General features: G+C 62.3%; 48 protein-coding genes and 2 tRNA genes (1 of these 50 only partly in view). 37 read left to right on the plus strand and 13 right to left on the minus strand.

What is annotated here, in order from left to right:
* The 4 genes from ltaE to ACZ9XP_RS15920 form a co-directional block, all read right to left on the minus strand.
* Positions 1–141, minus strand: partial view of a low-specificity L-threonine aldolase gene (gene ltaE / locus ACZ9XP_RS15905; protein WP_147685160.1) — the 5' end (the start) only. 891 nt of this gene lie to the left of the window's left edge; the window shows 141 of its 1,032 coding nt (coding positions 1–141); the start codon lies at positions 139–141; the stop codon falls past the left edge of the window.
* Positions 142–264: 123 nt separating this feature from the next.
* Positions 265–495, minus strand: a complete 231-nt coding sequence (locus ACZ9XP_RS15910) for a hypothetical protein (protein WP_017509453.1) — start codon at positions 493–495, stop codon at positions 265–267.
* A 92-nt stretch (positions 496–587) separates the two neighbouring features.
* Entirely contained in the window at positions 588–1,340 is a 753-nt protein-coding gene (locus tag ACZ9XP_RS15915; protein ID WP_147685158.1) for an oxygen-binding di-iron domain-containing protein, read from the minus strand.
* Positions 1,337–1,945 (minus strand): methyl-accepting chemotaxis protein, encoded by a 609-nt coding sequence (locus ACZ9XP_RS15920; RefSeq protein ID WP_438698387.1) that lies wholly within the window; start codon positions 1,943–1,945, stop codon positions 1,337–1,339. The genes ACZ9XP_RS15915 and ACZ9XP_RS15920 overlap by 4 nt, the downstream gene beginning before the upstream one ends.
* A gap of 148 nt (positions 1,946–2,093) precedes the next feature.
* Here ACZ9XP_RS15920 and ACZ9XP_RS15925 point away from each other — a divergent pair, with 148 nt between their 5' ends.
* Positions 2,094–2,870: a tRNA threonylcarbamoyladenosine dehydratase gene (locus ACZ9XP_RS15925; protein WP_147685153.1), complete on the plus strand. Its 777-nt coding sequence runs from the start codon at positions 2,094–2,096 to the stop codon at positions 2,868–2,870.
* Between the two features lie 59 nt (positions 2,871–2,929).
* On the opposite strand, the gene ACZ9XP_RS15930 is transcribed toward ACZ9XP_RS15925, so the two are convergent.
* The gene (locus ACZ9XP_RS15930) at positions 2,930–3,643 is read right to left on the minus strand and encodes a transporter substrate-binding domain-containing protein (RefSeq protein ID WP_240803410.1); all 714 of its coding nucleotides are present in this window, start codon (positions 3,641–3,643) and stop codon (positions 2,930–2,932) included.
* A 343-nt stretch (positions 3,644–3,986) separates the two neighbouring features.
* Between ACZ9XP_RS15930 and ACZ9XP_RS15935 the strand changes: the two genes are divergently transcribed.
* Complete coding sequence (locus ACZ9XP_RS15935; RefSeq protein WP_170253647.1) at positions 3,987–5,480, plus strand: methyl-accepting chemotaxis protein; 1,494 nt, start codon at positions 3,987–3,989, stop codon at positions 5,478–5,480.
* 94 nt (positions 5,481–5,574) lie between these two features.
* On the opposite strand, the gene ACZ9XP_RS15940 is transcribed toward ACZ9XP_RS15935, so the two are convergent.
* Positions 5,575–7,209 (minus strand): methyl-accepting chemotaxis protein, encoded by a 1,635-nt coding sequence (locus tag ACZ9XP_RS15940; protein WP_465188758.1) that lies wholly within the window; start codon positions 7,207–7,209, stop codon positions 5,575–5,577.
* Between the two features lie 177 nt (positions 7,210–7,386).
* Here ACZ9XP_RS15940 and ACZ9XP_RS15945 point away from each other — a divergent pair, with 177 nt between their 5' ends.
* From ACZ9XP_RS15945 to ACZ9XP_RS15975, 7 genes are all read left to right on the plus strand, one after another.
* Positions 7,387–8,169, plus strand: coding sequence for a 3-hydroxybutyrate dehydrogenase (locus ACZ9XP_RS15945; RefSeq protein ID WP_465188759.1), 783 nt, complete (start codon positions 7,387–7,389; stop codon positions 8,167–8,169).
* 125 nt (positions 8,170–8,294) lie between these two features.
* Positions 8,295–8,891: a Maf family protein gene (locus ACZ9XP_RS15950; protein ID WP_147685141.1), complete on the plus strand. Its 597-nt coding sequence runs from the start codon at positions 8,295–8,297 to the stop codon at positions 8,889–8,891.
* 23 nt (positions 8,892–8,914) lie between these two features.
* On the plus strand, positions 8,915–10,411 hold the full coding sequence (gene rng / locus ACZ9XP_RS15955) for a ribonuclease G (protein ID WP_147685138.1): 1,497 nt from the start codon (positions 8,915–8,917) through the stop codon (positions 10,409–10,411).
* A 132-nt stretch (positions 10,412–10,543) separates the two neighbouring features.
* The gene (gene cysE / locus ACZ9XP_RS15960; protein WP_147685135.1) at positions 10,544–11,326 is read left to right on the plus strand and encodes a serine O-acetyltransferase; all 783 of its coding nucleotides are present in this window, start codon (positions 10,544–10,546) and stop codon (positions 11,324–11,326) included.
* On the plus strand, positions 11,323–12,099 hold the full coding sequence (locus tag ACZ9XP_RS15965) for a DUF3658 domain-containing protein (protein WP_147685133.1): 777 nt from the start codon (positions 11,323–11,325) through the stop codon (positions 12,097–12,099). The genes cysE and ACZ9XP_RS15965 overlap by 4 nt, the downstream gene beginning before the upstream one ends.
* A 106-nt stretch (positions 12,100–12,205) precedes the next feature.
* Positions 12,206–13,048, plus strand: a complete 843-nt coding sequence (locus ACZ9XP_RS15970) for a 2OG-Fe(II) oxygenase family protein (protein ID WP_147685130.1) — start codon at positions 12,206–12,208, stop codon at positions 13,046–13,048.
* A 123-nt stretch (positions 13,049–13,171) separates the two neighbouring features.
* A complete protein-coding gene (locus ACZ9XP_RS15975; RefSeq protein WP_147685127.1) occupies positions 13,172–13,750 on the plus strand; it encodes a cysteine hydrolase family protein in 579 nt (192 codons plus the stop codon).
* Here the strand turns inward: ACZ9XP_RS15975 and ACZ9XP_RS15980 are convergent.
* The 4 genes from ACZ9XP_RS15980 to ACZ9XP_RS15995 form a co-directional block, all read right to left on the minus strand.
* Complete coding sequence (locus tag ACZ9XP_RS15980; protein ID WP_206211244.1) at positions 13,736–14,254, minus strand: GNAT family N-acetyltransferase; 519 nt, start codon at positions 14,252–14,254, stop codon at positions 13,736–13,738. The two genes, ACZ9XP_RS15975 and ACZ9XP_RS15980, sit on opposite strands and share 15 nt — an antisense overlap.
* 69 nt (positions 14,255–14,323) lie before the next feature.
* A tRNA-Met gene (locus ACZ9XP_RS15985) sits at positions 14,324–14,400 on the minus strand.
* 34 nt (positions 14,401–14,434) lie between these two features.
* Positions 14,435–14,511, minus strand: a tRNA-Met gene (locus ACZ9XP_RS15990).
* A gap of 89 nt (positions 14,512–14,600) precedes the next feature.
* Positions 14,601–15,755, minus strand: coding sequence for an SAM-dependent methyltransferase (locus tag ACZ9XP_RS15995; protein ID WP_147688042.1), 1,155 nt, complete (start codon positions 15,753–15,755; stop codon positions 14,601–14,603).
* Positions 15,756–15,928: 173 nt separating this feature from the next.
* On the opposite strand from ACZ9XP_RS15995, the gene ACZ9XP_RS16000 reads away from it, so the two are divergent.
* The 25 genes from ACZ9XP_RS16000 to ACZ9XP_RS16120 all read left to right on the plus strand — a co-directional run bounded on the left by ACZ9XP_RS16000 (position 15,929) and on the right by ACZ9XP_RS16120 (position 42,221).
* Positions 15,929–16,681 carry a pteridine reductase gene (locus tag ACZ9XP_RS16000; protein ID WP_465188760.1) on the plus strand — a complete coding sequence of 251 codons (753 nt, stop codon included), beginning with the start codon at positions 15,929–15,931 and terminating at the stop codon, positions 16,679–16,681.
* Positions 16,682–16,780: 99 nt separating this feature from the next.
* Entirely contained in the window at positions 16,781–17,773 is a 993-nt protein-coding gene (gene ttcA / locus ACZ9XP_RS16005) for a tRNA 2-thiocytidine(32) synthetase TtcA (RefSeq protein ID WP_465188762.1), read from the plus strand.
* Positions 17,763–18,563, plus strand: a complete 801-nt coding sequence (locus ACZ9XP_RS16010) for a polyamine aminopropyltransferase (RefSeq protein ID WP_147688039.1) — start codon at positions 17,763–17,765, stop codon at positions 18,561–18,563. The genes ttcA and ACZ9XP_RS16010 overlap by 11 nt, the downstream gene beginning before the upstream one ends.
* A 135-nt stretch (positions 18,564–18,698) precedes the next feature.
* Positions 18,699–19,757: a Gfo/Idh/MocA family protein gene (locus tag ACZ9XP_RS16015; RefSeq protein WP_147688038.1), complete on the plus strand. Its 1,059-nt coding sequence runs from the start codon at positions 18,699–18,701 to the stop codon at positions 19,755–19,757.
* Positions 19,758–19,813: 56 nt separating this feature from the next.
* Positions 19,814–20,179: a GxxExxY protein gene (locus ACZ9XP_RS16020; RefSeq protein ID WP_147688037.1), complete on the plus strand. Its 366-nt coding sequence runs from the start codon at positions 19,814–19,816 to the stop codon at positions 20,177–20,179.
* A 50-nt stretch (positions 20,180–20,229) separates the two neighbouring features.
* Entirely contained in the window at positions 20,230–20,796 is a 567-nt protein-coding gene (locus tag ACZ9XP_RS16025) for an acyltransferase (RefSeq protein WP_147688036.1), read from the plus strand.
* A gap of 248 nt (positions 20,797–21,044) precedes the next feature.
* Positions 21,045–22,142, plus strand: a complete 1,098-nt coding sequence (locus tag ACZ9XP_RS16030; RefSeq protein WP_465188763.1) for a DegT/DnrJ/EryC1/StrS family aminotransferase — start codon at positions 21,045–21,047, stop codon at positions 22,140–22,142.
* Complete coding sequence (locus ACZ9XP_RS16035; RefSeq protein ID WP_465188764.1) at positions 22,143–23,429, plus strand: lipopolysaccharide biosynthesis protein; 1,287 nt, start codon at positions 22,143–22,145, stop codon at positions 23,427–23,429. It abuts the gene before it with no gap.
* Positions 23,422–23,946 (plus strand): acyltransferase, encoded by a 525-nt coding sequence (locus ACZ9XP_RS16040; RefSeq protein ID WP_147688032.1) that lies wholly within the window; start codon positions 23,422–23,424, stop codon positions 23,944–23,946. Before ACZ9XP_RS16035 ends, ACZ9XP_RS16040 begins: the two co-directional genes overlap by 8 nt.
* Positions 23,940–25,151 carry a DegT/DnrJ/EryC1/StrS family aminotransferase gene (locus ACZ9XP_RS16045; RefSeq protein ID WP_465188765.1) on the plus strand — a complete coding sequence of 404 codons (1,212 nt, stop codon included), beginning with the start codon at positions 23,940–23,942 and terminating at the stop codon, positions 25,149–25,151. The genes ACZ9XP_RS16040 and ACZ9XP_RS16045 overlap by 7 nt, the downstream gene beginning before the upstream one ends.
* A gap of 148 nt (positions 25,152–25,299) precedes the next feature.
* Positions 25,300–26,355, plus strand: coding sequence for a glycosyltransferase (locus ACZ9XP_RS16050; RefSeq protein WP_147688030.1), 1,056 nt, complete (start codon positions 25,300–25,302; stop codon positions 26,353–26,355).
* A 469-nt stretch (positions 26,356–26,824) separates the two neighbouring features.
* Positions 26,825–27,928, plus strand: coding sequence for a glycosyltransferase family 4 protein (locus ACZ9XP_RS16055; protein WP_147688029.1), 1,104 nt, complete (start codon positions 26,825–26,827; stop codon positions 27,926–27,928).
* Between the two features lie 8 nt (positions 27,929–27,936).
* Positions 27,937–28,359 carry a hypothetical protein gene (locus tag ACZ9XP_RS16060; RefSeq protein WP_465188766.1) on the plus strand — a complete coding sequence of 141 codons (423 nt, stop codon included), beginning with the start codon at positions 27,937–27,939 and terminating at the stop codon, positions 28,357–28,359.
* Between the two features lie 35 nt (positions 28,360–28,394).
* Positions 28,395–29,636: a glycosyltransferase family 4 protein gene (locus tag ACZ9XP_RS16065; protein ID WP_465188767.1), complete on the plus strand. Its 1,242-nt coding sequence runs from the start codon at positions 28,395–28,397 to the stop codon at positions 29,634–29,636.
* A gap of 59 nt (positions 29,637–29,695) precedes the next feature.
* Positions 29,696–30,133, plus strand: a complete 438-nt coding sequence (locus ACZ9XP_RS16070) for a VOC family protein (RefSeq protein ID WP_465188768.1) — start codon at positions 29,696–29,698, stop codon at positions 30,131–30,133.
* Positions 30,130–31,170 (plus strand): acyltransferase family protein, encoded by a 1,041-nt coding sequence (locus tag ACZ9XP_RS16075; RefSeq protein ID WP_465188769.1) that lies wholly within the window; start codon positions 30,130–30,132, stop codon positions 31,168–31,170. The genes ACZ9XP_RS16070 and ACZ9XP_RS16075 overlap by 4 nt, the downstream gene beginning before the upstream one ends.
* A 906-nt stretch (positions 31,171–32,076) precedes the next feature.
* Positions 32,077–33,240, plus strand: coding sequence for a DegT/DnrJ/EryC1/StrS family aminotransferase (locus tag ACZ9XP_RS16080; RefSeq protein WP_147688024.1), 1,164 nt, complete (start codon positions 32,077–32,079; stop codon positions 33,238–33,240).
* Positions 33,240–33,935 (plus strand): sugar transferase, encoded by a 696-nt coding sequence (locus ACZ9XP_RS16085; RefSeq protein WP_465188770.1) that lies wholly within the window; start codon positions 33,240–33,242, stop codon positions 33,933–33,935. The genes ACZ9XP_RS16080 and ACZ9XP_RS16085 overlap by 1 nt, the downstream gene beginning before the upstream one ends.
* A gap of 200 nt (positions 33,936–34,135) precedes the next feature.
* Positions 34,136–36,025 (plus strand): polysaccharide biosynthesis protein, encoded by a 1,890-nt coding sequence (locus ACZ9XP_RS16090; RefSeq protein ID WP_438699344.1) that lies wholly within the window; start codon positions 34,136–34,138, stop codon positions 36,023–36,025.
* A 279-nt stretch (positions 36,026–36,304) separates the two neighbouring features.
* Positions 36,305–36,637: a PadR family transcriptional regulator gene (locus ACZ9XP_RS16095; RefSeq protein ID WP_147688021.1), complete on the plus strand. Its 333-nt coding sequence runs from the start codon at positions 36,305–36,307 to the stop codon at positions 36,635–36,637.
* Positions 36,634–37,473, plus strand: coding sequence for a DUF1700 domain-containing protein (locus tag ACZ9XP_RS16100; RefSeq protein ID WP_465188771.1), 840 nt, complete (start codon positions 36,634–36,636; stop codon positions 37,471–37,473). The genes ACZ9XP_RS16095 and ACZ9XP_RS16100 overlap by 4 nt, the downstream gene beginning before the upstream one ends.
* A 31-nt stretch (positions 37,474–37,504) precedes the next feature.
* Positions 37,505–38,413 carry a LysR substrate-binding domain-containing protein gene (locus tag ACZ9XP_RS16105; RefSeq protein ID WP_147688019.1) on the plus strand — a complete coding sequence of 303 codons (909 nt, stop codon included), beginning with the start codon at positions 37,505–37,507 and terminating at the stop codon, positions 38,411–38,413.
* 401 nt (positions 38,414–38,814) lie between these two features.
* Positions 38,815–40,218 carry an aspartate ammonia-lyase gene (gene aspA / locus ACZ9XP_RS16110; RefSeq protein ID WP_147688018.1) on the plus strand — a complete coding sequence of 468 codons (1,404 nt, stop codon included), beginning with the start codon at positions 38,815–38,817 and terminating at the stop codon, positions 40,216–40,218.
* 402 nt (positions 40,219–40,620) lie between these two features.
* Positions 40,621–41,937, plus strand: coding sequence for a dicarboxylate/amino acid:cation symporter (locus ACZ9XP_RS16115; RefSeq protein WP_438697815.1), 1,317 nt, complete (start codon positions 40,621–40,623; stop codon positions 41,935–41,937).
* Between the two features lie 38 nt (positions 41,938–41,975).
* Positions 41,976–42,221 (plus strand): DUF2164 domain-containing protein, encoded by a 246-nt coding sequence (locus ACZ9XP_RS16120; protein ID WP_465188772.1) that lies wholly within the window; start codon positions 41,976–41,978, stop codon positions 42,219–42,221.
* A 134-nt stretch (positions 42,222–42,355) separates the two neighbouring features.
* On the opposite strand, the gene ACZ9XP_RS16125 is transcribed toward ACZ9XP_RS16120, so the two are convergent.
* Positions 42,356–42,712, minus strand: coding sequence for a 50S ribosome-binding protein YggL (locus ACZ9XP_RS16125; RefSeq protein ID WP_147693006.1), 357 nt, complete (start codon positions 42,710–42,712; stop codon positions 42,356–42,358).
* Between the two features lie 155 nt (positions 42,713–42,867).
* On the opposite strand from ACZ9XP_RS16125, the gene ACZ9XP_RS16130 reads away from it, so the two are divergent.
* Positions 42,868–44,592: a M30 family zinc metallopeptidase gene (locus tag ACZ9XP_RS16130; protein WP_465188773.1), complete on the plus strand. Its 1,725-nt coding sequence runs from the start codon at positions 42,868–42,870 to the stop codon at positions 44,590–44,592.
* Positions 44,593–44,663: 71 nt separating this feature from the next.
* Here the strand turns inward: ACZ9XP_RS16130 and ubiD are convergent, their stop codons facing one another.
* The gene (ubiD, locus tag ACZ9XP_RS16135) at positions 44,664–46,139 is read right to left on the minus strand and encodes a 4-hydroxy-3-polyprenylbenzoate decarboxylase (protein ID WP_147688014.1); all 1,476 of its coding nucleotides are present in this window, start codon (positions 46,137–46,139) and stop codon (positions 44,664–44,666) included.
* 148 nt (positions 46,140–46,287) lie between these two features.
* On the opposite strand from ubiD, the gene ACZ9XP_RS16140 reads away from it, so the two are divergent.
* Complete coding sequence (locus ACZ9XP_RS16140) at positions 46,288–46,881, plus strand: OmpW family outer membrane protein (protein WP_147688013.1); 594 nt, start codon at positions 46,288–46,290, stop codon at positions 46,879–46,881.
* Between the two features lie 144 nt (positions 46,882–47,025).
* The gene (locus ACZ9XP_RS16145) at positions 47,026–48,120 is read left to right on the plus strand and encodes a VanZ family protein (protein ID WP_465188774.1); all 1,095 of its coding nucleotides are present in this window, start codon (positions 47,026–47,028) and stop codon (positions 48,118–48,120) included.
* On the opposite strand, the gene ACZ9XP_RS16150 is transcribed toward ACZ9XP_RS16145, so the two are convergent.
* Entirely contained in the window at positions 48,094–48,732 is a 639-nt protein-coding gene (locus ACZ9XP_RS16150) for a pyrimidine 5'-nucleotidase (RefSeq protein WP_465188775.1), read from the minus strand. The two genes, ACZ9XP_RS16145 and ACZ9XP_RS16150, sit on opposite strands and share 27 nt — an antisense overlap.
* Positions 48,733–48,975 lie beyond the last annotated feature (243 nt).

Genomic DNA, 48,975 nt, shown 5'->3' on the forward strand with positions numbered 1-48,975 from the left:
GGCGGCCAACGTTTCCAGCTCGCGCACGGTGGGGTCGTCGCCGTAGACATCATCGCCGACTACCGCGTCGAACATGGCCTGGCGCATGGCCGGGGTGGGGTGGGTGACGGTGTCGCTGCGCAAATCGATAACGGTGGGCATGCTGGCTCCTGTGCGGGAAGAAAAACGGCAACCCGCGGGTTGCCGTTGTCGTGATTCAGGCATTTGCCTGATTGTGCCAGCAGGGGCTGTGCTTATAGAAGCGTGATTTTGCCAAAACAGTGTTCAGGCGGCGTTGATGTGGTAAGCCGCCTTGATGGCAGCGGCTTTGTCATGGGCGCTTTGCAGGCCGTAGGCGGTCAGGCTGATGTCACTACCGCACACGCAAGCCAGGGTACTGTCGGGCTGCAGGCTGGCCAGGTGGTGGCGGTTTTCGTGCCCGCAGGCGGGGCAGGCGATGACCACGGTGGCCTTGTAGTGTTTGTCCAGATCGATATCAAAGCGCGGCGACTTCATCAGGATGCTCTCCCATAAAAGACAAGAACCTCCGCTGGCAGCGGAGGTTCTTTAACTTAGGAAGATGGCTGGCTTATTTCAAGTCATCTTGCTTAACGGCGGTGGCGGAAGGTGCTCAGGCCAATGGGCAGCTCGGCAAACCAGTTGATGAAGCGCATCACGTCATCGCCCTGGTAGATGCTGCCGTGCTGCGGGCACAGCATGTCGATCTTCATGCGGCTGGCGCGTTCGCACCAGTCCAGCTTGGCTTCGGTAGAGCCCATCCAGCGGCGGTGGAAGCCTTCGGCGTGGCGGATGTGCTTGTCGAAATCGCGCACGAACAGCTCGTCTTCTTCGGGTGGTATCAGGGCGGCGCCCACGTCGCCGCTAAACAGGATGCGCGCGTCCGGGTCGTACAGGTGGAAGTTGCCGGACGAGTGCAGGAAGTGCGCGGGTACGTACTCGATCTGGCCACTGCCCAGCGGCATGCTCATGCCCTCGTCCGGGATGGCCACCAGCGAGTTTTCGTCGCCGCCAAAGTGCGGGATGAAGCTGCTCCACAGCCGGCTCACATAGCAGCGGATATCCGGGTTGCACTCCAGCCACAGGCCCAGCGACGAGATGATGTCCGGGTCCTGGTGCGAGGCAAACAGGTAGCGGATGCTCATCGGGTCCACAATGGTGGACAGGGCGGCAAACACGGCGGGGAAGATCTCGCTGCCACCGGGGTCGGTCAGCAGGTTGTCGCCTTCGCGGCTGATCAGGTATTCGTTGGTGTCGATCACGCAGTCGGGCTTGGACGGGTCGCGGGCAATCACGACCCAGCGGTGGCTGCCTTCCTGATAGATGGTCTGGGCGGTCTTCATCTTCTTTGCATTCCTGTGCACAGTGCCTCGATGGAGGGCAGGATGTTTTGTATTTTCTGGTCGAATTCCTGGCTGACCTCGGCCAGGGCGCGGCCGTATTCGCGGCCGTAGGCGGCTTCGATCTTGGCCGAGCGCGAAATGGCAGTGCCAAACTGGCACAGCTTGCGGGCGTCTTCCAGGCGGTCCAGCAGGCGCAGGCGCACGTCGCGCACGCGGTGGGTGATCAGGCTGAATTCTTCTTCGCGCCGTACCATGACATCGCGCAGGGCAGGGGATGGGTCCACCACCAGGTCGGTGGCTTTTTTCAGCAGCCGGTAGCGCCGCTCCTGGCGCAGCAGGTCGGAAATCAGGTTAACCGCCAGGTAGGCATCGTTGGAGAGTTCCTGCATCAGGCCGGTGAGCTCTACCGACAGGCTGCGCAGCTCTTTCGAGATCACGCCAAAACCCAGTGCCACCTCGCCGGCACGGTGGGCCAGCAAGATGGCGTTCAGCGCCATGATGTTGATCTGGAAGGCAATCAGCACCACGCCTTTGATGCCTTCGTTCAGCCGGACAAAGCCGGCCAGCTCGCCGGACGATGTCTTGTGTGTTGGCTTATTGCTCAAAGCCCGCTCCTTACATGTGGCTATGGTGGCAGTCTAGCAAAGGGCGTCGGGCTATGCCCTAGTTCTTTCGATATACGTACGCACGTAATGGGCTGGTGTCGTACCGGCGGCTTGGTTATGCTTGGCCGTTTTGTTTGGGGAGTCTGGCATGGAAGCCGATCTGGATCGCCGTTTTGGCGGCGTCGCCCGTTTGTATGGCGAGGCGGCATTGCAGCGCTTTGCTGTGGCCAAGGTGTGTGTCGTGGGCGTGGGCGGGGTGGGCTCCTGGGTGGTGGAGTCGCTGGCGCGCAGCGGTATCGGCCATCTCACGCTGATCGACCTGGATAATATTGCCGAATCCAATACCAACCGCCAGCTGCCGGCGCTGGACCCGCTGTACGGCATGGCCAAGGTGACCGCACTGGCCGAGCGCGTGCGCGCCATCAACCCGGCTTGTGTGGTGACCGAGGTGGAAGACTTTGTTACCGAAGACAATCTGGACGCCATGCTGGGCCAGGGCTTTAACTATATCGTGGACTGCATCGACAGCCTGAAAGTGAAGGCGGCCATGGCGGCCTGGTGCGTACGCCGCCGCCAGCCGTTTGTGGTGTCGGGCGGCGCGGGCGGGCAGATGGACCCGACGCGCATTGCCATTGCCGACCTGGGGGCGGTGACGGAAGACCCACTGCTGTCCAAGCTGCGCTACACCCTGCGCCGCCACCATGGCTTTAGCCGCGAGCCGGGGCGCAAGCTGGGTGTGCGCTGTGTGTACTCCACCGAGCCGCTGGTGTATCCGCAGGTGCAAGCTTGCGATAGCGGCGAGGCCCGTGGCCCGCAGGGGCTGTCGTGTGCCGGTTTTGGCGCCAGCGTGGTGGTCACGGCCAGTTTTGGCCTGTTTGCCGCCTCCTGCGTGCTGAACGATCTGGCTGGCAAACGCCGTAAATAAGGTTGGCCGCAGCAGGTCTAGCCATCAGGCGCCATGCCCCGTACGGGGCATGGCGTTTTTCAATGGGGCAGCTGGTAGCGCTGGCGGTATTGCTGGGTAATGCGCTCGTATTCCCCGCTGGCTTTGAGCCGCACCAGCGCCTGGTCAAACTGCTGGCGCAGATACACATTGGCAAAGCCGACATGGCGCGGCGAGTTGCCCAGCAGGGCGTAGCTGACGATGGCGTGGCGCTGCCCGTTCAGGTCGGTTTGGGTGGGGTTGGCGCGAAAGATGAATTCGTCGCTGATGATCACGTCTACCCGGCGGTTCAGCAGCAGGCGGTTCAGCGTGTCCTGATCGGCGTGTTCGCTGTAATTGGGCGAGTGCGCTACCGCATTGGCAAAGTCCGCGCCAAACAGTAAACGGGCATTCTGGAAGCTGGCCACGCTATAGCGCGACAGGTCGCCCAGCTGGGTCAGGACGATGCCGTTGCTATGCAGGGCAATGGCGCGGTTACGGTAATACAGCAGGGGTTGGGAATAAAACAGCGCGTCAGAGGCAGAAGGCGTGAGGGTGATCATGGCATCGACCTGCCCTTCCTTGAGCATGGCCAGCCCCCGTGCCTGGGGTACCTGTATGACTTTGGTCTGGTAGCCGGCCTGCGCCAGGGTGGCAATGGCCAAAGAGGCCTCCAGCCCGCTGCGCCCGCCGGTTTCTACATAGGGTAGTTTGGTCAAGCCTACGGCCAGGCGCACCTCTGCTGCATGCGCGGTGAAGGCGAGCAGCCATGACATGAGGGCTAGGCATTGCATGATGACGCGCATGGGGTGGTGAGGTGGCCTGGGCTGTATGGATAAATGAATGACCGCATTATTGTTGAGTCCGCTGAATTTGTCAGCGCCATGGTCAGTCCGCCCTGCCTATACTCCTTGACAGGTGCAGGGGTTAAATCAATGAAATTCATATTGAATAGGCGTGCCGTTGTGGCCAGGTACTTGTGTGCTTTGTGGCTACTTTATGCTCTGGCGGGCTTGCTGATGCTGAACTGGCAGGCTGTGACACGTTTTGGCATGCGCTTGTGTAGTGGTTGACCGTGTTTCAGACCCGACAGACCGGAGGTATGATGTGACAGAAGTAATGAGTACAGAAGGGCGTATCGCCCAGCTGCGTGCTATGGCTGACCGTACCTTGGTATTGACGCTGTGGCTGCTGCTACTGCTAACCCTGCTGCTGGCCAGTTGGCACGATACCTGGCTGGAGGTGCTACTGCTGGGGGGGCCAGCGGCCCTGGTGCCGGCCTTGCTGGTGCGACTGGCGCCAGCAGGCGCGCGCAGTACCCGCCTGGCGGTAGCGGCTTCTTTCATGGTGTTTTCTGCACTGATGATTCACCAGAGCCGCGGCATGCTGGAGTTTCACTTTGCCATCTTCTGCTTTCTGGCTTTTCTGCTGTACTACCGCGACTGGCTGCCTATTGTGCTGGCTGCCGCCATCATCGCCGTACATCACGTCAGTTTTTATTTTCTGCAGCTCAACCAGGTGCCGGTGTTTGCCTACCCGTCGGTGGGCAGTTTCTGGGTCGTCGTGTTGCATGCCGCTTTTGTGGTGGCCGAAACCATCGTGCTGGTGATTTTTGCCCGCCGCATGTACAGCGAGAGCGTCGAGGCCGCCACGGTGGCCATGTTGGCCGAAACCATGGCGAAAGGGGATTTGCGGCCAAGTGCCATACCGGTAAAGATGGACAGCGAAATGCTGGCCACGGTTTCCAATATGCAGCAGTCGCTGGCGGTGCTGGTAGGCAGTGTGGTGCGCGAGGCTGACAGTATCCAGCAACGTTGTCAGCAGCTGGACCAGCTGTCACACACGGTAAAACAGGACGCCGCCTTGCAGCGCAGCAGCTCGCAGCAGATGGCCGAGCAGACGGCCCAGCTGGCCCAGACCCTGGGCGGCAGCAAGGACAGCGCCATCCTGGCCAGCCAGCTGACGCGGGATGCCGACCACGTAGCTGGCGAGGGGCGGGCCATTATCCGCAGCACCATGCAAGAGATGCAGCGCATGTCGGCCACCATCCAGGATACCGCCGGCCGTATCGAAACCCTGGGCAGCGCCAGCGACAAGGTGTCCGGCATTGTGAATGTGATTCGCGATATCGCCGAGCAGACCAACCTGCTGGCCCTGAATGCGGCCATCGAGGCGGCTCGTGCGGGTGAAAATGGCCGTGGCTTTGCCGTGGTGGCTGACGAGGTACGCAAGCTGGCAGAGCGTACGGCGCTGTCTACGCGTGAAATCCAGCTGGAAATAGAAGGCATGCAGGACAGCAAGCAGGTTGCGGTCAGCAGCATGAGCAGCATGGTGGAGCGGGTACAGAATGGCGTGAAACTTACCCAGGACGTGGAGGCGTCTATCGATAGTATCGCCCAGTCGGTACAGGGTGCGGCAGAGGTGGTAGCCAGCATCGCCGGCAAGCTCAGCGCGCAGGTCAGCGCGGTGGAACAAATCGGCCAGCAGATCAGCGACGTGGCAACGATCGCTACCCACAACGATGAACGCGTATTGCAAGTCGCCAGCCTGACGCACGACATGCTGGAGACGGTTGGCCGCATACAGGCGGATACCGGCAAGATCCGGGTGTAGGCCCAGGCGGGGTGTACTGTGTCAAACCGTGCCGGTCGGGCTTGCCCTGCCGGCACGGTTTTTTGTATGCCACTGGCAGTAGCTTGGCCTTGCGTTAGAAGCGGAAGCCTTGCAGCGAGCTGTTCAGCAGGCGCGAGCATTCTTCCATGCTGGCCGCTTCGGTAGACAGGCTGTCTGCCTCTTCCCGGTTGCGGCTGATTTCGCCACCCAGCGTTGCCATGTGCTGCCCCATGGTGTGGATGAGCTGGCGTATTTCCTGGCTATGGCTCACGTTCAGATCGAACGCTTGCTGCAAGGACGCCAGCAGGCTGCGGGTCTGTTCCAGCGTACTTTGCACGGTACTGGAGCAGCCGGATAGTTTGTCTGCCTCGTCGGCCTGGGCGGTAATGACGCTGGCGGTATCGCGGATGGTTTGCAGCAGTTTGCCGACAAAATTGTCGGTTTCGGCCAGCGTGGCCTGCGTTTGGCCGGCCAGCTTGCGCACCTCGTCGGCCACCACGGCAAAGCCGCGGCCGGCTTCGCCTGCGCGGGCGGCTTCGATGGCAGCGTTTAGCGCCAGCAGGTTGGTTTGTTCCGAGATGCCGGCAATGCGCTGCAGGATGCCGGTAATGTTTTGTACATCGGCCGATAGCGCATCAAAGCGCTGCGCCAGCTGGCGGTTGTCGGCCACATGCTGGTGCATGCCGTGGCTCAGCTCGCCAACCGCCCCGCGCGATAGTGCCAGCTCCTGGTCTACGCTGGCCAGCTGTTGCTGGGCCTGGCTTAGCATCTGGCTGCTCTGGTCGCTCAGGTTGCTGATGTCGCCGCTGCAGCCGTGCAGCGTGTGCAGCGACTGCTGGCTGCGGCTGGCGGCTTCGCGCATGTTCTGCGTGCTTTGGCGGACGTTTTCTGCGCTATGAAAAGCCTGGCTCGCGTTGTCGGCGACCTCGTGCAAGGTCTGGCTGACTGACAGGCACAGCTGGTTGAAGCTGTGTGCCATCTGCGCCACCTCGTCGTTGCCGCGTACATTCAGCTTGCTGCCCAGGTTGCGTTCGCTGGCCTGCCGGGCAATGTGGTGGGCGATCTTGCTGATGGAGGCGGCCAACATGCTGGCCAGCAGCCATGCGATGCCCAGCCCCAGCAGCAGCGATAGCACGCCGATCAGCAGCACTTCTTGCAATACCGCCTGGCGGCTGGCCTGAGCTTGCGCCAGTGGCACATCGGCGGCCAGGATGACCAGCTGGTTATTGATGCGGACTGGCAAAAAGATAGAGCGGAAGGTGCCGTATTTGTCAGTGTATTCATCGTACTGCACGGTCTGGCTGGCAAAAGCCTGCAACAGACCCGGGCTGGCTTCGTAGGCTTCCAGGTGGTGGCCGTAGGTATTGCTGCTACGTTCTGCCTCGCCGGCACCGTCGGCCAGGTAGACCACCTTGCCGTCTTTCTGCCACAACATATAGAGATATTTCACGCCAAACTGCCTGGCGTAGTTGTCCATGCGGCTGGCGTTGTTCAGTATTTGCTGCTGGCTGACGCTGCCGGGGGTAAACATGCTGGCCATGAACGGTTCGCCCAGCAGGGTGGGAATGGCGCGCGCGGTCGCATTCAGGCGGGTGTCGATCACGGCAATGGCTTGTTCGCTGCTACGCAGATAGCTATGTACCGAAAAAGACAGCACGGTCAGGATATTCAGCAGGGCAAACAGACAGACGAGCTTGGTACGGATACTCACACGGTGTAACCAGTGCATGCTTGATAAACCTCGGGCAGAGTGTGCGTCAGCGTTGATGTGGCGTGTAATTTGATGCCGGCATTATTTCATCAATTACCTGTGCTAAATATGATGCTATCGATATGGTGGCAAATAATTACTGCATTTAATTGAAATAGTTGTATTCATGCAATTGGGTTAATAAAGGAGGGCAGCATGCAACAGCAGAAAACCGCACTGATTACCGGTGCCGACCGGGGCATAGGCCTGGCGATTGCCTGCCGTCTGGCGGCCAACGGCTGGCGCATCGCCTTGCATGGTTTGGCGGATGAGGCGGGCCAGGCCGCTGCCTTGGCGGCGGTGCGTGCTGCCGGTGCCAGTGACGCCGCATTTTTCAGCGCGGATTTGCGCAGTGGCGACGCCACACGACAACTGGCTGAAACTGTATTGGCTCACTATGGTCAGGTAGACGTACTGGTCAACAACGCCGGCATGCAGCACGCCGCGCCCGTGCTGGAGATGCCGCCGCATAAGTGGGACGAGATTATTGCGGTGAATCTGTCCGCGGCGTTCCATTTGATGCAGCTGTGCTTGCCCGGCATGTTGGCCGCAGGCTGGGGCCGCGTCATCAATATTGCCTCGGTGCACGGCCTGGTGGCGTCCAGCGGCAAGCTGCCCTACGTGGCCAGCAAGTTCGGTATTGTGGGTATGACCAAGGCGGCAGCGCTGGAAACCGCCGGCCTGGGCGTGACAGTGAATGCCGTGTGTCCCGGCTGGGTAGAAACAGCACTCATCGAGCCGCAAATCCTGGCGCGTGCGGCGCAGCTGGGTGCCAGCCGCGACGAAGGCGCGCGCGACCTGGTGCTGGAAAAACAGCCGTCCGGGCGCATGAGCCAGCCGGCGGATATTGCCGAGGCGGTGGCCATGCTGTGCGGTAGCTGGGCGCATAACCTGACCGGTGTGGCGCTGCCGGTAGACGGTGGCTGGACGGCACAGTAAGCGCATCCGTCAGGGTTGGCCGCAGGCCGGGCATGGCAGAGGCTTGCGCTGGCGCAAGCCTGCGGCATATGCCGCAGCCGCTGGCTCTGGTAATCTAGCCCGCTAGATGACCAACCCGTCCCATCATGAGCGCACAAGATTCCCGCATTTATCTGGCTTCCGGCAGCCCGCGCCGCCGTGAAATCCTCACTGGCATGGGCGTGAGCCTGGAGCGCATCCACGCCGATATCGACGAAGCTGTCCTGCCTGGCGAAGACGCCATTACCTATACCGAGCGCCTGGCGCGTGAAAAAGCGGCAGCCGGCTGGCAAGTGGTACAGCAGTGCGGCCTGCCCGAGCGCCCGCTGCTGGCCGCCGATACCACGGTGGTGCAAGACGGTGAAATTTTCGGCAAACCGGCCGACGCCGCCGACGCCCGCCGCATGCTGCAGGCGTTTTCCGGCCGTAGCCACCAGGCGGTGACCAGTGTGGCCGTACGCCAGGGCGAGCATATCGAAGTGCGTACCAGCGTGACACACGTGAGCTTCAAGCCGCTGAGCGAAGACGAGATCCAGCGCTATATCGACAGCGGCGAGCCGTTCGACAAGGCCGGTGCCTATGGTATCCAGGGCCGCGCCGCCGTCTTCATCACCCGTATCGATGGCAGCTACAGTGGCGTGATGGGCTTGCCGATTCATGAAACCGCACAGATTCTTGGCAACTTCGGTTTCCAGTTTCCCTGATGAGCTACCCCCGGAGCCCTGCCATGCTGCATCAACCCATCCCGCTACCCCGTGACCTGCCGCGCCCGAAAGAGCAGATTCTGGTCAACATCACACCACAGGAAACCCGTGTGGCGGTGCTGGAAGACGCCGTGGTGCAAGAACTGCATATCGAGCGCGCGGCCAGCCGCGGCATTGTGGGCAATATCTACCTGGGCCAGGTCAAGCGTGTGCTGCCCGGCATGCAGAGTGCCTTTATCGAGATTGGCCTGGAGCGCGCCGCCTTCCTGCACATCGCCGACGTGCTGGAGCAGCGCCAGCACCCGTCCGAGCCACAGCGTATCGAAAAAATGCTGTTCGAAGGCCAGACCGTGCTGGTGCAGGTGATCAAGGACCCGATCGGCACCAAGGGTGCACGTTTGTCCACGCAGATCAGCCTGGCCGGGCGTTTTCTGGTGCACCTGCCACAGGAAGAACATATCGGCATTTCGCAGAAGATCGAGCAGGAATCCGACCGTCACAGCCTGAAAGCCCGCCTGGAAAAACAGCTGCCGGAGGGCGCGCCGCGCGGCTACATTATCCGTACCAGTGCCGAAACCGCGACCGATGCCGAGCTGGGTGCCGATATTGGCTACCTGTCCAAGCTATGGGCCGATATTCGCTACAAATCGCAGCATTTGCCTGCGCAAAGCTTGCTGTACGAAGACCTGCCGCTGGCGGTGCGCGTACTGCGCGACATGGTGAGCGACCACACCGAAAAGGTGATCGTGGATTCCACCGAGAACTACGGCAAGATGGTGGAGTTTGCCGAGGCTTATGTGCAGTCGGCGGTGGCCAAGATCGAACGCTATAGCGGCGAGCGCCCGCTGTTCGAGCTGCACGGCATTGAAACCGAGATCGACAAGGCGCTGTCGCGCCGGGTGAACCTGAAGTTTGGCGGCTACCTGATTATCGACCAGACCGAGGCGATGACCACCATCGATGTGAACACCGGCGGCTTTGTGGGCAACCGCAATTTCGACGAAACCATCTTCAAGACCAACCTGGAAGCCACGCTGGCCCTGGCACGACAGCTGCGCCTGCGCAATCTGGGCGGTATCATCATTGTCGATTTCATCGATATGGATAACGCCGAACACCGCGAGGCCGTACTGTCCGAGCTGGCCAAGGCGCTGGCGCGCGATCGTACCCGCGTGACGCTTAACGGCTTTACCAGCCTGGGCCTGGTAGAGGTGACGCGCAAGCGCACCCGCGAGAGCCTGGCGCACGTGCTGTGCGAGCCGTGTCCGGTGTGTCAGGGGCGCGGCGAGATCAAGACCGCGCAAACCGTGTGTTACGAGATCCAGCGTGAAATCGTACGCGAAGCCCGCCGCTTTGATGCCAAAGGCTTCCGCATTCTGGCAGCACAAAGCGTGATCGACATGCTGCTGGATGAAGAATCACAAAGCCTGGCGATGCTGATCGACTTTATCGGCAAGCCCATCTCGCTGGCAGTAGAGAGCACCTACAGCCAGGAACAATTTGACGTGGTGCTGATGTAGGCCTGGCAAGGCCGGCACGGTGCCACCCGCTGCAAGTTGGCCGCGCACCGTACACACCCCAGGGCGCGCCGGCAGGCAGCGCCCTTTTTCATGCCCGTAAACGAGGCAAGCAGAACAAGTAAAGGTAAGAGCATGACTGCAAGCACCCATGACACCCTGTGGCTGGCCATCCTGCAGGAGGCCGAGCTGGCGGTGCGCGACGAGCCGTTGCTGGCCAGCTTCCTGCACATGACGGTGCTGCGCCACGGCACGCTGGAAGACGTGCTGGCGTTTCACCTGTCCAGCAAGCTGGCCAGCCCGGTAATGGACGCGCGCGCATTGATGGAGCTGTTCCGCGAGGCCTTTGCGGCCAACCCTGCCATTATCCAGGCGGTACGCGCCGACATTACCGCCTGCTTTGAGCGCGACCCGGCGTGCGATAGCTATTCCACCCCGCTGTTGTACTTCAAGGGCTTTCACGCGCTGCAAAGCCAGCGTATTACCCACTGGCTGTGGCAAGAGGGCAGAAAGACGCTGGCGTATTTCTTGCAAAACCGTATCTCCGAGGTAATGGGCGCCGATATCCACCCGGCTGCCAAGATTGGCCACGGCGTCATGCTGGACCACGGCACCGGCATTGTGGTGGGCGAGACCGCCGTCATTGGCAATAACGTGTCCATCCTGCAGGGCGTGACGCTGGGCGGCACCGGCAAAGACCACGGCGACCGTCACCCGAAAGTGGGCGATGGCGTGCTGATCGGTGCCAATACGTCCATTTTGGGCAATATCCGTATCGGCGACTGCTCCAAGGTAGGCGCTGGCAGCGTGGTGCTGGACGACGTGCCGGCGCACTGCACGGTGGTGGGCGTACCCGCCCGCGTGGTGGCCCAGCTTTGTCCGGGCACGCCAGCACTAGACATGGACCAGCGCGTATGAGCACTCGCCCCGTCCACTTTGCCATGCCATCGCCGGCGGCCACGCTGCAGCAGCTGTGTGCTGATGGCGCGCTGCCGGGCGAGGTGCTGTGCTTTCAGGACGATTTCAGCCAGGGCCCGCTGGCCGATTGCGACTTGATCGACCCGCAGGCCCGCATGGGTTACTGGAACGCGGTGCTGTGGGCGCAAGACTGGTGGCCGCAGCGCGACGAAGACTTTGTGCAAGCCTACTGGGCCAGCCGCAAGGCGCAGCTCAAGGTGCTGGAACGGCGTGCGCCGCTGTACGCGTGGGCCGGTGGCCACGCCGGGGAATGGCTGATGCTGTGCATGCTGGCTGAGCACGCCCACGCCGATACTCCGCTGTACCACGTGGGTGTGCCAGCTCAGGGCGAGCGCAGCTGCATGGGCATCCAGCCGCCGCAGGTGCTGCCGGGGCTGTTTGCCGGTGCCCGTTTGCTGACGGCCGCCGAGCGTGAAAAGCTGGCGGCGCAGTGGCGTTACTGGCAGGAACATGGCGACGGAATACGCTACATCGACGCGCAGGGTTGCCTGCAGCAATACCCGATTGATCATTACGACAATGCGCTTGTCAATGCCATAAAATTGGCCGGCAAGTGGCCTGTGGCAAGGCTGGTGGGGGAGGTGATGGGGCGCGAAGAACAAGCCTGGCTGAGCGATAGTTTTTTGTTCTGGCGGGTGAAAAAGCTGGTGGATGCCGCTGTGCTGAAACGTGAAAATGTACCCGGTGCCATGCCCTTTGTATGCCATTGGTAAATCAAATGGGGTACTTTCGCAGGTGTTGAAGGCGGCGTAGAATGCGCCGCCTTTGCATTGGTGTGCCCGTTTACGGCCACCGTGCCGCCACACGAGGAAACCCGACATGAACGTACGCGTAGTCGATTACCGCGCGCCCGACGCGGCCGAACAGTTCACCCGTAGCCTGCACGAAACCGGCTTTGGCGTGCTGGTCAACCACCCCATCCCACAGGACCTGGTAGAAAGCATCTACCGCGACTGGCTGGCGTTTTTTGGTACCGATGAAAAGCACGACTTCGCGTTCTCGGTAGAAAAACAGGATGGCTATTTTTCGCCGGAAATCTCCGAAACCGCCAAAGGCCATACCCAGAAAGACATCAAGGAATACTTCCACATTTACCCGTGGGGGCGCATCCCGGCGCAGCTGAAAGACGACGCCATGCGCTACTACGACACCGCCAACACGCTGGCGCAAGAGCTGCTGGCGTGGGTGGAGCAGTACACCCCGGCCGATATTGCGGCCAACTACAGCGAGCCGCTGTCGCAGATGATTCAGGGCAGCCAGAAAACCCTGCTGCGCGTGCTGCGTTACCCGCCGCTGACCGGTAACGAGCCAGCCGGTTCGCTGCGCGCCGCTGCGCACGGCGACATCAACCTGCTGACCATTCTGCCGGCGGCCAACGAGCCGGGCCTGCAAGTACAGGACATGAACGGCAACTGGATCGACGTGCCCTGTGATTTCGGCATGCTGATCATCAATATCGGCGACATGCTGAGCGAAGCGTCCGGTGGCTACTACCCGTCCACCCAGCACCGCGTGGTGAACCCTACCGGCGAGGGCGCCAGCAAGAGCCGTGTGTCGCTGCCGTTATTCCTGCACCCGCGTGACGAAGTGGTGCTGTCCGCGCGCTATACCGCCGGAGCCTACCTGGCCGAGCGCCTGCGCGAGCTGGGTGTAAAAATGTAAGCCTGCGCTTCGCAAGCCATTCGCCAGCCCGGCCCTGTCACCCGATAGCGCCGGGCTTTGTTTTGCGCCCAAGGTTGGCCGCAGGCGCGGCTACAATGGTGTTTTACTTGTGGAGCCTGCCGCATGACCCAGCTTGCCGCGCCCTCAGCGCCGATCGCGCTCATCATCATCGACATGCAAAAAGGCATGCAGCGCATGCCGGCGCACACGCGCAACAACCCTGGCGCCGAGGCGGTGATTGCGCAGCTGCTAGCGGCCTGGCGCAACGCCGGGCAGCCGGTGGTGCATGTGCGCCACCTGTCGCGCACGCAGGGCTCGGTGTTCTGGCCGGGGCAGGATGGGGTGGAGTGGCAGCCCGCGCTGGCGCCGCTGCCGCACGAGCACGTGGTGGACAAACACGTACCGGACGCCTTCACCCACAGCCAGCTCGAGCGCTGGCTGCATCAGCGCGGCATTGGCCGCCTGGTGCTGGTGGGGGTCAGTACCAATAACTCGGTGGAAGCCACCGCGCGTAGCGGCGGCAATCTCGGCTTTGATGTGCGCGTGGTGGCCGATGGCTGCTACGCCTACGCGCAGCAGGACTTTGACGGCGTTGCGCACAGCGCACAGACCGTCCACGCCATGGCGCTGGCCAACCTGCACGGCGAATACGCCACGGTGCAGACCAGCACCGAGGTGTTGGCCGTGCTAGCTGGCGCCTGATGCGGCCAACTCGGCCACCATGCCGGTAGCGTCATCGCCATAGCAGGCCAGCTTGGCCGCGGGCAGCGGGTAGACGCGGTAGCCGTGGCGTGCCCAGTAGTGCTGGGCGCCTTGCACCGCCACCAGGCGGGCAAAGCGCAGGCCGCGCTCGCGCGCCTTGTCCTGCAGCCGGGCCAGCAGCCGCGGCGCGATGCCGCGACCACGGGTGCTGCGGCACAGTGCCATATCGTGGATGAACAAGGTGTCGTGACGCGCGGGCAGCGCTGCCAGCGGCTGGTTCAGCGGCGGCGGGGTGTCGCCCTGCCACGGGTGGGCGAACACATAGCCCTTTACCTGCCCGGCGTGCTCGGCCACCCAGCAGGTGTCGGGCGATAGCGCGTGGCGCGAGGCCAGGGCGTCGCGGCTTTCGATCAGGTTGGCGGGGTAGCTTTGTGCCTGGATGGCGAGAATGGCGCCAAAATCGGCGGCGTGCATGGTGCGTAAAACGATATGGCCGTGCTGCATGGACGTGCGGTGAAGGTAAACAGAGATGCCGGAAAGCAAAAAACCAGCCCGAAGGCTGGTTTTTTGTGTTGGTGGCGAATCAGGGACTCGAACCCCGGACCTGCGGATTATGATTCCGTCGCTCTAACCGACTGAGCTAATTCGCCGTGAAACCCTGCCGAAGCAGTGCTTCGCAAACTGTGGTGGCGAATCAGGGACTCGAACCCCGGACCTGCGGATTATGATTCCGTCGCTCTAACCGACTGAGCTAATTCGCCACATCTCGATGCGCTGCATCAAGGCTGCGAACTATAACCGAGCCGTTTTTGCACTGTCAATAGATTTCGTGCAAATCCTGCGGCCGGATTTACAGCGTGTAGCAGCGGTCGCCACTGGCAAAGCCTGCCCAGGCTATGTCTACCCCTTTGCCAAAGCCGATCACCTTGAAAGTTTCGCCCATCTCTACCGGTGACAGCAGGCGCTGCGCTGCCTTGGCCAGCGGCAGGTATTGCTTCACGTTGGCCGCATCCAGGTGCGATAGCAGCTCGGTGATGCCGCAGTTGATCAGGAACTGCGCCTGGCTGCAGTAGCCGATCAGGTCCAGCCCGGCGTCGATGCCGCTTTGCGCTACTGCGCTGAAATCCACATGGCAGGTAATGTCCATCAGGCCAGGCAGGTAGAACAGGTCCTGAATGGTGTGGTGGCGGTAGTGGCCCAGCAGGGTGCCCATATGGCGCTCGGGGTGGTAGTACTCGCTGGCGCTGTGGCCGTAGTCGATCAGGATGATGGCGCCGCGCTGCAGCGTGTGGCCCAGTGTGCGGACGAAGGCGCGGTTGGCCAGGCTGATTTCGCTGGTGTAGCCGGGGGTGGCGGGTATCAGCTCTGCGGCCAAGGTGGCCAGTGCCGCATCGGTAAACGGGCGGTCTTCGTAGCAGAAGGCACCGTCCAGCACGGTAACGCCGCGCTGCTGCAAGCTGCCATCCACGCCGCGGCTCACCAGCTCGCACGGCATGGCGTCCAGTACCTCGTTGCCCAGCATGATGCCGTCGAAGCTGGCAGGCAGTGTGGCCAGCCACTGTACGCGGCTGGCCAGGTGCGGCACGCGCTCGGCCAGCGTGGCGCGCTGGCGGTCTATCAGGTCGGGCGACAGGTCGACGATGGTATAGCTCACGGGTAGCTGGCCCAGTGCTTCCAGCTCGGCCAGCAGGTCGGCCGCCAGGCGGCCGGTACCGGCGCCAAATTCCAACAGGTGGCCAGCAGTTTGCGGCAGCAGCGCAGCCAGCTGGCGTGCCAGCGTCTGTGCAAACAGCGGCGATAGCTCGGGGGCGGTGACAAAGTCGCCGCCCTCGCCAAACTTGCGGCTACCTGCGGTGTAGTAGCCCAGCCCGGGTGCGTACAGCGCCTGTTCCATGAAGCGCGAAAACGGCATCCAGCCGCCGTTGTCTGCGATATCGGCGGCCAGGGTGGTGGCCAGGGTGCGGCTGATGGCCAGGGCGTCGGCTGAAGGCTGGGGCAGGGTCATGGTATCTACGTAGGCTGGCGGGTGGCAGCGTGCACGCGCACGCTGGCTGCCGTGTGCCGGCAGCAGCGGGTTCTCGTTTCTTGCGGCAACTGCCACTAGAATGGCGGATTGTCGCTAATCGGCGCGCAGACGCCAAGCGCCTTGCCGCATACACAACGCAAAAGGGGCCATGCATGACCAACTCGCTCAATGACAAAGTGGTGCTCATTACCGGTGCCGCGCGCCGCGTGGGCGCCGGCATTGCCCGCCATCTGCACAGCCGCGGTGCGCGGCTGGTGTTGCATTACCGGGGCTCGCGCACGCAGGCGCAGGTGCTGGCGGCCGAGCTGAACGCGCAGCGCCCGGACACGGTAGCGCTGGCGCAGGCCGACCTGCTGGATAGCGCCGCGCTGCCTGCGCTGGTGGCCGACGCGGTGGGCTGCTTTGGCCGGCTGGACGGCCTGGTGAACAACGCCTCCAGCTTTTACCCCACCGACGTTGGCCGCATCAGCGAGCAAGACTGGTTCGACCTGATGGGCAGCAACCTCAAAGCCCCGCTCTTTCTGGCGCAGGCCGCCGCACCGTATCTGGCGGCCAACCAGGGCGCCATTGTCGGCATTGTCGATATCCACGCCGAGCGGCCGATGAAGCGCCACCTGGTATACAGCCTGGCCAAAGCCGGCCACGCGCAGCTTATCCGTAGCCTGGCGCTGGAGCTGGCGCCGCAGGTGCGGGTTAACGGCGTGTCGCCGGGGGTGAATCTGTGGCCGGAAGACGAGGTGTCGTTCGATAGCGCCGAGCGCCAGGCCATCGAAGCCACCATCCCGCTGCAGCGTACCGGCGTGCCGGACGACATTGCCCGCGCGGTGGCGTTTTTGCTGTTTGATACCGACTACGTTAACGGCCAGATTCTGGCGGTAGATGGCGGCCGTAGCGTGGTGCTGTAAACCCGGGACCGGGGTGGTGAAAAATAAGCGCCGCCCGGTGGTACAAACCGGCCGCCGGGGGCTAAAATAGCCGGTTTTTCAATTTCTTAGCCGTACCTCATGTCCGAACCGCAACAGACTGCCGACGACAAGGCCAAAAAGGCCGTGTTCGAGGGCAATAAACTTTCCAAGCGCCTGCGCCACCACGTGGGCGCCGCCATCAACGACTTCAACATGATCGAAGAAGGCGACCGCGTGATGGTCTGCCTGTCCGGCGGCAAGGATAGCTACGGCCTGCTCGATATCCTGCTGGGCCTGCAAAAATCCGCGCCTATCAGCTTCAGCATCGTGGCCGTGAACCTGGACCAGAAACAGCCAGGCTTCCCCGAGCACGTGCTGCCGCAGTATCTGGAATCGATTGGTGTGGAATACCGCATCATCGAGGAAGACACCTACAGCATCGTCAAGCGCCTGATCCCCGAAGGCAAAACCACCTGCAGCCTGTGCTCGCGCCTGCGTCGCGGCATCCTGTACCGCGTGGCCGACGAGCTGGGTGCCACCAAGATCGCGCTGGGCCACCACCGCGACGACATGCTGCACACCCTGTTCCTGAACATGTTCTACGGTGGCAAGCTCAAGTCCATGCCGCCCAAGCTGGTGTCCGACGACGGTCGCCATATGGTGATCCGCCCGCTGGCCTACTGCCGCGAAAAAGACCTGGAACGCTACGCCGCGTTACGCGGCTTCCCCATCATCCCGTGTAACCTGTGCGGCTCGCAGCCCAACCTGCAGCGCCAGGTGGTGAAAGAGATGGTGAACGACTGGGACAAACGCTTCCCGGGGCGCGTGGAAAGCATGTTCCGCGCCCTGCAAAACGTGGTGCCTTCGCACTTGGCCGACACCAAGCTGTTCGATTTTGCCGGCCTGCAAACCGGTGACAGCCCGTTCGAAGGCGGCGATACCGCCTTCGACAAGGAAGAGTTCCGCGACCCGGTAGCCCTGGCCGAAGACGATGACGGCGAGGCCACGGCAGTCAAGCCGCGCCGCACCATCAGCATTCTGGATTCGCGCCCCAAGGCCGATAGCCAGGCAGGAGACAGCTGTGGCGGGTAAAGCACTGCACCCCTTCCGCCGCCGTGTGCGCAATAGCGTGGACGCCATGCCGGAAGTGGAAATCTCCGAAGCGGATAATATCCGCTCGCTGCACCTGGGTTCGGAAACCATCCAGAGCTCGATGGACCTGGACGACCCGGCCGACCTGGTACTGAGCTACAGCCGCGCCATGATGGGCTTTTTGCTGTGGCGCGATGACCCGTCGCACATCCTGCAGATCGGCCTGGGCGGCGGCTCCTTTGCCCGCTGGATCGACGAATACCTGCCCAACGCCGTCAGCGTGGCGGTAGACATCAACCCGCAAGTCATTGCCGTGGCGCGGGCGTTTTTCCAGCTGCCGGAAGAGGGCGACTTCTTCCAGATCGTGCAGGCCGACGGCGCGGAGTACGTGAAAGTATTCCGCGAATCCACCGACGTGATCATGGTGGACGGCTTTGACGGCCTGCAGATCGTGGATGAGCTGACTACCGAAGAGTTTTTCGAAGACTGCCACCGAGCGCTCACCGAAGACGGCGTGTTCGTCACCAACTGGTGGAGCGGCGACAAGCGCTATCACCAGTTTGTCGAGCGCCTGCTGGGGGTGTTCGAAGGCCGCGTGGTGGAGCTGCCGGCGCTCACCCACGGCAACGTGGCGGTGATGGCATTCAAGTCCACGCCGGGCAGCACCAGCTGGGATGCGCTGGAAAAGCGCGCCGACGAGCTGGAAGGCCGCTACGGCCTGGAGTTCGGCGAGTTTGTCCGCCGCCTGAAAGAAAACAACCTGCACAGCAATAACCGGCTGTTGATTTGATTTTATTTGGCCACGGACGCACACGGAAAACACGGAAGTCTTCTCCGCCCAGACCCGGCGGCTTGCCAGGCAAGGGCAGGGTCCATGTTGTTCCGTGTGTTTCCGTGGCCGAAAAGTAAAGAGGTGACAACTGCCATGATCAGTTACGACACGATTACCGACCGCAAGCTGCGCTTTGCCCTGGTGGGCTGCGGCCGTATTGCGGCCAACCATTTTGGTGCCATCGAACAACACGCCGACCGCTGCGAGCTGGTGGACGTGTGCGATACCGACCCGGCCGCCCTGGCTGCCGCCGTCGCCCGTACCGGCGCAGTCGGCCACGCCACGCTGGCTAGCCTGCTGGCCAATAGCCAGGCGGATGTGGTGATTCTTACCACGCCGTCCGGCCTGCACCCGCAGCAAGCCATCGACAGCTTTGCCGCCGGTTTCCATGTGATGACCGAAAAACCGATGGCCACCCGCTGGCAGGATGGCGTCGCCATGGTGAAAGCCGCCGACCAGGCCGGCAAGCGCCTGTTCGTGGTCAAGCAAAACCGTCGCAATGCCACGCTGCAGCTGCTCAAGCGCGCCGTACAGGAAAAACGCTTTGGCCGCCTGTACATGGTAAACGTCAACGTGTTCTGGACCCGCCCGCAGTCCTACTACGACCAGGCCAACTGGCGCGGTACCTGGGAATACGACGGTGGTGCCTTCATGAACCAGGCCAGCCACTACGTAGACCTGCTGGAGTGGATTGTCGGCCCGGTGGAAAGCTTGCAAGCCTACACTGGCACGCTGGCACGTGATATCGAGGTGGAAGACAGCGGCGTGGTCAGCCTGAAATGGCGCAACGGTGCCATGGGCAGCATGAACGTGACCATGCTGACCTACCCCAAAAACCTGGAAGGCAGCATCACCATTCTGGGCGAGAAGGGCAGCGTGCGCGTGGGCGGCCTGGCAGTAAACGAAGTGCAGCACTGGGACTTCGCCGAACCGCACGCCATGGACGACGAGATCAAGAACGCCAGCTACGCCACCACCAGTGTGTACGGCTTTGGCCACCCGCTGTACTACGACAACGTGATCCGCGTGATGCGCGGCGAAGCCGAGCCGGAAACCGACGGTCGCGAAGGCCTGAAGTCGCTGGAGCTGCTGGTAGGCATCTACCGCTCCGCCCGCGCCGGCCAGCGCGTGAACCTGCCGCTGGAGTATTGATTTTATTATTCGCCACGGAAGCACACGAAAAGCACGGACAAAGCAGGAGTGACGCCATGCTGCTGGAAGAAGATCTGACGTACAGGATACAGGGCTGTGTGTTTGAGGTTTTTCGCCAGCTAGGGCATGGCTTTCTGGAAAAGGTCTACGAGCAGGCACTACTACTGGAGTTGGCGCAAGCTGGCCTGTCTGCCCAGGCGCAATGTCCGTTGCAGGTGTACTACAAGGGTGCCGTTGTTGGTGAATATTGTGCCGATATCATCGTAGAGGGGCGCGTGCTACTGGAGCTCAAGGCGCAGGAGAAACTGATATCCGCCCATGAAGCGCAGCTGCTCAACTACCTCAAGGCAACAGGCTTGCATGTAGGCCTGCTGATTAACTTCTGGCACCCGAAGGCAGAGGTCAAGCGCTTTGTGCGATAGCTTTCCGTGCCTTCTGTGTGCTTCCGTGGCTAGATAAAAGGTTAAAAACAATGAGCTACACCGTTCACCCCACCGCCATCGTCGATGACGGCGCACAAATCGGCGCCGACACCCGCGTGTGGCACTGGGTACACATCTGCAGCCAGGCGCGTATCGGCGCCCGCTGCTCTTTTGGCCAGAACGTGTTTGTCGGCAACGATGTCATCATCGGCGACAACGTGAAGGTGCAGAACAACGTGTCCATCTACGACGCGGTGACGCTGGAAGACGACGTGTTCTGCGGCCCGTCCATGGTGTTTACCAACGTGAACAACCCGCGCAGCCACGTTAGCCGCAAAAACGAATACCGCCGCACCATCGTGAAGCGCGGTGCCACCATCGGCGCCAACGCCACCGTGGTATGCGGTCACACCATTGGCGAGTACGCCTTCATCGGCGCCGGCGCGGTGGTCACCAAAGACGTGAAGCCCTACGCACTGATGGTGGGCACCCCGGCCAAGCGTATTGGCTGGATGTGCCAGTGCGGCGAGCGCCTGCCGGACAGCATCGACCAGCACGCCTGCGCCGCCTGCGGCCAACGTTACGACATCGGCGGCAACCACTGCACGCCGGTTTGAATACAGTATTTGCCACGGAAGCACACTAAAGGCACGGAAAAAGGACACAGATCCAAGTCAGCCATGGCTTTGAGGTTTTGCCTTGTCGCCACGGTCCGTGTTTTCGTGTGTTTACGTGGCTGGGAAGTGAAAAAGTGTTCGCCGCGGAAATACACCGAAGGCACAGAAAAGGCATAGGCTGTCTGTATGTATCGTCAGTGCTTTTCGTGTGTTTTCGTGGCTAAAAAATATCCAAAGGTCCAGTCAGCATGTCCATCCAGTTCATCGACCTGAAAGCGCAGTACCAGCACCTGAAAGCCGACATCGACGCCCGCATCCACGCGGTGCTGGACCACGGCCAGTACATCATGGGGCCCGAGGTCAAAGAAGTAGAGGCGCAGTTGGCCGCCTACACCGGCGCCAAGCACGCCATCGGCGTGTGCGACGGCACCAAGGCGCTGCTGATCGCGCTGATGGCGCTGGGCGTGAAGGCCGGCGATGAGGTGATTACCACCCCGTTCACCTTCATTGCCACCGGTGAGATGATCGCCCTGCTGGGCGCCACGCCGGTATTTGTCGATATCGACCCGGTCACCTACAACCTGGACCCGGCGCTGCTGGAAGCGGCGATCACCCCGAAAACCCGCGCCATCATGCCGGTCAGCCTGTACGGCCAGTGTGCCGACTTCACCGCCATTAACGCCATTGCCGCCAAACACGGCCTGCCGGTGATTGAAGACGGCGCGCAGAGCTTTGGCGCCAGCCAGCACGGCCAGCGCTCCGGCAACCTGTGCACCATCGGCACCACCAGCTTCTTCCCCAGCAAGCCGCTGGGCTGCTACGGCGACGGCGGTGCGGTGTTCACCAACGACGATGAGCTGGCCAAGAAAATGCGTGAAATCCGCATTCACGGCCAGGACCGCCGCTACCACCACCCGGTGATCGGCCTCAATGGCCGCCTCGACACCATTCAGGCCGCCGTGCTGCTGGCCAAGCTGCCCAGCTTCCCGGATGAAGTAGCCGCCCGCGCCCGCATCGGTGCCCGCTACAGCGCGCTGCTGCAAGACGTGGCGCGCGTGCCGGTAATCGCCGAGGGCAACAGCCACGTGTACGCGCAGTACACCATCGAGGTGGCTAACCGCGAAGCCGTGCAGCAAGCCTTGCAGGCGCTGGGCGTGCCCACCGCCGTGCATTACCCGATTCCGCTGCACCTGCAGCCGGCCTTTGCCCACCTGGGCCAGGGCGAGGGCAGCTTCCCGGTGGCCGAAGCCGCCGGCCGCCGCGTGATGAGCCTGCCGATGCACCCCTTCCTGGACGAGGCGACACAAGACGCCATCGTGGACGCAGTGAAGAAGGCGCTGGGCTAATTGGCTACGTTGTGGCAAAGGTTGGCCGCAGGCGGCTTTGCCCGCCATGTGGCCACCCTGGTAAGCGGGGCGGCGCTGGCGCAGGCGCTGCCCTTGCTGTTTGCGCCGCTGCTTACCCGGCTGTACACGCCTGCAGATTTTGGCGTGCTGGCGGTGTTTGTGGCCTGGCTGTCCAACCTGGCCGTCGTGGCCACTGCCCGTTACGACATGGCGGTGGTGTTGCCCGCGGACGATGCCGACGCCGCACGACTGATGCGCCTGGCGCTAGTGATCAATACGGCGCTGTGTGCGCTGTGCCTGTTGCTGTTCTGGCCGTGGCACCAGGCCATCGCCACTGCATTAGGTCAGCCGGCGCTGGCCGTGTGGCTGCCGTGGCTGCCGCTGGGCGTTTGGCTGGCGGGCAGCGTGGCGGCGTGGACGGCGTGGAATAACCGCCAGCGCCGCTATGCGGCCAACGCCCAGGGGCGGGTGGTGCAGTCGCTGGGGGTATCGCTGTTGCAAGTGGCCGCCGGTTACAGTGGGCTGGCGGCCGCAGGCTTGATCGTGTCGCAGCTGGCCGGGCAGCTGTTGGCGCTGCTGGCGCTGGCCCGTGCCGATGTGGCTGGCCGCTTTGCCTGGCTGCGCGGCCATCGCCGTGCCAGCCTGCTGGCGCAGGCGCGGCGCTACCGCGAGTTTCCGCTGGTCAACACGCCGCACGCTTTTGTGGTGGCGTTTCAGGATTCCTTGATGCTGGCCATGTTGGCCGCATTGTCCGGCAGCGCAGTGGTGGGCCAGTACGCGCTGGTGCTGCGCGTGCTCAAGCTGCCGGCAGCGCTGGTGGGGCAAGCGGTGTCGCAGGTGGTGTTCCGCGACCTGGCCGAGGCGGCGGGCCATGGCCGTGCGCTGCGCGGTATGCTGGCACGGGCGCTGCTGATGCTGGCGGCGCTGGCCATCGTGCCGTTCAGCGTGCTGGGGCTGTGGGGCGGGCCGCTGTTTGCCTGGGTCTTTGGCGCGGGTTGGCACGGTGCCGGCGACATCGCCGCCGTACTGTCGCCGTATTTTGCCGCTGCGTTTATTGCCGGCCCGGCCTTCATGGTGCCGATGGTGCTGGGGCAGCAGCGTGCGTCGTTTGTCTTTGTGCTGGTGGGCGTGCTGGTGAACCTGGTGGCGTTTGCGGCGGTGTATATGGCCAGCCACGATGCCCTGCGCGCTTTTGGCGTGATGTCGCTGGTGATGACGGTTTATTTTGCGGCCTATGTGGCGTGGGTTTTCCGCCTGTTGCGCCGCCGGGAACAACACGATGCTTGATCGCATAACACTGCTGCTGTGGTGCAGCTGGCTACGCCTGCGCGGGGCGCAACTGGCGCCGGGCGCGCGGGTGAACCCGTCGGTACATGCCCACGCGGTCAGCCTGACGCTGGGGGCCCATGCCCGCCTGTACTGGGGCGGCGACGTGCTGGCTCACGGTGGTGGTGGCCTGCGCCTGGGTGCGCACAGCCATATGGCGCCTTATTTTTACTGCCTGATCGGTGCAAACCAGCTGCAGGTGGGCGACCACGTGGCTATCGGCCCGCGTTGCCAGTTTTTCTGCCACAGCAACGGCATTCCGGCCGATGCGCCAGCCACCCCGTTTACCGCCTGCCATGTCGATGGCGATATTCGCATTGGCAACAATGTGTTTATCGGCGCTGGCTGCATCGTGCTGCCGGGTAGCGTGATTGGCGACAACGTTGTGGTGGGCGCCGGCAGCGTGGTGAAGGGCGTGCTGGACAGTGGCTGGGTGTACGCCGGCCAGCCGGCCAGAAAGGTCAAACCGCTATGCTGACCGGCAATTCCCTGACCCTGCTGCAGCTGTTTGGCGCATTGCCTGCCATGCTGCTGGGCCGTCGCCGCCACCGGGCTGCCTTGCGTACCGGGCTGGCCCGCCAGTTTGGCGTGGCAGCAGAGCGCATCCGCCTGTTCGACAGCGGCCGTGCCGCCTTTGCCGCCTTGCTGCAGCTGCACGATGTGCAGGCCGGCGACGAAGTGCTGGTGCCGGCCTTTACCTGCGTGGTAGTGCCCAATCAGGTGCCGCCCAGCGGCGCCCGTGTACGCTTTGTCGATATTGCCGCCGGTGGGCTGAACCTGGACTGGTTGGCGCTGGATGCCGCCATCCGCCCGGTCACCCGCGTGGTGGTGGTGCCGCACAACTTTGGCGTGGCGTGCGAGGTGCCCACCTGGCTGCGCGAGAAGCACCGCCAGGTACGCTTTGTTGACGACGCCGCCCATGGCTTTGCCTCGCAGCTGGACGGCCAGTGGCTGGGCACCTATCACGACGGCGCGTTTTTCAGTTTTGAATACAGCAAAAACCTGACCGGCGGCATTGGCGGCATGGCGATTCTGCCAGCCGGTGCCAGCCTGCCGGATACCGGTTTGCCCGAGCTGCGCTGCGCCGACGAATGGCGGCTGCTGGCGACCTTGGCTTCGCACCTGTTGGCCGCACGCTGGCCGCTGGCCGGGCGCATCAGCATGGCGCTGGCACGCCGCGTGGGGCTGGTGTACCGCTCTGGCGACGACGAAGTGCTGTTTGGCGAGCCGCACCCGGCGCGGGCCATGCCGCTGCTGGCTAGCGTGCTGGTACGCCGCCAGCTGGCCAGCCTGCCCGCGGTGTTGGCGCACAAGCAGGCACTAGTGGCGCGCTACCGCGCCGCCTTGGCCACGCTACCGGCGCTGCGGCAGTGGCAGGCCAGCGACGCAACCCACTGGGTACGCTACCCGTTTGCGCTGCCGCGCCCGGTGGCCGACAAGGCCGCGCTGGCGCGCAGGCTGACTGCTGCCAGCGGGCTGAATATCGGTGTATGGTTCGACGATGTGATTCACCCGTCCGGCAGCTTCCGCCACGGCTACCGCGTGGGTCAGGCACCGCACGGCGAGGCCCTGGCCGCCACCGTGCTGAACCTGCCGGTGAACATTGCCATCGGCGTGGACGCCGCGCTGGAGCGCAAACTGGCACGGCTGCTGGCCGCGCTGCAGGCGGAGCTGGACGCATGAGTACCGTTGCCATTTTTTTAGCCACGAAAGCACACGAAAAACACGAAAATCCTGCCCTGGCAGCGTGCGTACCCAGCCGGTGGCGCGTGGGCTACGGTCTGCTTCCGTGTGGTCGGTGTGTTTCCGTGGCGAATAATCGGGTTAAACCATGAAGCTTCTTCTGATCGGCTCCGCCTCGGTGCACACCCACCGCTACCTGGCCGGCATTGCGCCACACGTCAGCGAGGTGCACCTGGCCAGTAACGGCCCGCTGCCGCCGCGCTACCATGCGGCCAACCTGGGCCGCGTGCTGCAGGTGGATTTCAGCCTGAAGGCGCTGGGTACCGCTGGCCGGCTGGCGCGGCTGATAGACGAGATCAAACCCGACATCGTGCACGTGCATCAAGCCAATAGCGTGGCCTGGCACGCGCGCCGTGCGCTGGCTGGCCGCCAGCAGCCGTGGGTGCTCACCACCTGGGGCTCGGACGTGCTGCTGCTGCCGCAGCAGAACGCGCTGATGAAAAAGATGGTGGCGGCCAACCTGGCGGCGGCGAGTGCCGTCACCAGCGATTCGCTGCACATGGCTGCCGTGTGCCGCCAGTTGGCCGCAATAGCGCGCATGGACGTGCTGAATTTCGGCATGGACGCGTTGCCGCCGCCGCCGGACATCGCCGCCAAGCCGCTATCGGTGCTGTCGTGCCGGCTGCACAAGCCGCTGTACCGCATCGACGCCATCCTCCGCGCCTGGGCGCAGGTAGAAGCCGACGCCACGCTGGCCGGCTGGCAGCTGACCGTGGCCGCCAGTGGTGACGAAACGGCCAACTTGCAGGCACTGGCGCAGCAACTGGGGCTGCAGCGGGTGGTGTTTACCGGCTTTGTGGCACCCGAGGTGCTGGCGCAGCACTACCGCGACGCGCGCGTGTTTGTCAGCGTACCGATGAGCGACGCCACCAGCATCAGCCTGCTGGAAGCCATGGGCCACGGCTGTTTGCCGGTGCTGTCCAACCTGCCGGCCAACCTGGAATGGGTACTGGACGGCGTCAACGGCGCCATCGTGGAAGACCTGGGCCGGCTGGGCAGCGCGCTGAAGACGCAGCTACGGCGCGCAGGCGATAATGCCGCCCTGGCCAGCGCCACGGCACTGAACCGCCAGCTGGTACAGACCAAAGGGCTGTACCGCGAGAACATGCAGCGCTTTGCGCAGATTTACCGGGAATTGTGCTGAGTTTTTTTGCCACGAAACAATAAAAGGCGTTGGCCACGAAACCCACAAAAGGATACGAAAAAGGCAAAGGCGTTTTTTGCCACGGAATACACGGAAGGCGCGGACAAAACCATCGTCTAGCAAAGGTTGGCCGCAGTGGTGTCGGTGTGCTTTCGTGCTTTCCGCTTTGTCCGTGGCTAAGAAAAGTTCGTGTTTTTTCGTGGGTTTCGTGGCTAAGAGATAGTAAAAGCCTTTTGCCACGAAACCCACGAAAGGGCACGAAAAAGGCAAAGGCGTTTTTTGCCACGGAATACAAGGAAGGCGCTGACAAAGCCATCGCCTAAGCAAGGTTGGCTGCTGTTGTGTCTGTGTCCTTCCGTGCTTTCCGTTTTTTCCGTGGCTAAAAAAGCAGGTGTTTTTTCCCGGCCAAAAGCTTTCCCGGCCAACGCAGTAACAAAACGAGTCGTCACCCGTAGACAGGTTTGAACAGATGAAAATTGCCCATCTCACCAGCGCCCACCCGCGCCACGATATCCGCATCTTCGTGAAAGAGTGTGCCACCCTGGCCGAAGCCGGCCACGAGGTGCACCTGATCGTGGCCGATGGCAACGGTGACGAGATCAACCGTGGCGTGCGCCTGCACGATGTGGGGCCGAAAAGTGGCGGCCGGCTGTCGCGCATGACCGGTACCGTGAAGCGCGTGTACGAGAAGGCGCTGCAGCTGATGCCCGACGTGGCGCACTTTCACGACCCCGAGCTGATCCCAGCCGCGCTGCGCCTGCAGCAGGCCGGTATCAAGGTGGTGTACGACGTGCACGAAGACGTGCCGCGCCAGGTATTGGCCAAGCACTGGATTCCCGGCATGGCGCGCCCGCTGGTGTCGCGCGGGGTGGAAACACTGGAAGACTATGCCGCGCGCCGCTTCGACGCCATTGTGGCTGCTACGCCGGTGATCCGCCGCCGTTTCGAGCAGGCCGGCGCCCGCCGTGTGGTGGACGTATGCAACTACCCGATCCTGGCCGAGCTGGTGCGCGATACGCCGTGGGCCAGCCGCCGCAACGAGGTGTGCTACCTGGGCGGCATCAGCCGCACCCGTGGTATCGAGCCCATCATTGCTGCGCTGCCGGACACCGATACCCGCCTCAACCTGGCCGGCATCTGGAGCGAGCCGGACCTGAAAGCCGCGCTGCAGCGCGAAGCCGGCTGGAACCGCGTGAACGACCTGGGTGTGCTGGACCGCGCCGGCGTGGCCGACGTGCTGGCCGCCAGCAAGATCGGCCTGGTGACGCTGCTGCCCACGCCCAGCTATGTGGAATCGCTGCCCATCAAGCTGTTCGAATACATGGCCGCCGGCATGCCGGTGATTGCCAGCGACTTTCCGCTGTGGCGCGAGATCATCGAGGACGCCGACTGTGGCCTGCTGGTGGACCCGCAAGACCCGCACGCCATTGCCGACGCCATTGCCCAGTTGCTGGGCGACGACGAACGCGCCCGGCTGATGGGCCTGTCCGGCAAACAAGCAGTGCTGGCCAAGTACAGCTGGGCCGCCGAAGGCGCCAAGCTGGTAGACCTGTACCGGGGGTTGGCCGCATGAAGCGCTCCATGCCCCTGACCTTGCTCTATATCGCCCTGCCGTTGTGGCTGCTGTTCTGCCTGGTGCAGTGGCTGTGGTACGGCGCGCCGCTTACCGCCGCCACGCTGGGCGGCCACGCCGCGCTGGCGCTGGCCTACACGCTGTGGCACTGGCGCAATGGCGCCTGGTTTGCGCGGCTGGCGGCCAACGATTACGCCGGCTGGCAGCGCGTGGCACAGGGCGGCCAGATGCGCTTTTTGATGGCTTACGGCCTGTCCAGCCGCGGCATGATGCTGGCCTGCCTGGTGGTGGGCATGCAGTGGGTAGCCAGTGGCGCCATTCCCAGTACCGAACGCCTGCTGACCCACGGCATGCTGTGGGCGCCGCTGGGCATTGTGCTGGCTTATTTTGACTGGCTGCGCATGGAACAAGCCAGCAGCTACGTCTCCTGAATCTGTCGGGCAGCCCGGCTGCCCGGAAACCGACTATGAAAATCCTGTACATCAACCACTACGCTGGCAGCCCGCTGCACGGCATGGAATTCCGCCCCTACTACCTGGCCCGCGAATGGGTGAAAGCCGGCCACGAGGTGCATATCGTGGCGGCCGACTACTCGCACCTGCGCCAGCGCAACCCGGAATTAACAGCCAAATACGCCGACCAGGACATCGACGGCATCCGCTACACCTGGTGTAAAACGCCGCGCTACGAGGGCAACGGCGCCAAACGCGTTATTAATATCTTCCGCTTTCTGGGCCGTGTGCTGGGCCTGTCCGGCCGCTACCTGCGCGACTGGAAACCCGACGTGGTAATTGCCTCGTCCACCTACCCGCTGGACACCATACCGGCGGCGTTTATCGCCGGCAAAACCGGCGCCCGGCTGGTGTACGAGGTGCACGACCTGTGGCCGCTCACGCCGGTAGAAGTAGGCGGCATGAGCCCCAAGCACCCGTTTATCCGCCTGCTGCAATGGGCCGAGGACTTTGGCTACAAGAAAGCCGACACCGTGGTGTCCATGCTGCCCTGCGCCAAGGATTACATGATGGCGCACGGCATGGCGCCGGAAAAATACGTGGTGATTCCCAATGGTGTAGACGTGGCCGAGTGGCAGGGTAAGCCCGAGCCACTGCCGGGCGAGCACCGCATGCGCCTGGCCGAGCTGAAGGCGCAAAAGCGCTTTATCCTGGGTTACGCTGGCGGCCACGGCCTGGCCAACGCGCTGGACTACCTGCTGCAGGCCGCCAGCCTGATCCGGCAAGACCCGGCGCTGGCCGACAAGCTGCAGGTGGTGCTGGTGGGCGATGGCCCCGACAAAGCCTCGCTGGTACAGCAGGCACAGGCACTGGGCCTGGATAACGTCAGCTTTTTGCCGGCCATTGCCAAGCGCGCCGTGCCAGCCTTCCTGGCCGAGTGCGACGCGCTGTACATCGGCTGGCGCAAGCTGCCGATCTACCGCTTCGGCATCAACCCCAACAAGCTGTTCGATTACATGATGGCGGCGCGCCCGGTATTGCACTCGGTAGAAGCGGGCAACGATATGGTGGCCGAGTCCGGCTGCGGGGTGAGCGTGGCGGTAGAAGACCCCGCCGCCATCGCCGACGGCATCCGCCGCCTGCTGGCCACCACGCCGAACGAACGCGGCCGCATGGGCGCCGCCGGCAAGCAGTTCGTACTGGCCAAGCACGATTACGCGGTGCTGGCGCGCCGCTTCCTGCAGGGCCTGAAGTAAGCCCGGCTATCCTGTCGCAGCCAGCTGCCTGCGGCCAACTGTAGAAAGCGCATAACACGATGAGCGAGCCTTACTGGAACCCGATGGTGCCGGAGCTGACCGTCACGGACATCGCGCGGTCGCTGCCGTTTTATCAGGCAGCCGGTTTTAGCGTGCGCTTTCGCCGCAGTGCGCCCGATTTTGTGTACCTGGAGATGGGCCAGGCGCAGCTGATGCTGGAAGCCTGGCACCCGCAGGGCTGGCACACCGGCGAGCTACAGCCGCCGTTTGGCCGCGGCATCAACCTGCAGATCGAGGTAGGCGACGTGACCGCGTTGGCCGCACGGCTAGAGGCTGCCGCTTACGCCTGCTTCCGCCCGCTGCAGGAAAGCTGGTACGCCGTGGCCGACGACGAGGAAGAAGGCCAGCTGGAAGGCCTGTGGCAAGACCCGGACGGCTACCTGCTGCGTTTTGTCGAAATACTGGGCAGCCGCCCGCGCCCACCGGAGGCCACATGAGCCAGCAGCCCCACATCCGCTTTGATTTTGCCGACGGCCTGCGCGGCCTGGCCATGCTGGCCGTGGTGCTGTTCCACTACACGCAAACGTTCTGGCAGCGCCGCGACCGCATTGCCGAGGTGATGAGCGTGCCGCCGCTGCCCGGCTACGACGGTGCATCGTTCGTGCTGCCGTTCAACCTGGGCGCAGTGGGGGTAGGGCTGTTTTTGCTGATTTCCGGTTTGCTGATTCCGCTATCGCTCACGCGCATGGGGGCGCTGCGTTTTGCCGTGTCGCGCTTCTTCCGCATCTTCCCCACCTATTGGGCGGGGCTGGCGGTGACAGTGGCGGCGCTATGGTTGGCCGCACAGCTGCCCGGTGGCGTGTGGAGCGTAACCGCGCGCGACGTACTGGGCCATGTGAGCATTGCGCTGATCGACTGGATAGGCGGCCGCAATATCGACCCGGTCATGTGGACGCTGAAAGTAGAGCTGTGGTTTTACGCCATGCTGGGCATCGCCTTTACGCTGACTGGTCGCCGCATCAAGTGGGCGATCTGGCTGCTGCTGCCGCTATTGGTATGGCTGTGCCGCTTTGCGCCGGTCAACGGCTTTCAGACCATTGTGTGTTACTTCCCGCTGATGTTTGCCGGCAGCTGGGTGTACTTCTACCAGACCGGCCACGCCGGCCGCGTGGAAACCGTGCTGCACTTTATCGGCATGCTGGCGCTGTACGTGTGGCTCACCGGCTGGGGCGACCCTGGCCTGTACGCCAGTTACGGCATCGGCGTGGCGCTGTTTGTGGCGGGGGCCTTGCGGCCGCAGCTGGTGGCGGTGCCGCTGCTCACACGTGTGGCGGGTGTGAGCTACGCCTGGTACGTGTGTCACGCCACGGTCGGTTACCTGATCCTGTTTACGCTGGCACAATACGGCACCCCGTGGTGGGCGATGGTGGCCATCGCGCTGGGGGTGACGTGGGGCATCGCGCAGGCGATTCACCGCTGGGTGGAGCTGCCGACGCAGCGGCTGGGTAAGGTGTTGTCGGACAAGTTGAAGTGAGACACGCATTGGTAGCCCGGATAAGCCGTAGGCGCATCCGGGGAACGAGGGCTTGCGCCAACGGGATGGGTGGCGTGATAGGTAGGTTGGGTTGAATGAAATGAAGCCCAACGTTCACCGCGTTACGGTTGCACGGTTGTTGCTATCTGCTGCGTCAACGTTGTGACCGCTTGAAGAGATATATGCGGCCAACCTTTGGTAGCTTGTTTGATGAACCGCTGCGCGGTGCTGTTTGCATGCCGCTGTCGAGCGGCAGCGAGGTGCTTTCTTTTGCGTGGTGGTAGCCCGGATAAGCCGAAGGCGCATCCGGGGAACTGGTAGGTTGGGTTGAATGAAATGAAGCCCAACGTTCACGGCGTTACGGTTGCATGGTTGTTGCTATTTGCTTCGTCAACGTTGTGACCGCTTGAAGTGAGGCTTGCGGCCAACCTTTGGTGATTGGTTTGATGAACCGCTGCGCGGTGCTGTTTGCATGCCGCTGTCGAGCGGCGGCGAGGTTCTTTCTTTTGCCTCGCCAAAAGAAAGAACCCAAAGAAAAGGCGACCCGGGGCTGCTCGAAACCCCGGACAAAACGGCATGCCCCAGGCGCCGCCGAACTCGCCCCTTGCTAACGGCGCGGGGCTCAGACAAATCGGCGTCTTAAAACCTGGGGCACACCCTTTTCTCCGGCTCGCGCCAACGGGATGGGCGGCGTGATGGGTAGGTTGGGTTGAATGAAATGAAGCCCAACGTTCACGGCGTTACGCCTGCATGGGGCTGCTATTTGAGCGGTAAACATTCAAGGGACGATGAGCGCTATTCATGGCGCCATCGCCCCATATCGATTACATACCGTCACCCGCTACGGGGGGCGGTGCAGGATAATGGCGGGTCGGGCTGACCTGCCGCATGAATACGGAAAAGAACATGGCTGAACAGAAGTTTTTACCCTTCGCCCTGCCGGATATCGGCGAGGACGAGATCAATGAAGTGGTCGACGCGCTGCGTTCCGGCTGGGTAACCACCGGCCCGAAAACCCGCCAGTTCGAGGCGGATTTTGCTGCCTATATCGGCGGCGGCGTGGAAGCCATCGCGGTGAACTCCGCTACCGCCGGCCTGCATCTGGCGCTGGAGGCGGTGGGGGTGAAAGAGGGCGACGAGGTGATCGTGCCCAGCTATACCTTTACCGCTACCGCCGAGGTGGTGCGCTATCTGGGCGCGCACCCGGTGTGCGTGGATGTAGACCCGGTGACCTTCAACATCTGCCCGGACGCCATCCGCGCGGCCATTACCGACAAGACCCGCGCCATCATGCCGGTGCACTTTGCCGGCCTGGCCTGCGATATGGACACCATCATCGCCATTGCGCGCGAGCACGGCCTGAAGGTGGTGGAAGACGCCGCCCACGCCATGCCCACCTACTACAAGGGCACGCTGGTGGGGGCGCTGGATTCCGATGTGACGGTGTTCAGCTTTTACGCCAACAAGACCATGACCACCGGCGAAGGCGGCATGGTGGTATCGCGTCACGCTGACATCATTGCCCGTTGCAAGGTGATGCGCCTGCACGGCATCAGCCGCGACGCCTTCGACCGCTATACGTCCAAGACCCCGGCCTGGTACTACGAGGTGGTGGCCCCGGGCTACAAGTACAATATGCCGGACACCGCGGCGGCGATGGGTATTCACCAGCTCAAAAAGATCGACGCCTTCCTGCAAAAACGCGAGGCGATGGCTGCGCGCTACGACGCCGAGCTGGCCGATCTGCCGCTGACCTTGCCCGCCCACCCGGCCGACGCCGGCAGCAACCACGCCTGGCACCTGTACCCGGTACGCCTGCAGCCGCAGGCCGGCATCAGCCGCGATGATTTCATCGTGAAAATGGCCGAGCTGGGCATTGGCTGCTCGGTGCACTTTATTCCGCTGCACCGCCAGCCGGTGTGGCGCGATACCTATGGCCTGACCCGTGAGCAGTTTCCGGTGGCGGACGCGGCGTTTGAAGCCGAAGTGACGCTGCCGCTGTACACCCGCATGAGCGACGACGACCAGACCCGCGTGATCGCTGCCGTGCGCCAGCTGCTGGGGCAGTGATGCGCGATCAGCAACAAGACAGCCAAAGCGCCGCGAGCGGCCCGGGGGCAATGCCACCAGACACGCTGCGGCCAACCCCTGCCGGCAAGCCCGGCTCGGCGCTGGCCAAGCGTCTGTTTGACCTGGTGGCGGTGCTGGCCGGCCTGTGGCTGATCTGGCCGCTGCTGTTGGCCATCGCGCTGTGGGTCAAGCTGGATTCGCCCGGCCCGGTATTCTTCCGCCAGGTGCGGGTAGGGCGCGGCGGCCAGCTGTTCCGCATCCACAAGTTCCGCACCATGAAGATCGGCGCCGAGGCCGCAGGCCAGCTGACGGTGGGCGCCGACCAGCGCGTTACCCGCGCCGGCCGCCTGCTGCGCAAGACCAAGCTGGACGAGCTGCCGCAGCTGCTGGATGTGTTGTACGGCGACATGAGCCTGGTGGGCCCGCGACCCGAGGTGCCCAAATACGTGGCGCACTACCCGGACAGCGTGAAGGACATCGTGCTGTCGGTGCGCCCCGGCATTACCGACTGGGCGTCGATCCGCATGATCGACGAGAACGAGATCCTGGGCAAAGCCGCCGACCCCGAGCGCGCGTACATCGAGCAGGTGCTGCCGGAAAAGCTGGGCTACTACGTGCGCTACGCGCAAAGCCACACACTGGCGGGCGACGTGCAGATCATCGTGGCGACCTTGTTGAAGATTGTGACCCGCTGAGTATTGTTTGCCACATAGCCGATAGAAGGGCACGGGGATATATCTGGCCATGACTTCCACGCAAGCACACGAAACAACCCTGCATGGACGCTGCGCCTGGGGTAGCCGTTTTTCCGGTGTGCTTCCGAGGTGCCTGTGGCAGAAATAGTTCGTGTTGTTTTGTGGGTTTCGTGGCCAAGAAAGTCTTTAGAGACCATTACATGCTGGAAAAACTGCTTTCCTTCTCGCGTCATCACAAGATGGCGCTGCTGATGCTGCTGGATGCGCTGCTGCTGCCGCTGGCGATGTGGAGCGCGGTACTGCTGCGCCTGGGCGGCAACTGGGACCCGAAGCTGGACCCGTATCTGTGGATATTCGCCGTGCCACCGCTGTGGGTGCTGCCCATCTTCATCAAGCTGGGGCTGTACCGCGCGGTGCTGAAGTTTCTGGACGACCGCATCGTCTACACCGTGTTTGTCGGCGTGTCGCTGTCGGTGCTGGTGTTGATGGCGGTGATCCTGATGGCCGGTGTCAGCGCCTTTCCGCGCACCTCCATCATCATCTTCTGGGTGTTCGCCATGGCCTATATCGGCGGCAGCCGCTTTCTGCTGCGTGGCCTGGTACGGCGTATCGATGCGCTGGATGCGCCACGCCGCCCGGTGCTGATCTACGGCGCCGGCCGCGCCGGCCTGCAGCTGATGGCCGGCCTGCTGGAAGGGCGCGAGTACCGCCCGATGGCGTTTGTGGACGATAACCCGCAGCTGTGGCGCCGTACCTTCCGTGGCCTGGCAGTGCACGGCCCGCACGAGCTGCCGCAACTGCTGCAGGACACCGAGGCCGAGCTGATCCTGCTGGCCATCCCGTCGGCCAGCCGTGGCCGCCACCGCGAGATTCTGGAAAAACTGGAAGCGCTGCACGTGCCGATCAAGCGCCTGCCGGGCATGGCCGACCTGGTGTCCGGCGAGGTACGCGTGACCGAGCTGCGCGAAGTCGGCATCGACGACCTGCTGGGCCGCGACCCGGTACCGCCGCAGCCGGCGCTGCTGGCGGCCAACATCAGCGGCAAGGTGGTGATGGTTACCGGTGCCGGCGGCTCCATTGGTTCGGAGCTGTGCCGCCAGATTGTGCGGCAGAAACCGGCGCGCATCGTGCTGTTCGAGGCCAGCGAGTACGCGCTGTACGCCATCGACCAGGAGCTGGCCCGCCTGGCACCGGCGGTACCGCGCGTGCCTTTCCTGGGCAGCGTGACCGACTACCCGCGCCTGCTGGCCGTGCTGCAGGGCATGCAGGTAGATACCGTCTACCACGCCGCCGCCTACAAGCACGTGCCGATGGTGGAACACAACCCGGTGGCCGGCATCGTCAACAATGCCTTTGGTACCGACACCTGCGCCCGCGCCGCCGAAGACGCGGGCGTGGCCACTTTTGTGCTGATCTCTACCGACAAAGCCGTGCGGCCAACGAATGTGATGGGCGCTACCAAGCGCCTGGCCGAGCTGGCGCTGCAGGCGCGCCACGCGGCGGGTAGCCGTACCCGTTTTGTCATGGTGCGCTTTGGCAATGTGCTGGGTAGCTCCGGCTCGGTGGTGCCGCTGTTCAAGCAGCAGATCGCAAGCGGCGGCCCGGTGACGCTGACGCACGCCGACATTACCCGCTATTTCATGACCATCCCCGAAGCCGCGCAGCTGGTGATCCAGGCCGGGGCGATGGGGCAGGGCGGCGACGTGTTCGTGCTGGACATGGGCGAGCCGGTGCGCATCATCGACCTGGCGCGGCGCATGATTCACCTGTCCGGCCTTCAGGTGCGCGACGAGCGCAACCCGCAGGGCGATGTGGAGATCCGCTGCACCGGCCTGCGCCCGGGCGAAAAGCTGTACGAGGAGCTGCTGATCGGCGACAACGTACTGCCTACCGACCACCCGCGCATCATGCGCGCGCAGGAATACCACCTGCCGCCGGCCGAGCTGGCGCAGCATATGGCCGCGCTGGCTAGCGCCTGCGAGGCGCTGGACGCGGCGCAGGCTTTTGCGCTGATGCAGGGCGTGGTGCACGAGTTCCAGGCTGCCGAGGCCACCGCCGACTGGCTGGTGCAGGCGCGCGCTGGCGCATAGCAGCACGGTATCAGTGCATCAGCGTACAAGGCCCGCCGGCCATGCCGGCGGGCCTTGTTGTTTGCTGGCGCCACGTGCTGCGGCCAGGGTGGCGGTGCTGATGCGCAATGAAAGCTACCTTGCAATACACAGTAGTGCTTGCTAGTATGCAGCCATGGATGACGGCATGCGTACCGGGGGGTTCCTTGTATTGCAAGGTAGTGTCTGGCACTGCAGGGCGCGGCAGGCAGATCTGGCACCGGCCCTATCACCATGGCGCAAGGACAGCAGGAGGGGGAGATGAAAACGCAATTACGCAAAGGCACGCTGGAGATGTGCGTGCTGGCGGTGCTGGCGCGGCACGACAGCTATGTGTACGAGATTGTCAGCACGCTGGCGCAAAGCATGGACATCAGCGAGGGCACCATCTACCCGCTGATGCGGCGGCTGCAGGCAGACGACTGGGTCAGTACCTATCTGGTGGAGTCGGCCAGCGGGCCGGCACGCAAGTATTACCGGCTGACGCCGGGCGGGCGCGATGCGCTGGCCGCCATGCGCCAGGAATGGGGCAGCTTTGTTGCCGAGATCAATGCCGTGCTGGCGAGTGCGCGGCCGCAAGGAGAGACAGCATGAACCGTGAACAATACCTGCAAAGGTTGGCCGCAGCCCTGGGCAAACTGGCCCCCGCCGAGCGCGACGAGATTCTGGCCGATTACCGCGCCTATTTCGACGATGCCGCCGCCGATGGCCGCAGCGAGGCTGACGTGTGCGCCGCGCTGGGCGAGCCGGAGCGGCTGGCGCGCGAGCTTACCGCCGAGCGCAAGCTGGCCGACTGGGAAGCCGACAAAAGCCCGGCCAACATGAAGCAGGCGCTGGGCGCGCTGGCCGGCCTGGGCGTGCTCAATGTGCTGCTGGCGTTTCCCTACCTGTTTTTGCTGACCTGGCTGGGCAGCCTGTGGCTGGGCGCGGTGGGCCTGCTGATTGCGGGCCTGGTGATCACTGGCAGCTGGGCCAGCCACAGCGTGTTTGGCTGGCCGTCGCTGGACAATATCGTGGTGAACGACAGCGGGGTGGGGCCCTGGCTGATTGCTGCCGGCCCGCGTGACGGCCAGCCGCCGCGGCTGCGCATCGAAGGTGATCATGGCGAAACGGTGCGCATCGAGCCCGACCCGGCCAGCGGCAAGCTGGTGATCGAGGCGCGCGATGGTGACGAACACTTCCGCCTGGAGCGTGACGCCAGCGGCCATCTGGCCCAGCTGCAGATTCGCGACGGCGCCGACACGGTCGAGCTCAGCGGCTTGCCCAGCGCCTCGTCCGGCAGCGTGCTGGTGTTGGGCCTGGTGCTCACCGTGCTGGGGTTGGTCGGCAGCATTTTGGGCTGGAAAGTGTTGCGCTGGGTGTGGCGCGGCACCGGCCGCTGGCTGCGCTGGCAGCAGCGCCTGGTGGCGGGCGAGGCGGCAGTGCGGTAGGCTGCGGCCAACCTTCGATACGGGAGCAGGCATGGAAACCCGCTGGCTGGAAGACTTTCTGGTATTGGCCGAAACCGGCAGCTTTACCCGCTCGGCCGAGCTGCGCCACCTCACGCAGCCGGCGTTTTCCCGCCGTATCAAGGCGCTGGAAAACTGGCTAGGCGCCGACCTGATTGACCGCACCACCTGGCCCACGCGGCTGACGCCGGCCGGTGAGCTATTGCAGGAAAAAGCGCGCCTGCTGGTGGGCGAGCTGTCCAGCACGCGCAGCTTGCTGCGCGGTTTGCAGCAGGCCGACACCGCCACGCTGACGTTGGCAGTACCGCATACGCTGTCATTCGGCTTTGTGCCGCGCTGGCTGGCCGACGAGCAGGCCACGCTGGGCGAGGTAGCCTGGCGCCTGCTGGCGCATAACGTGCACGACGCGGTGATTGCGCTGACCGAAGGCAACGCCGACCTGCTGCTGTGCTACCACCACCCGCGCCACCCGGTAGAGCTGCCGGATAGCCGCTACCACGGCCTGCGTCTGGGCAGCGAAACCCTACAGCCATTCAGCCGCGCCGAGCACGGCCAGCCGCTGTGGCAGCTGCCGGGCAGCGAGGGCGCGCCGCTGCCGTTTCTGGCCTACGGCCCCAATGCCTACTTCCGCCGCATGGTGGAGCTGATCATCCAGCGCGCGCCGCAGCCTTGTCTGCTGCAGCAGCGCTTCGAAACCGACATGGCCGAAGGCCTGAAAGCCATGGTGCTGGAAGGCCACGGCGTGGCGTTCTTGCCGCAAAGCGCGGTGCAGCGCGAGCTGGCGGCCGGGCAGCTGGCCGCCGCCGGTGGCGAGGCGTGGTCGCTGCAGATGGAAATCCGTGTATACCGCGACGCGCGGCGCGAGCTGCCGCAGCTGGATGCGCTGTGGCAAGGGTTGGCCGCACGCTACCCGGCGGTGTGAGGGCGGTGTGATGATTGGTGTCCGCTCGCTTATCTGAATAGGTCAGGTTTCCCATGGTATGCCTGCGTCAGGCAGGTACCTGATTCCGTTGGCACTCGCCACGGTGTCGAGCAGCCTTGGTTACCTTTGCTGTGCTGACTTTCGTTTGGCGAAGCAAAAGCATGTTGTCTGCCAGCCGGGTGGAACCCGCACGCCACACAGAATCCGCATGGCGGATGCCATCAGCAGTGCTCAATTAGCGACCTATTCAACGCAATAAACCGGCACGTTGGCCGCAGAAGGCTGCCTGTTGCCAGATCATGCAAATCTTGCATGATCCTATCGCCATTCGGAATTGGCCGCCGCCACGGGCCTGCCGCTACAGTGCACGCACTCCACACAAAAGCACAAAGACAACACCTATGACCACCCGCCTGGAACACGATCTACTGGGGGACCGCGAGGTCCCGGCCCACGCCTACTGGGGCGTGCACACCCTGCGAGCCATCGAGAACTTCCCCATCACCGGCCAGACCATCGCCAGCTATGGCGACCTGATCCGCGCGCTGGCGGTGATCAAGCAGGCTGCCGCGCTGGCGAACCACCAGCTGGGCATTCTGGCAGACCACCACAAGGAAGCCATCGTGCTGGCCTGCGAGGAAATCCGCGCCGGCAAGCTGCACGACCAGTTTGTGGTAGACGTGATCCAAGGCGGGGCGGGCACCTCCACCAATATGAACGCCAACGAGGTGATCGCCAACCGTGCACTGGAACTGTTGGGCCATGGCAAGGGCGAGTACCAGCACCTGCACCCCAACGAACACGTGAACATGGGGCAGAGCACCAACGACGTGTACCCCACCGCGCTGCGCCTGGCCACCTTCTGGGGCGTACAGCGCCTGCTGGCCGCCATGGCCCGCCTGCGTAATGCCTTTGACGACAAGGCCGACGAATTTGCCGACGTGCTGAAGATGGGCCGTACCCAGCTGCAGGACGCGGTACCGATGACGCTGGGGCAAGAGTTCCGCACTTACGCCGTGATGCTGGGCGAAGACGAACAGCGCCTGTACGAAGCCAGCGCCCTGATGCTGGAAATCAACCTGGGTGCCACCGCCATCGGCACCGGCATTACCGCCCACCCGGACTACACCCCGCTGGTGTGCCAGAAGCTGTCGGCGCTCACCGGCCTGGCGCTGGAAACCGCGCCTAACCTGATCGAAGCCACCCAGGACTGCGGTGCCTTCGTGCAGCTGTCCGGCGTGCTCAAACGCGTGGCGGTCAAGCTGTCCAAGAGCTGCAACGACTTGCGCTTGCTGTCGTCCGGCCCGCGTGCCGGCCTGGGCGAGATCAACCTGCCAGCGCGTCAGGCCGGTTCGTCCATCATGCCGGGCAAGGTGAACCCGGTGATTCCGGAAGTGGTGACCCAGGTGGCTTACGAAGTCATTGGCAACGACATGACCGTGACCATGGCGGCAGAAGCCGGCCAGCTGCAGCTCAATGCCTTCGAGCCGGTGATTGCCTACAGCCTGTTCCGCAGCGTGAGCCACCTGGCTGCCGCCTGCGACACCCTGCGCGATAACTGCGTGGTAGGCATTACCGCCAACCGCGAGTACCTGCTGGACACCGTGCACCGCTCGGTAGGCCTGGTCACCGCGCTGAACCCCTACATTGGCTACGCCGCTGCCACCGAGGTAGCCACCGAAGCCCACCAGAGCGGCGGCAGCGTGTACGACATCGTGCTGCGCCGTGGCCTGCTGACCCGCGAGCAGCTGGATACCGTGCTGCAGCCGGCAGCGCTGACCAGCCCGCGCTGGCTCACGCTGTAACGATTCCCTCTCTCTTGAATGTGATGTGAAGCTTGGCCGCCCTACCGCAAGGTATGGCGGCATTTTTTTGCTTGTTTTCACCCGTGCACCGCCCGATCTGGGCAAGCCAGCTTTGCGCAGTTTGTGCCAGCTTTTTGCCTGTTTATTGCGCCATCATGGTGTGTGGCGACACAAGCTTGCCTGTCGCTGCCCGCCTTGCTGGTATGCCAGGCTGTGGTGTGCCACGGTGCGGGATTTGCCTGATTACAGCGCGGCCACTTTCTGTTTTAATGCCAGCCCTGCGCGGCGACCCCGCCAGCGCAGCATGAAAAAACAAGCGCTACGGCGCTGATGTACCGCCCGGCAACGACCGGAGCGGACACTACAAAGGATTAATTTCACAAAGCAATACAGGGAAATACCGTGAAACTTAATCGATTGACCAAGATGATCCTGGCCGCCATGGTGCTGGGTATCGTGGCCGGCTACGGCTGGCGTGAAATGGCTGGCAGCGAAGAAGCGATCAAATCGTTTGCCGACCAGCTGTCCATTCTGACCGACATCTTCCTGCGCCTGATCAAGATGATCATTGCGCCGCTGGTGTTCTCCACCCTGGTAGTGGGTATTGCCCGCATGGGCGATTCGGCTACCGTTGGCCGCATCGGTGCCAAAGCCATGGGCTGGTTTGTTACCGCCTCGCTGGTATCGCTGCTGCTGGGCCTGGTGATGGTGAATGTGCTGAAGCCGGGCGTGGGCCTGAGCCTGCCGCTGCCGGAAGTGACCGCCAGCTCGGGTATCGAGAAGGGCGCGCTGACGCTGAAAGACTTCATCAGCCACCTGATCCCCAAGAGCGTATTTGACGCGCTGGCCAAGAACGAAATTCTGGCCATTGTGGTGTTCTCGCTGTTCTTCGGTACCGCTGCGTCTGCCGTGGGCGACAAGGCCAAAGGCCTGATCGACGCGATCGATGCGGTAGCGCACATCATGCTGAAGGTGACCGGCTACGTGATGAACTTTGCCCCCTTTGCCGTGTTTGCCGCGATTGCCGGCATGGTGGCCAAGGAAGGCCTGGGCATTTTGTCCACCTACGGTAGCTTCATGGCGCAGTTCTATCTGTCGCTGGGCTTGCTGTGGCTGGCGCTGCTGGGCATGGGCTCGCTGTTCCTGAAACGCCGTGTGCTGGAGCTGCTGCGCGCCATTCGCGAACCGGCACTGCTGGCGTTTTCTACCGCCAGCTCGGAAGCTGCCTACCCGAAAACCCTGGACCGCCTGAAACGCTTTGGTTGTAGCGACCGCATCGCCAGCTTTGTGCTGCCGATGGGCTACTCGTTCAACCTGGACGGCTCCATGATGTACTGCACCTTTGCCACCATTTTCATTGCCCAGGCTTACGGCATCGACCTGAGCCTGTCGCAGGAAATCACCATGCTGCTGATCTTGATGGTGACGTCCAAAGGCATGGCCGGCGTGCCGCGTGCTTCGCTGGTGGTGATTGCCGCCACGCTGGCGCAGTTCAATATCCCGGAAGCCGGCCTGCTGCTGCTGCTGGGCGTGGACCACTTCCTGGATATGGGCCGTTCTGCGACTAACGTACTGGGTAACGCCATTGCCGCCTGCGTGGTCGCCAAGAGCGAAAAAGAGCTGGGCGCTGCCCAGCCGGTGCTGGACGAAGACGACGATATCGACCCCGAGCCACGCCGCGAGCCGGACATGAAGCCGGCGTTTGCCAAACAGGGCTGATACCCTGACACTGTCGGCTGGACAACGATGGATGCATCATGAAAAGCGATGAACGCTATCTGACCCAGCCGCAGCTGGCAGAACTGGCCAGCCAGGTACAGCAGTATCTGGTCGGTGAGCACGAGGTAGAACTGGGCGGCTTTGATGCCCAGGCGCTGGTCTTGCTGGTCGCCGAGCGTCTCGGCCCGGCGATCTACAACAAGGCCCTGGCCGATGCCCGCAGTGCGCTGGATACGCGCATGGAATCGCTACAGTCGGCCCTGTGGGAGCTGGAGCGCAGCTAGTGCACTGGTACTGCCTGTGCTTGGTATACAAGGTTGGCCGCATGCCGGATGGTGTGCGGCCAACCTTTTTTCATGGTGCGGTATCAAGAAAAAAGCCTGCCAGGTGGCAGGCTTTTTGTCGGGTAGCGCGTGGCTTACCAGGCGCTATGCCATACATCCAGCAGATCGCTGACTTCTACGCTGGACACTTCGCTGCGGCCTTTCAGCCAGCCAGCCAGTGCAGCTTGTACATCGGCGGTGACTTTCACGCCGTTGACCGGAAACACGATGCCATCCAGCTGGCCATCGCTAAAGTGGCCACCAAAGCTCACGCCTTGTGCGTCTACCGCTTCCAGCCAGCCGTTCAGGAAAGCATCGTTGGCCGCATCGTCCAGGCCTGCCAGCGCGGCGACCACGGTAAAGCCCAGCTCCTGGAACTCGCCTACGCGCAGTTTCTTGCGTTGGCGTGGCGACAGGCGTTTCAGGCGGTTTGGGGAGTTCGGGTTGGTCATGATTGGGACTTTCACTCGGTTTAGCGGCCTACATGATAGCAGCTTCGTCGCCTGTATTTTCGTTAAACCGTTTGTACAGATAAAGTGATAGCATTTGCATAATATGCAAATGGAGACGATAAGTGCGTAAACATCTTCTGGGAGTGCTTTCACTCATGCTTACCGCTTGTGGGGGCGGTGGTGCCGGTGGTGGCAGCAGCAATACAGTGGGCAGTGAGATCGTGGATGTGGCCGCTTGTATCGCGGGTAATTGCAATTTGTCAGCCAATAGCGTGGCGATAAACAGTCGCAACACCATACTGACGGTACAGAACACGCGCAGCATGGAGGCTTACGTTACCCTGCGTAACGTGGGGAGCAACCCAGCGGTTGCCATGATGAGTCTGGCCGAAGGGGCCAGCAATATTGCGACAGGGACGTTGGCGACCTACACCACGTCAAGTATCCGTTTGCAGAATAATGTCCCGTCCAAGGTGGATACCTTTAACCGCAAACTCGCCAGTTTGCTGAATAACGGCCAGCAAGCCGACTCAGCTACCAGTAGCGGCAGCGTTGTCCAGGCGAGCGGCGTACCGGCAGGCCCGCTGACTGTTGGGACTTCTGTTGCCAGCTGGAATGCGCAGGTTTCCGATGCAGATGCGGCGTTTTCTTCTACGCTGGAAGGCCAGGCAGTGCTGGGCAATGGCCAAAGCGTGAATGTGTGGGTGGCGGCAAATAGCAATATCAGCAGGGCCCAGGCTCAGAGAATGGCAGATATCTTTGCCAGCCAGATTTACAACCCTGTCGTGGCTCTAGCTGGGGAGCCGTGGGGGGCAGTGCCTACCGTCGCTCAGAATAGTTTGATCGCTGGCGGCGCGCGCGATATCCACATCGTACTGCACGACATCACGCCGGATGCCCAACCTTTGGGTGTGATTGGGTACTTTTGGGGCATCAATAACTTTACCCGTGCTTTTCTGTTGCAACACCCCGAAACTGCCGCACTGAAGAGTAATGAGCAGCTGGTGTTTTTCATGGATTCTGCAACCTATGGTTATGCAGGGGATCCCGACCCGCTGAACAGTAACAACAAGCTGCTGTGGAACGAAACCAATCCGACCCCTGCTATCGCCATTACGACACTGGCACACGAATTCCAGCACATGGTGCAGTTCTACCAGAAGGTAGTGCGCCATGCGGCCAACCCGCTGCCGGTACCCGCAGACGACACGTGGCAGAACGAGTTGGCATCGCAGACATTAGCCTATGTACTGGGGCAGCAAATGTATGCCAACCAAGGTACCGGCAATAATGACATCAATCCTAGCGAGATGGGCTACTACAACCCGCATCTATACGCCAGTGGCGAGTTTGCCCGCTCTTTGGGCTATGGCGGTTGTCTGATGACGGCGTGGGGTGAGAGCAGCTTCGACCCATGCTCTGCAGCGCTTCACTATCCGCAGGCGCTGAGCTTTGGTATGTACCTGGTGCATCAGTATGGCCCCGGTATTCTCAAGGAGTGGATTACCAGCAACAAGAGTGGCGTGGCGGCGATTGAAGCGGGTTTACAAGCCCGTGGCGAGACGGCCGGCTTCTACAATGTGCTGAAAAAATGGCAGCAATCGGTGTTCCTGGCTGCCAACCCGGTATTGAACCTGCCCGGTTATGGCTTCCCGGCGCGTAACGATACGGTGAGCGGTCAGAGCTTTGCGCTCAGAGCGGTTTATCCTTTCCGCTATAGCAAGACTTATCGCCTGGATGTCAGCCCGCTGTTGTCGCTGCCAGAGCCGCTTACCCCTTATCGCATCAAGGTGCAAACCCGCGTGGTGAGTGGTGACAAAATCTGGTTACCCGCTAATGCCAGCCTGACATTGATTACCGATAGTGGTTTGGCATTCTGATTGTGCTGCCCTGTAAATGAATAAGCCCCCGCACGGAACCGTGCGGGGGCTTATTGCTTAATGTCTGAAAATTACAGACCCAATTCCTGCCAAATACTATCGATACGTGCCGATACTTCAGCACTCATATTGATGGTCGTACCCCATTCGCGGTGGGTTTCCCCAGGTAGCTTGTTGGTCGCGTCCAGCCCCATTTTGCCGCCCAGGCCGGAAACCGGGCTGGCAAAGTCCAGGTAGTCGATAGGCGTGTTCTCGATCAGTGTGGTATCGCGTACCGGGTCCATGCGGGTGGTAATGGCCCAGATTACTTCTTTCCAGTCACGCGTATTCACGTCGTCGTCTACTACCACAATGAACTTGGTATACATGAACTGGCGCAGGAAGCTCCAGCAGCCCATCATCACGCGCTTGGCGTGGCCGGGGTACTGCTTCTTGATGCTGATCACGGCCATGCGGTAGCTGCAGCCTTCCGGCGGCAGGTAAAAGTCCACGATTTCGGGAAACTGCTTTTGCAGGATGGGCACAAACACTTCGTTTAGCGCCACGCCCAGAATGGCTGGCTCGTCTGGCGGTTTGCCGGTGTAGGTGCTGTGGTACACCGGGTTCTCGCGCATGGTGATGCGGTCGATGGTGAATACCGGAAAGCTATCCTGCTCGTTGTAATAGCCGGTGTGGTCGCCGTACGGGCCTTCCAGCGCCATATCATTGGGGTGGATGTGGCCTTCCAGCACGATTTCGGCACTGGCAGGTACTTGCAGGTCGGAGCCGATGCACTTCACCAGCTCGGTGCGGCTGCCACGCAGCAGGCCGGCAAACTGGTATTCGGACAGCGTATCCGGCACCGGGGTCACCGCGCCCAGGATGGTGGCCGGGTCGCAGCCCAGCACCACGGCAACCGGGTAAGGCTTGTCAGGGTTGGCCGCACGGAATTCACGGTAGTCCAGCGCACCGCCACGGTGTGCCAGCCAGCGCATGATCACGCGGTTGCGGCCGATAACCTGCTGGCGGTAGATACCCAGGTTTTGCCGCTTCTTGTGCGGGCCACGGGTAACGGTGAGGCCCCAGGTAATCAGCGGTGCCACGTCACCAGGCCAGCAGTGCTGGATAGGCAGGCGCGACAGATCCACCTCATCGCCTTCCCACACAATTTCCTGGCAGGGTGCTTTGCGTACTTCTTTGGGTGCCATCGATAGCACCTGTTTCAGCAGCGGCAGCTTGTCCCAGGCGTCGCGAAAGCCTTTTGGTGGCTCCGGTTCTTTCAGGTAGGCCAGCGTCTGGCCGATTTCGCGTAGCGCCAGCACGTCATTGGCACCCATGCCCATGGCCACACGCTTGGGGGTGCCGAACAGGTTGGCCAGCACTGGCATGTCGTAGCGCTTGTCGCCTGCCTGTGGCTGGGTAAACAGCAGGGCAGGGCCGCCGGCTTTGAGCACGCGGTCGCCGATTTCGGTCATTTCAAGATGGGGGGAAACAGGGTAGGGAATGCGTTTGAGCTCGCCCTGTGCCTCAAGCTGGGACATGAAGTCCCTCAAGTCGTGATATTTCATGATTTTTTCATGATCTAGCGCAAAAACGATGGTGCGGCGCAAGGTTAATCTTGGTTCTGACGTCGCAAGCTACTGTCCGCAGTGAATCAAGTCAATAAGCGGGCAAGCAAGCGAACCACTTTTACTAGCTACCCGCTTGGAGATAATGATGAAAAAGCTTGCTATTGCTGCTCTGGCTACCCTGCTGACCACCAACGCTTTTGCTGCCCAAGGTGACATCCTGGCCCGTTTCCGCGTGGCCAACGTGAACCCTCAGACTTCTGTTGATAGTCAACTCGCTCAGCTGGGTGTTGATGTTAAAGACGACACCATCCCTGAAGTTGACTTCACCTACATGGTCACTAACAACGTCGGCGTTGAGCTGATCCTGGGTACCTCCAAGCACTCTGTTAACGCAGGTTCGACTGAACTGGCTACCGTAAAAGTACTGCCGCCGACACTGACTGCTCAGTATCACTTCAATCCGCAAGGCGAATTCCGTCCATACGTAGGTGCTGGCCTGAACTACACCCGCTTCTACGGTCTGAAAAACAAGACGTCTACCATTCTTGATGTGAAGAAAAACAGCTTCGGCCCAGCGCTGCAAGTTGGTATCGACATGCCGCTGACTAAAGATGTGTTCCTGAACCTGGATATGAAAAAAATCTGGATCAAGACCAAGGTCAGCACTGGTGGCACTCAACTGGGCACCCTGGACATCAACCCGCTGGTTACCAGTATCGGTATCGGTACCAAGTTCTAATAGTTGCCGTATCGTATGAAAAAGGGCACTCCGGTGCCCTTTTTGTTTGTGCGCCAGTCCTCGCGGCTGGCCATGGCCCAGCTTGTCAGTCTGTAGGGTGCTGGGTATGCTGTTCGTGTTCATTCACCCGGAAGTGCTTGCTCAATGACCGCGCAGTCAGGCCGCGCCACCCATAGCCACGTTGCGCTTTACGCTGCAACCGTCAATGCCGTGGTGATCTTCTTTCTCAGCCTGTACCCCTTTAGTGGCTGGGCCTACTCGGGGCGGCCGTTCTTCGAGTTTTTGTCCTACCCGCTGCCGTTTTATGTCCGTTTTTTTGATAATGCGGCCAACGTTGTCATCTATATTCCCTACGGTTTTAGCCTCGCGCTGTTGCTGCTGCCACGCTGGCAATCGTTTCTGCTTGCGCTCTTGGTAGCGAGCCTTACCAGCATCGGTGTGGAGTTCTTGCAGGAATTCCTGCCCATGCGGGTAGCGTCCAACCTGGATGTGCTGTGCAATGTGGCCGGAGCCTGCATCGGCGCCACGCTCGCGGTATCGCCACTATTTCGTCGCCAGTGGCACCACCTCAAACAATGGCGCCGTCGCCATTTTGCCGAGCATAGTGCGGTTGATTACGGGCTGCTGTTGCTGGGCTTGTGGTTCATCACCCAGCTTAACCCGGCCATGCCGCTGTTTGGCGTGGTGGCTTACCCGCAGGGCTTGCCGCAGCCATATGTGTCCCCATTGGACAACCCCCGTCTGTTCCTGTTTCTGGTCGAGGCCGGCGGTGCCATGGCCAATATGCTGGCGGCCTGCCTGTTCATGACCAGCCTGCTCAGGCAGAAAACCGACCGCTTCAAGGCGATCCTGCTACTGCTCGCCACCATCTGGTTATGCAAGATGCTGGCTGCGGGGGTGCTGCTCAAGCCATTTGCACTGTTTCAGTGGATCAACCCGCATCTGGTGACAGGCCTGACCGCTGGCTTCCTGTTGCTGTGGTTTTTTGCCGGTCGGTCACGGTTGGTACAAACCATCACGGCCATACTGGCATTACTCTTGGCCCAGTTTGCCGCCACACTGTGGCCGCTCAGCGAGCTACAGTCCGATTTTCTCTCGCTATTCCGTTGGCCCTATGGCCATCTGCTCAATATGAGTGCCCTGCTGGATTTTCTATCGGACCTGTGGCCGGTGGCCGCCATGGCGTGCTTGCTGCTTTCCTGTTACCAGCAGCTAAATACGCTGCAAATCAAGCAATGAGGTAATGCGCCAGTCCACCCAGGACGGCTTGCGGTACTGGTGGCTCAGCCATACCGTGCGCATGCCCAGACGCTTGGCCGTTTTCAGGTTGGGAGCAGAATCTTCCACCATGATGCAATGCCCCGCGCGAATGCCTGCCTGTCGCAGTACGCTGGTGTAGGCTGCCATCCGGGGTTTCGGTGTCAAACCAAAGCTATCCATGCCAAAGCAGCCCTCTAGCTGCGTTTCAATACCCAGGTGGCGCACAATCGACTCTACATAGTGTTGCGGACCATTGGAAAACACCCATTTGCGTCCCGGCAAACGCTTCAGCCATAGCGGTAGCTGTGTGCTGGTTTCAATCAGGGGTAACAAGCTCTCCATTGGGTGCGTCTGCATCAGGAAATGCCTCGGCGCAATGCCATGGTGCCGTTGCAGCCCGGCAAGCGTGGCACCATAGCGTGCCCAGTAGTCAGTGCGCAGCCGGTCCGCCTCTGTGCGACCAACCCCCACGTGGTGACAGATATAGCGGGTCATATACTCGTTAATCATCGGGAAAACAGCCGCGCCAGCATGGTGCAGCGTGTCATCTAGGTCAAAAAGCCAGTGTTGAGTATGCGTGGTGATCGTCATTTCGCCATGAGTCCAATCGGAAAGCGCCTAAGTCTATGCAGCCTTGCAAAAAAAATCCCGCAGTTTTTGCTGCCCAATCAGTAGCTTGTCCATGTGGCAGTAAAAAACTTCGCGATAAGTGTTGACGCCCTTCGCTCGTCTGGGTATAGTTCGCCTCCTCAGCTGACGACGCAAACGAAACAAGCAGTCAGCACCGCTCTTTAACAGACCAAATAACCGATAGGTGTAAGTGTCTGGCTAAGC

Source organism: Vogesella perlucida (genome assembly GCF_979366545.1).

What these genes read in the sequence shown, in the direction of transcription:
- ACZ9XP_RS15910 (WP_017509453.1), bottom strand. Translation starts at nt 495, where the DNA reads ATGAAGTCGCCGCGCTTTGATATCGATCTGGACAAACACTACAAGGCC.
- ACZ9XP_RS15915 (WP_147685158.1), bottom strand. Translation starts at nt 1,340, where the DNA reads ATGAAGACCGCCCAGACCATCTATCAGGAAGGCAGCCACCGCTGGGTC.
- ACZ9XP_RS15925 (WP_147685153.1), top strand. Translation starts at nt 2,094, where the DNA reads ATGGAAGCCGATCTGGATCGCCGTTTTGGCGGCGTCGCCCGTTTGTAT.
- ACZ9XP_RS15930 (WP_240803410.1), bottom strand. Translation starts at nt 3,643, where the DNA reads ATGTCATGGCTGCTCGCCTTCACCGCGCATGCAGCAGAGGTGCGCCTG.
- ACZ9XP_RS15935 (WP_170253647.1), top strand. Translation starts at nt 3,987, where the DNA reads ATGAGTACAGAAGGGCGTATCGCCCAGCTGCGTGCTATGGCTGACCGT.
- ACZ9XP_RS15940 (WP_465188758.1), bottom strand. Translation starts at nt 7,209, where the DNA reads ATGCACTGGTTACACCGTGTGAGTATCCGTACCAAGCTCGTCTGTCTG.
- ACZ9XP_RS15945 (WP_465188759.1), top strand. Translation starts at nt 7,387, where the DNA reads ATGCAACAGCAGAAAACCGCACTGATTACCGGTGCCGACCGGGGCATA.
- ACZ9XP_RS15950 (WP_147685141.1), top strand. Translation starts at nt 8,295, where the DNA reads ATGAGCGCACAAGATTCCCGCATTTATCTGGCTTCCGGCAGCCCGCGC.
- rng (WP_147685138.1), top strand. Translation starts at nt 8,915, where the DNA reads ATGCTGCATCAACCCATCCCGCTACCCCGTGACCTGCCGCGCCCGAAA.
- cysE (WP_147685135.1), top strand. Translation starts at nt 10,544, where the DNA reads ATGACTGCAAGCACCCATGACACCCTGTGGCTGGCCATCCTGCAGGAG.
- ACZ9XP_RS15965 (WP_147685133.1), top strand. Translation starts at nt 11,323, where the DNA reads ATGAGCACTCGCCCCGTCCACTTTGCCATGCCATCGCCGGCGGCCACG.
- ACZ9XP_RS15970 (WP_147685130.1), top strand. Translation starts at nt 12,206, where the DNA reads ATGAACGTACGCGTAGTCGATTACCGCGCGCCCGACGCGGCCGAACAG.
- ACZ9XP_RS15975 (WP_147685127.1), top strand. Translation starts at nt 13,172, where the DNA reads ATGACCCAGCTTGCCGCGCCCTCAGCGCCGATCGCGCTCATCATCATC.
- ACZ9XP_RS15980 (WP_206211244.1), bottom strand. Translation starts at nt 14,254, where the DNA reads ATGCAGCACGGCCATATCGTTTTACGCACCATGCACGCCGCCGATTTT.
- ACZ9XP_RS15995 (WP_147688042.1), bottom strand. Translation starts at nt 15,755, where the DNA reads ATGACCCTGCCCCAGCCTTCAGCCGACGCCCTGGCCATCAGCCGCACC.
- ACZ9XP_RS16000 (WP_465188760.1), top strand. Translation starts at nt 15,929, where the DNA reads ATGACCAACTCGCTCAATGACAAAGTGGTGCTCATTACCGGTGCCGCG.
- ttcA (WP_465188762.1), top strand. Translation starts at nt 16,781, where the DNA reads ATGTCCGAACCGCAACAGACTGCCGACGACAAGGCCAAAAAGGCCGTG.
- ACZ9XP_RS16015 (WP_147688038.1), top strand. Translation starts at nt 18,699, where the DNA reads ATGATCAGTTACGACACGATTACCGACCGCAAGCTGCGCTTTGCCCTG.
- ACZ9XP_RS16020 (WP_147688037.1), top strand. Translation starts at nt 19,814, where the DNA reads ATGCTGCTGGAAGAAGATCTGACGTACAGGATACAGGGCTGTGTGTTT.
- ACZ9XP_RS16025 (WP_147688036.1), top strand. Translation starts at nt 20,230, where the DNA reads ATGAGCTACACCGTTCACCCCACCGCCATCGTCGATGACGGCGCACAA.
- ACZ9XP_RS16030 (WP_465188763.1), top strand. Translation starts at nt 21,045, where the DNA reads ATGTCCATCCAGTTCATCGACCTGAAAGCGCAGTACCAGCACCTGAAA.
- ACZ9XP_RS16040 (WP_147688032.1), top strand. Translation starts at nt 23,422, where the DNA reads ATGCTTGATCGCATAACACTGCTGCTGTGGTGCAGCTGGCTACGCCTG.
- ACZ9XP_RS16045 (WP_465188765.1), top strand. Translation starts at nt 23,940, where the DNA reads ATGCTGACCGGCAATTCCCTGACCCTGCTGCAGCTGTTTGGCGCATTG.
- ACZ9XP_RS16050 (WP_147688030.1), top strand. Translation starts at nt 25,300, where the DNA reads ATGAAGCTTCTTCTGATCGGCTCCGCCTCGGTGCACACCCACCGCTAC.
- ACZ9XP_RS16055 (WP_147688029.1), top strand. Translation starts at nt 26,825, where the DNA reads ATGAAAATTGCCCATCTCACCAGCGCCCACCCGCGCCACGATATCCGC.
- ACZ9XP_RS16060 (WP_465188766.1), top strand. Translation starts at nt 27,937, where the DNA reads ATGCCCCTGACCTTGCTCTATATCGCCCTGCCGTTGTGGCTGCTGTTC.
- ACZ9XP_RS16065 (WP_465188767.1), top strand. Translation starts at nt 28,395, where the DNA reads ATGAAAATCCTGTACATCAACCACTACGCTGGCAGCCCGCTGCACGGC.
- ACZ9XP_RS16070 (WP_465188768.1), top strand. Translation starts at nt 29,696, where the DNA reads ATGAGCGAGCCTTACTGGAACCCGATGGTGCCGGAGCTGACCGTCACG.
- ACZ9XP_RS16075 (WP_465188769.1), top strand. Translation starts at nt 30,130, where the DNA reads ATGAGCCAGCAGCCCCACATCCGCTTTGATTTTGCCGACGGCCTGCGC.
- ACZ9XP_RS16080 (WP_147688024.1), top strand. Translation starts at nt 32,077, where the DNA reads ATGGCTGAACAGAAGTTTTTACCCTTCGCCCTGCCGGATATCGGCGAG.
- ACZ9XP_RS16085 (WP_465188770.1), top strand. Translation starts at nt 33,240, where the DNA reads ATGCGCGATCAGCAACAAGACAGCCAAAGCGCCGCGAGCGGCCCGGGG.
- ACZ9XP_RS16090 (WP_438699344.1), top strand. Translation starts at nt 34,136, where the DNA reads ATGCTGGAAAAACTGCTTTCCTTCTCGCGTCATCACAAGATGGCGCTG.
- ACZ9XP_RS16095 (WP_147688021.1), top strand. Translation starts at nt 36,305, where the DNA reads ATGAAAACGCAATTACGCAAAGGCACGCTGGAGATGTGCGTGCTGGCG.
- ACZ9XP_RS16100 (WP_465188771.1), top strand. Translation starts at nt 36,634, where the DNA reads ATGAACCGTGAACAATACCTGCAAAGGTTGGCCGCAGCCCTGGGCAAA.
- ACZ9XP_RS16105 (WP_147688019.1), top strand. Translation starts at nt 37,505, where the DNA reads ATGGAAACCCGCTGGCTGGAAGACTTTCTGGTATTGGCCGAAACCGGC.
- aspA (WP_147688018.1), top strand. Translation starts at nt 38,815, where the DNA reads ATGACCACCCGCCTGGAACACGATCTACTGGGGGACCGCGAGGTCCCG.
- ACZ9XP_RS16120 (WP_465188772.1), top strand. Translation starts at nt 41,976, where the DNA reads ATGAAAAGCGATGAACGCTATCTGACCCAGCCGCAGCTGGCAGAACTG.
- ACZ9XP_RS16125 (WP_147693006.1), bottom strand. Translation starts at nt 42,712, where the DNA reads ATGACCAACCCGAACTCCCCAAACCGCCTGAAACGCCTGTCGCCACGC.
- ACZ9XP_RS16130 (WP_465188773.1), top strand. Translation starts at nt 42,868, where the DNA reads ATGCTTACCGCTTGTGGGGGCGGTGGTGCCGGTGGTGGCAGCAGCAAT.
- ubiD (WP_147688014.1), bottom strand. Translation starts at nt 46,139, where the DNA reads ATGAAATATCACGACTTGAGGGACTTCATGTCCCAGCTTGAGGCACAG.
- ACZ9XP_RS16140 (WP_147688013.1), top strand. Translation starts at nt 46,288, where the DNA reads ATGAAAAAGCTTGCTATTGCTGCTCTGGCTACCCTGCTGACCACCAAC.
- ACZ9XP_RS16145 (WP_465188774.1), top strand. Translation starts at nt 47,026, where the DNA reads ATGACCGCGCAGTCAGGCCGCGCCACCCATAGCCACGTTGCGCTTTAC.
- ACZ9XP_RS16150 (WP_465188775.1), bottom strand. Translation starts at nt 48,732, where the DNA reads ATGACGATCACCACGCATACTCAACACTGGCTTTTTGACCTAGATGAC.